Genomic DNA, 55,353 nt, shown 5'->3' with positions numbered 1-55,353 from the left:
GGATGCCACGATCGCATCCGGATCCACGTTCTCCAGCGCGTGAAGAACCTCGTCGACACGGTCGTTCCGCACAGTCGTCGAAACGTAGGTACGGACAGTCATGGTTGTCTCCCTGGTGGTAGCCCCACTCCTCCGGCCCGCCGCCCGCCGTCCTCGTCGGTCGGGTATACGACCACGGGCGGAAGCCATGCCGCCAGCCTCACCCCGGCGGAGGCAGAGCGCATCCGCACCCGTTTGCGCGAACACGAGAGGTGCGCCAGGGACGTGCCATCTGCCTGAGAATTCGCTCGTTGTGGCCTGGCGCCGCCGCATCGTCCCCGCGTGGGTGGCTGGCCTGTACACGCTCGGCAGCGCCTTCTGGTGGACGGTGGCCGCCACTCAGCCGGAGCATCCCCGGACGACCGCCACGTCCTGCTCACCTGGGTACTCAGGGCGTTCATCGCCGTCGCGACCGTCCACGTCCTGCTCCTCGACCCCGTCAAGCAGTCCCGCAAGTAGTGCGTGCACAGTTCGGCCCCGGACGGGAGACGCATACCGTCACGGGGCCGTTCTGCTGACCGGACACGGAGACGCGTACGTACGCGGGCGGGTCCCGGTCCGGCCGTCAAGATTGGGGTGCGCCGGACCGGGAGCTTCTGGGGTGACACTGGCAGCCGCACCGCAACGTCATCAAGGGCGCCTCCCACGACGGAGCGCCCTCGCGGCGTACCTCGCCCGGGCCGTCGCACAGCCGGTGCATACCGTGTTCGCACTCCGGGCTCGTCTCTGCCCGGCTCACGGCTGGTTCGCCAGCGGGACGAGGCCGTGCTTCAGGCGGCAGCCTGCGCAGACGAACAAACACCCGGCTTCACCGGTCTGCACGAGGCGCGCGGTGTCGGACAGCCCGTCGTGCCAGTGGCACCAGGCGATCGTGCGCGGAGGCCCGGTGTCCTGGCCGGTGTCCACTGGTTACCGCCTCCGCTTCCGGCGGACTGGGTGGTGGTTGCGGATCTCGACGTTCAAGTCAGAGACGCGCGACAGATCACCCCGCGCCCTGGCTTCCGTGCGCTGCTTGACCAGCGCATCGCACACTCCGCAGTCCGCCGGCGGTACCGGCTGCTCGGGCGGAAGCCCAAGAACAGGTGGCGGATCCATCGTGTTCGGCACACGTCCCGTACTCATGCCGCGATGATGGCTGCGCACGGTGAGACGCAAATAGGTCGTGCGGTGGCCATCCGTGGCCATGTGGCGGCCATGGCGGGGGACGGCGCGATGACACCTCAGACTGAACGGGTGGGCCGCAACGATGCGCTGAGGGCCGCACGGCTACGGACGGGCTGGCGCACCATCGAGCAAGCCGCGGCCCGGCTGGCCAAGCACGGGCAACGGCTCCTCGACGACCCCCACTTCACGGTGTCCCCGCGCACGTGGCGACGGTGGGAAGGCAACCGCCCCGGCTGGCCACCGGAAGAGACCGCCATCGTCATCCACGACGCGCTCGGCCGCTGGCCCGAAGACCTCGGATTCTCCACCCCACCCGGATGGATCCGACCCGAGCACCACGAAGAGGAGCAGGTGAAGCGCCGCGCATTCGCCTCGGTCACCGCGTCAGCTCTCGTCGCGGGACCGGTCGCCCCGCAGCACGTCGACCCCGCCCTGATCGACTACTTCCAGCAGCAGCTGGAGGGCCACTATCGGGCGGACATATTCCTCGGCCCGCACGACCTGATCGGCACCGTGTCCGCGCAGTACCAGCTCATCGACAAGCTGGTGCGCTCCGCGAAGGGCGAGACCCGCCGCGGTCTCCTCCGCGTAGGGGCCGCGTACGCCGCACTGGTCGGGTGGCTGTACCAGGACGCCGGCGACATGGACGGCGCAGCGTTCTGGCGGGGCGTCACCCAGGAAATCGCCATGCGCTCCAGAGACCCGCACCTGATCGGCTACTCCCTCGTCAACCAGGCACAGGTACGCACCGACCTCGGCGACGGGCCTGCGGTCATCGACCTGTGCGAGGCCGCGCTCGAGGACGCGCACCGCCTGGTGCCGAAGGTCCGCATCATGGCCATGCAGCAGCAGGCCCACGGTGCCAGCCTCACCCACGACCGAGACTCTGTTGACCGGCTGATCGACGAGGCGGACGGGCTCCTCGGCCGGGTCGACGACGACCTGCCGTGGGGCAACGCCTGCAGGCGTACGCCCTGCTACCTGGAGGTGCAGCGCGCCACCTGCTACGGCAGGCTCGGGCTCGGCGCAGAGGCCGTCTTGCTGTGGCGCCAAGTCCTCGACGTCGTCCCCGAGACCGCGCGCCGGGACCGCGGCGTGTACCTCGCCCGGCACGCCACCGCAGCGGCCGGCGCAGGCGAGCCGGACCAGGCTTTGGAGATCGCCCGTACGGTGGCAGACATCGCCGTCGAGACCCGGTCGGCCCGCATGGCGCGGGAGTTGGTCACCCTTCAGCGGGCGATGCGGCCGTGGCAGGATGCCCCGGTCGGCCGGGACCTTGCCGAGGTTCTGGCGCCCGTGACCGTAGGGAGCTGAGCGTGGCAGAAGCACCGGTGCCGCTGACCGAGGACGAAATCACGACCGCCCTGGACACCGTGCCGGGGTGGCGGCGCGAAGGAGATGAGATCACACGCTCGTACGGGATCCGGTATCACGGCGGGGTGGCGATGATCGTGCACGTCGCGGACGTCGAGCGGTTGATCAGCCACCATGCGGATATCGATCTGCGGTGGGGGAAGGTGCGGTTCGGGATCACCACGCACGACGTCGGTCACAAGCTGACGGAAGCGGACTTCGACCTCGCCCGGCGGATCGACGCCATCGCTCAGGCGCACATGGCCGAACCGCTCGACGGCTGAGGGTACCCGTCAGCGTGTACCCCCGAGTGGGCAGCGGACCGCGCTCACATCGCCCGCAAGGTCACAACACGGCCGCATCCGCAGCACAACGGCGCTCGTCCCACGATGATGCGACTCCACCACACACGTCCTGGGGGACATCGTGAGCAGTTACAGCGACATTCAGAAGGCCGTCCGCGTCGAGAAGTTCCGGATCTGGTTTGCGTGGGTGTGCGGCGGCTGGGTTGCGCTCGGCGTGATGAACGCGACGAAGGATGTTGCGGTGTGGGGCGTAGTCGCGCAGGTGGTGTTCCTGACGCTGGGCGTGCTGTTCACGGTTGCGGCGGTGCGGATGACGAACGCCCTCAACCGGAAGGCCGAGGCCGCCCGCAAAGAAGTTCTCGGCGACCTGTAGCGGAGCGAGTCTACGGAGGCGGCCCCGAGGGCGGGTGACTCCGGGGCCTCAGCGCGTTCAGGAGCAGCTCTCCTCGAACTTGACCGCAGTCAGCGCAACGGCCTGCCCGTTGAGCTTGATCCCAGCGGCCGGCGTCTGGCTGCACACCTTCCAGTTCGACTCGACGAACACGAGCCGGTCGTCGCCGGACGCGTCCTCCACGGTGATCGAGGTGCTGTCGTCGAGGGCGGCGCGGGCGGTGTTCACGGACTTGCCGGTGAAGTCGGGCATCTTCCCGTCGGCCGCTGCGGGCTCGGCTTGGTCCTCCTTCGGGCAGTCCTCCTCCAGCTTGACCGCGCCGAAGTCCAGCTCGGCGCCCGTCGTGGTGCTGGTGCCGGCCTTGATGTTCTGGGAGCAGACCTTCCAGTTCCGGTCGAAGGCTTGCAGGCGGCCACGGCCGAGGGAGTCGTGGGAGGTGAGGTCATAGAACCCTGCATCCTGGGCGGCGTCTTGAGCGGATTGGAGGCCCATGCCGGTGAAGTCGGGGACGGCGGCTTTCTCGGCGGGCGCCTTGTAGTCGACGGCTGCGCTCTGCTTGCTGTCGGCGGCCGGGGTGTCGGACTCGCTGCTCGCGGCCGTGCTGGTTGGGTTGTTGCCGTCGATGGCGTTGCCGATGGCGCCGAGGACGAGTACGCCTCCGATGGTTTTCCAGTTGGCCATGGTTGCCCCCTACGTGCAAGTTCCCGGGCGGTCCTGGTCGGACAACACGGCCCGAGGACTTCCAGAGCCTGATGAGCGGGCTCGAGGAGAAGGTGTTCAGCCTGCCAGATGAGGCCTGGATCTACCCCGGGCACGGCAACGACAGCACCCTCGGGGCGGAGCGCCCGCACATTCAGGAGTGGTGGGCTCGGGGCTGGTAGTCGCAGGCAATGAGAACTCAGATCATCACGGCCGTAGTAGGCGTCGTTGGCACTGGCCTCGGCGCCTCCCTGGCGCTGACAGGTACGACCTGGCAAGCGCGAATAGCGGCGCGCAGCAAGCGCCAGGAGCTGGATCAGTCGAAGGAACAGGCCCGCACGCAGCTGTATGTCGATCACGTGGGCAGGCGCCTGGAGAACCGTCGAGCGACGTACATCGCCTTCATGCAGGCGGTGTCGACACTGGTCCAGGCGACGCGAGACGACAGAATTGACGGCGCTCGGTTGACCGTCAGTGCCCGACGCGGGCCAGGCCTGGCGCTAGGCTGTTTGCCGGGGTCATGCCCCCAGATCCTCCGTCACGGGCAGGCACTCGGCGAGCAGGTCGACGACGTCGCGCCAGGCTCGCTGCGCGTGCTGTGGGTGGTAGCCGACGCCGGGGACCGCGGGGTGGTCGACCGGCGGGTGATGGAAGGCGTGCAAGGCGCCGCCGTAGACAGTGAGGCGCCAGTCGACGCCCGCGGCCTGCATCTCGGCGGTGAACGCGTTCCGTTGCGCGGGCGGCATGATCGGGTCTTCCGACCCGACCCCGGCCCACACTGGGCAGCGAATGCGCGCTGCCTCGCCCGGTCGGCCCGTGGTCAGTGCGTTGACTGTCCCGATCGCGCGCAGGTTGACGCCGTCGCGCCCGAGTTCCAGCCCGATGGCGCCCCCGGTGCCGTAGCCGACGGCGGCGATCCGGTCGGGGTCGGTCCGCGGTTCGGTGCGCAACACGTCGAGCGCCGCATGGCCGATGCCCCGCATTCGGTCGGGATCAGCGAGCAGTGGTATGCAACGGGCCAGCATCTCCTCGGGGTCGCCCAAATAGCGTCCGCCGTGAAGGTCGAAGGCCAGCGCTACATATCCCAGCTCGGCGAGGGCATCGGCCCGGCGGTGCTCGACGTCGCTGGGCCCCATGCCCTCGGGTCCGAGCAGCACCGCAGGCCGGCGGTCGATGCCGGTCGGGAGCGCGAGGTGCCCGATCATCGTCAAACCGTCCGCCGGGTACTCGACCGTGCGCGTCGTAATCGTCGTCATGAGCCTGGACTGTAGTGATCTTCGAGCCTGGTCCGGCCGGTGTTCTGCCGCGGGCAGAACAGCGCGCGTGTCCCTCTGAAATGCGAGGGCCGAGCGCTCAGGGCTTCAAGATCATCTCATTGCCCCTTTGGCGAGTACCTCGGTCACACCCCGCTTACTTCGCGGAGGGGCTGGGTGGGGATCTGGATCGGCTGGTGCTCGCGCTGAAGAGGCATCAGACCGCTGCGGCCAAGGCGATCGGCGAGGTCGTCACGGCCCGGGCACGGAACCTGAAGTACGCCTGCCAGTAGAACCAGCGCGCCGCTACTCTGCGTTCTTCAGCAAGGGGGCGCATGACCGATCACATTAGGGAGCGTTTCTTCCGATGACCGCACAGCCCGCACGCCCTGAGCGCAGCGGTCCCGAGACCGCCTCGGTCATGGATGTCTCGCCGTTCAAGCCTTCTCTCGTCAAAGCGGTGTTCAGGGACGTGACCTCGATGCACGTCTCTCGGTCGGCCGCGTGGGCCGCCGCGTCGGTGACGCGGACAGTGCTGACGGAGATCATCGACGGCGCGAAGAGAGCGGCGGCGGCGGAGGCCCGGAAGAAGCTGATTCCCGGGGACCTTCTCTCGGCGATCGACCGGAACGTCGAACTCGAGGTGGGGGACAAATGGTACGACCACAGCCCGACGTTTCAAGGCCTGACCGGTGTCCTGTACGACGCCGAGGGTGTCATCGTGCCTTCTCGTAAGCGCAGCAGGTCACGCAAACCGAGTGCTGTGGTCGGCGCCCACAGGTTCGAGGCCGGGGTCAAGAAACTGCTGCGGAGCCAGGGGGCGACGGCCGTCCCGGCGATGGTCCGCGACCTGGACGGAATCGCGAGCGTGTTCCTGACGGACCTCGCCCGGGACGCGGCGATGGTCGTCCGCGAGGGCGGGGTCAAACGTTTCGGTACGGCCACCCTAGTGATCTCGGGCGAACCGGCCCCACCTCCGTTCCTCCAGGATTCCCTCCGGGCCCTGTCCGCCCGCAGGGGGGACGGTCGGACCATCGGCAGGGATGACATCCTGGCCGCCACCACGATTCAGTTGTTCGGAGGCAACCTCAGGCAGCGAGCCCTCACCGAGGCACGCGAGGCGACACAGAACACTTCGGCCGACTGAGCGGGTGCGACACAGCATCGCCGCCTGCACCCTCATCTGCTACCGCAGACTCGCGCCCCAGGCTTCCCTGGCGGAGTGGGCAACACCCGCAAGGACCCCGAGTCGTTCGCGAGCCTGATCCACGACGTCGAGACGAAGATCTTCGACGCCCCTGCCCGACGAGACCTGGGTCTACCCGGGCCACGGCAACGACACGACGCTCGGCGCGGAGCGCCCCCACCTGCCGGAGTGGCGCGCGCGGGGCTGGTGAACTCCGCAGCGGTGTATGGCAGTTGGTGAGGCGACCGGTGGGAGGCTTGGCCACGCCGTCACGCGCCCCGTGTGAATCGAACGCACGCGCCGATGCCCCGCGCGCGCTCCCGGCGCACGCCGTGGCGTAGTCCACTGGAGGCAGGTCCGCACGGGATGACGGCTCCCGCGCGGATGGGCCGCCGGCCTGCCAATCCCCGCCCTCGGCCGGCGGCCCCGCCGAGCGTTCACAGGAATGCAACACACGTTCCCAGAATGCGGACAATCACCCATGTGACCTCGACAAACAGGACGTCACGCTGTCAATCTCACGCCATGCGTCCTGTCCTCCGAGCCCCGCGCTCCCCGCGCCGTGCCGCCACCGCCGCCATAGCCGCCCTGCTCGCCACCGTCGTGGTGGGTTGCGCCCCGCAGCCGGAGGAAAACGCCTCCGGGTCGGCTTCCGCCTCGGCGTCCAAAGCGTCCTGCGCCAACGGCGAGTTGAGCACGAAGACCTCCGGCAAGCTGACGATCGCCACCGACGAACCGGCGTACGAGCCCTGGTTCAAGGACGACGACCCGAAGAACGGCGAGGGCTTCGAGTCGGCGGTCGCGTACGCCGTGGCGAAGGAGCTCGGCTACGACAAGGCGGACGTCGTCTGGCAGAGCGTGCCCTTCAACAAGGCGTTCGCGCCGGGGGCGAAGACCTTCGACTTCGACGTCAACCAGGTGTCGATCAGCGACGAGCGCAAGAAGGCCGTGGACTTCTCGTCGGGCTACTACGACGTGCGCCAGGCCGTCGTCGCGCTGAAGGACTCCCCGGCCGCGAAGGCCACGAGCATCGCCGACCTCAGGAAGCTGCACCTGGGCGCCCAGGTCGGCACCACCAGCCTGAACTACATCGACGACGTGGTGAAGCCGACCCGGGACGCCGCCGCGTACGCGAAGAACGACCAGGCCAAGTCCGCGCTGAAGAACGGCCAGATCGACGCGATCGTGGTCGACCTGCCGACCGCGTTCTACATCACGGCGGCCGAGGTGACGGACGCGAGGATCGTCGGCCAGTTCGAGAACCAGGGCGGCACGCCCGAACAGTTCGGGCTCGTCCTCGACAAGGGCAGCGCCCTCACGTCCTGCGTGACGACCGCCGTCGACGCCCTGCGCGAGGACGGCACACTGGCGAAGATCGAGCAGGAGTGGCTCTCCGACGCCGTCGACGCCCCGGTGCTCAAGTGACGGTCGTGAAGCAGGAGCCCGGCCGGGAGGACGCGGACGACAACGGTGACATGCCCGGCGGGGACGACGGCTACGTCCCCTCGCGGCGGCGGCTCGACCGGGAGCGCTACAAACGCGACCGGGCCCGCCGCGCCACCGGCGTCGCCGCCCTGTCGACCCTGGGCACGGCCGTCGTCCTCTACCTGGTCGTCGTCAACGCGCCCGGCTGGCCGCGCACCAAGCAGACGTTCTTCAGCGCGGAGTACGCGCGCGAGGCGTTCCCGAAGGTCCTCGAAGGACTGTGGCTCAACGTCCGGCTGCTGCTGATCTGCGGTGTCGCCGTGCTCGTCCTCGGCATGCTCATCGCCGTCGCCCGCACCCTGCGCGGCCCGGTGTTCTTCCCGCTACGGGCGCTGGCCGCCGCGTACACCGACTTCTTCCGCGGACTGCCGCTGATCATCAACCTGATGATCGTGGTCCTGGGCGTCCCCGCCCTCAGGCTGCAGGGCGTCACCGTCGACCCGATACTGCTCGGCGGCACCGCGCTGACGCTCACGTACTCGGCGTACGTCGCCGAGGTGTTCCGCGCCGGCATCGAGTCCGTGCACCCGTCGCAGCGCGCGGCGGCCCGCTCGCTGGGCCTCAGCAACCGGCAGGCGCTGCGGCACGTCGTGCTCCCCCAGGCCGTACGACGCCAGGTGCCGCCTCTCCTCAACGACCTCGTGTCGCTGCAGAAGGACACCGGTCTGGTTTCGATCGGCGGCGCGATCGACGCGGTGCGCGCCGCCGACATCATCGTGGGCCGCAGCCTCAACTACACGCCGTACATCGTCGCGGGACTGGTCTTCGTCGCCCTGACCATCCCGATGACCCGCTTCACCGACTGGGTCACGGCCCGGATGGACCGGCAGCGGGCGCAGGGAGGGACGACATGAGCGACACCCGAGAGACCGTGGACGCCTTCGAAAACTCCCCCGTGCTGCGGATGGAGTCCGTGCGCAAGACCTTCGGCGGCTCGGTCGTGCTGCGGGACGTCGACCTGGAGGTCGCCCCGCACACCGTGACCGCCCTGATCGGCGCCTCCGGGTCCGGCAAGTCGACACTGCTGCGCTGCGCCAACCTCCTGGAGGACATCGACGACGGGGCGATCTGGTTGGACGGCGAGGAGATCACCGACCCGCGCGTCGACCAGGACGCGGTACGGCGCCGTATCGGCGTGGTCTTCCAGTCGTACAACCTGTTCCCGCACATGACGGTGCTGGACAACATCACCCTCGCCCCGCGGCGGGTGCACGGCGTTTCCCGCGCGGAGGCCGAGGAGCGGGCCCATGAGCTTCTGGACCGGCTCGGGCTGAGCGGGAAGGCGGGCGCATACCCCGACCGGCTCAGCGGCGGTCAGCAGCAGCGCGTGGCGATCGTGCGCGCCCTGGCCGTGCGCCCCCGGCTGCTGCTCCTCGACGAGATCACCGCCGCCCTCGACCCGGAACTGGTGGGCGAGGTCCTGAACGTCGTCCGTGATCTGAAGGCCGACGGCATGACGATGGTGCTGGCCACCCACGAGATGGGCTTCGCCCGCGACGTCGCCGACCAGGTTTGTTTTCTGGACGGAGGCGTGGTGCTGGAGCGCGGCACCGCGGAGCAGGTCTTCGGCGAGCCGCGGCAGGAACGCACACGGCAATTCCTGCGACGGATCGTGGAGGCGGGGCGCCTGTAAGGGGCGTGCTCCTGGAGATCGGGCATTACGCCCCGGTCGCGGGGAGACCGGGCGCACGCCTCGCGTCCTGCAGCCGAGGTCCTACGCCTCGGCCTTCCCCGACCCCGCCAGCGCGGCGACCCGCTCCACGCCGAACACATAGCCCTGCACCCCGCACCCGGCGATGACCCCGTCGGCGCGCAGGGAGACGTACGAGTGGTGCCGGAACGTCTCGCGCTTGTGGATGTTGGAGATGTGGACCTCCAGCACGGGCAACCCGTCGCAGGTGTTGAGGGCGTCGAGGATGGCCACGGAGGTGTGCGAGTAGGCGCCGGGGTTGATGACGATCCCGCTGTGGTGGAGCCGTGCCTCGTGGATCCAGTCGACCAGTTCGCCCTCGTGGTTGGACTGCCGGAAGTCCACTGTGCCCCCGTGCGCGGACGCCGCCCTGGCGCACATCGCCTCGACGTCGGCGAGTGTGTCGGAACCGTAGATCTCGGGCTGGCGCTGCCCCAGGAGGTTCAGGTTGGGGCCGTTGAGGATCATGATCGGGGCGTGGGCCAGGGTGCGGGGCACGGTTCCTCCGGTCCGTTCGGGTGGGCGGCCCGTCGGGACCGCTGCTCGACCCCGGTTTATCACGGTGCGACCGCGGGACAGGAGGCCCTACGCTCCCCGCATGACGACGCCCTCGTACCCTCCCAAGCCCTCCCCCGGCGACCGTGTCGCCGTCATCTCGCCCGGCGCCGGTCTGCCCGAGCTCTTCCCCCGCCCGTACGAACTGGGCCTGGAGCGACTGCGCGAGGAGTACGGTCTCGAACCGGTCGAGTACCCGACGACCCGGCAGATGGGCACGACGCCACGGGAGCGGGCCGACGACATCCACGCGGCCTTCGCCGACCCGGACATCAAGGCGGTGTTCACGTCGATCGGCGGCGACGACCAGATCACCGTGCTGCCGCTGCTCGACCGGGAGTTGCTGCGGGCCAACCCCAAGCCGTTCTTCGGAATGAGCGACAACACCAACCTGTTGGCGTTCCTGTACAACGCCGGCGTCGTCGGCTACCACGGCGGCACTGTGATGACGTCGCTGGGCAGGTCCGGCGCAATGGCTCCGCTGACCGCCGGCTCCCTGCGCGCGGCCCTGTTCACCTCGGGACCGTATGAACTGCGGCCCGCCGAGCGCTTCAACGACATCGAGCGCGACTGGGCCGACCCGACGGCCTTCGACGCGGAACCGGAGACCGTGCCCGGCGCCGGATGGACCTGGGTGAATCCCGACCGCGTGGTGGAAGGCCGGAGTTGGGGCGGCTGTCTGGAGATCCTCGGCTGGCTGCTGATGGCCGACCGCGAGGTGCCGCGCGACCTGTCCGTCCTCGACGGCTGCGTGCTCTTCCTGGAGACCTCGGAGGAACTACCGAGCGGCGAGGAGGTCTTCCGCACCCTGCGGAACATGGGCGAGCGCGGTCTGCTCCGGCGCTTCTCCGCGCTCCTGATGGGCCGTCCCAAGGCCTGGTCCTTCCAGCGGCCCAACGCCCCGGAGGAAGCGGCCCGCTACGCGGCCGGACAGCGTGAGGCCGTCCTGCGCGCCATGCGCACGTACGCCCCCGACACCACGATCGTCTTCGACGTGGATCTCGGGCACACCGACCCGCAGCTCGTCATCCCCTACGGGGGCGTGATCCGGGTGGACGGGCCCGCCCGGCGCATCACGGTGACCTACTGAGGCCCGTTGACGCCTCCTGAGGCACATTGACCTCGAACGGGCCTCCGCACGCCCCCCGTAACCGCCCGTCACCGTGGGTAGTTGACGCGGCATGGAACCTGCACGCACCGTGAAACCGCCTTCCATGTTGCGAATCGCGTCCGCCTCGCTCGCCGGGACGGCCATCGAGTTCTACGACTTCTTCGTCTACGGGACGGCGGCGGCCCTCGTCCTGGGGCCGCTGTTCTTCCCGACGTTCTCACCCCTGGCCGGGACCCTCGCGGCCTTCGCGACCTTCGGGGTCGGGTTCGTGGCGCGGCCGCTCGGCTCGGTGCTGTTCGGGCACATCGGAGACCGGCACGGGCGGCGGCCGGTCCTCGTCGCCTCGCTGCTGCTGACCGGGGGCGCGACCGTGGCCGTCGGCTGCGTCCCCACGTTCGACTCGATCGGTGTGACCGCCCCCCTCCTCCTGCTCGTGCTGCGTTTCCTGCAGGGGCTCGGGCTCGGCGGGGAGTGGGGCGGTGCGGTGCTGCTGACGGCGGAGCACGCACCGGCCGATCGGCGCGGGCTGTGGTCGAGCTTCCCCCAGGTCGGGCCCGCGGTGGGGTTCCTGCTGGCCAACGGGGTGATGCTGGCGCTGTCGGCGAGCCTGACGGAGACCCAGTTCGCCGCCTGGGGGTGGCGGGTGCCGTTCTGGGCGGCGGGCGTGCTCGCCGTCGCGGGGTTGTGGCTGCGGTCGTCGCTCACGGAGAGCCCGCAGTTCCTGCAGATCGACGAGCCCGCGCGCGTGCCGTTCGCCGAGGTCGTGCGCGGCCACTGGCGGCTCGTCCTGCTGACGGCCGGGGGGCTCGCGATCGGGTACGCGGTGTTCTACTCCGTGACGACCTGGTCCCTCGCGTACGGGACCGAGCGGCTCGGAGTCAGCCGTACCGTCATGCTGACCTGCATCATGGGCGCCGTGGTGGTGAAGGGCGCCCTGACACCGTTGGCGGCGGTGCTCGGCGACCGGTACGGCCGGCGACCGATGTGCCTGATCGGTTGTGCCGTCACCGTGCTGTGGATGTTCCCCATGGTCGCGTTGCTGTCGACCGGCGAACCCCTGCTGATCTTCTTCGGCTTCCTGGTGGCGATGCTCGCGTTCGTCACGATGTTCGCCGGCATCGCCGCGTACCTGCCGGAGCTGTACGAGCCCCGGGTGCGCTGCACGGGGGCCGCCGTCGGCTACAACCTCGGCGGGGTGGTGGGCGGCGCCCTGACACCGATCGTGGCCACCGCCGTGGCCCAGGGCGGACGGGTGCCCTGGGGCGTGGGCGCGTATCTGACCGGGATCGCCCTGCTGAGCCTGGGCTGCTTCGCGCTGCTGCCGGAGACCCGGCCGGTGCCCCTGGCGACGACGGCGGAGGCGGAGCCCGCCGCAGGGTGAACATTGGCGTTACGTATTCACCGACGCCGGCGCCACGGGTTCACCGGCACCGCTGCTACGGGTTCACCGCCAGCTCCAGATACGCCGCGAACAGCACCAGATGGACCCCGCCCTGCAGTGGCGTGGCGCGGCCCGGGACCACGGTCAGCGAGGCCACCACGACGGTCAGGGCGAGCAACACCATATGGGTGGCGCCGAGGCCGAGGACGAGCGGCCCGGAGAGCCAGACGGAGGCCAGGGCGACGGCCGGGATGGTCAGGCCGATGCTGGCCATGGCGGAGCCGAGGGCGAGGTTGAGGCTGGTCTGGACGCGGTCGCGGCGGGCCGCGCGCAGGGCGGCGATGGTCTCGGGCAGCAGCACGAGCAGCGCGATGATCACACCGACGACGGCGGGCGGCAGTCCGGCCGCCTCGACGCCGGACTCGATGGTGGGCGAGACACCCTTGGCGAGGCCGACCACGCCGACGAGCGCCAGGCCGAGCAGTCCGAGGCTTGTCCGGGCCGTGCGGGCCGACGGTGCCTCGGCATGGTCGGCCTCGGTGATCACCTCGCCCAGCCGGGTGATCGGCAGGAAGTAGTCCCGGTGGCGCACGGTCTGGGTCGCCACGAACAGGCCGTACAAGGCCAGGGAGGACAGTGCGGCGAAGGTGAGCTGGGCCGTGGAGAACTCCGGGCCCGGCTTGCTGGTGGTGAAGGTGGGGAGCACCAGACTGAGCGTGGCGAGCGTCGCGACCGTGGCGAGGGCGGCGCCGGTGCCCTCGGGGTTGAACACCGCGAGTCCGTGACGCAGTGAGGCGACGAGCAGGCAGATCCCGACGATGCCGTTGCAGGTGATCATCACGGCGGCGAAGACGGTGTCGCGGGCGAGGGTCGAACTCTTGTCGCCGCCGTCGAGCATCAAGGTGACGATCAGGGCGACCTCGATGATCGTGACAGCGACGGCGAGGACGAGGGAGCCGAACGGTTCGCCGACCCGGTGTGCGACGACCTCGGCGTGGTGGACGGCGGCCAGTACGGCTCCCGCGAGCACCAGCGTCACCAGGGCGACGGCCGCCGCGGGCAGATCACGTCCCCAGGTGAGCGCGAGCAGGACGACCGCAGCCACCGGGACGACATCGGTCCATCGCGTCGTGAGCGACCGGAGCCGAGCGAGCATGCGGTGATCCTTTCAGACGTGAAAGGGCCCCGCACTCCGGTCGACGCCGTGAAACCGCGTCTCCGTCGTGCGGGGCCCCATCCGTGATTGCTGTGCGGGTCGGCCTCCGTCAGGCCTCGATGCTGTCCTTCTCCGCACCGTCGTTCTTCGCCTGCTCGGCCTCGGCCTGCGCCTGCTTCTTGGACGCGATCAGGCTGGTGATCGTGGTGACGATCAGGACCGCGCAGATCACGCCGAGCGACACCGGGATGGAGATCTCAGGCACGTGTACCCCGGATTCGTGCAATGCGTGCAGAACCAGCTTCACACCGATGAAGCCGAGGATGACCGACAGACCGTAGGACAGGTGGACCAGCTTCCTCAGTAGGCCACCGATGAGGAAGTACAGCTGTCGCAGGCCCATGAGCGCGAACGCGTTGGCCGTGAACACGATGTACGGGTCCTGGGTCAGGCCGAAGATCGCCGGGATGGAGTCCAGTGCGAACAGGACGTCCGTGGTGCCGATGGCGAGCATCACGACCAGCATCGGCGTCATGACGCGCTTGCCGTTCTGCTCGATCCACAGCTTGGTGCCGTGGTAGCGGTCGGCGACACCGAAGCGCTTCTCGACGGCCTTGAGGAGCTTGTTCTCCTCGTACTCCTCCTCCGGCTCGTCGGCCCTGGCCTCCTGGATCAGCTTCCAGGCGGTGTAGATCAGGAACGCGCCGAAGATGTAGAAAACCCAGGCGAAGCTGGCGAGGATCGCCGCGCCCGCGGCGATGAATATCGCGCGGAGCACCAGGGCTATCAGCACGCCGACCAGCAGCACCCGCTGCTGGTACTGCGAGGGCACCGAGAACTTCGCCATGATCAGGACGAAGACGAAGAGGTTGTCGACGCTCAGGGACTTCTCGGTGATGAAGCCCGCGAAGAACTCTCCTGCCGGCTGACCGCCGGCGAAGACCAGCAGCCCGAGTCCGAAGAGGGCGGCCAGGACGATCCAGACGACCGTCCAGATTCCGGCTTCCTTCATGGACACGTCATGAGGTTTGCGACCGATGAAGAAGTCGACCGCGATGAGGGCGGCAAGGCCCACAACTGTCAAGACCCATAGGGTCGTGGAAACATCCACTGCGCCTCCGGCAGTACGTAACGGCAAATTTCAGCGTCGTCGCTACCGGAGGTCTCTTCCACCCGGTCCTCCAGGGCGTTCCACAACGCCTGGTGCCGCCGGGCCGACGCCCCGGGATCGGACTGATCCGTATTGACGGGTACGCCGCAGCATGTAGGGAGTACTCCCCTCCGCACGAAAAGAGTACCCAATCACCAAGAATAGGTAAAGGGCCAGGCAAAGAAAGTATCAAAACCGCAGGTCAAACGGCTTTACGAGGACTTGGTACGGAGTGGGTCCTTACCGGTTCCAGGAGCGGCGGGCCTCCGCGACCCGGGCGAGCACGTCGTGCATGACCCGGCTGCCAGGCGGAAGGCTCGACGGCTCGTACGTCCACGCGTGCCCGACCCAGGGGTCGGCGAGGTGATCGTCGGGAGTGGGCGTGAGTCGCATCAGCGAACGCCACAGCGGGTCGAGCAACGGCCCGTAGGCGGCGGCTTCCTGCCGGTCGGCGACCATCATCAGGTGGACGCCGACGGCCGGGCCCTCGTCCGCGAGATAGCGGAGCTGGGTGACGGCGCGGTCGTCGAAGCCGTGCGGGAAATCGTTGACGATCAGCAATTGCTCGGCCGTGTCGAAGCCAGGGGGCAGTGCGTCGGCCGCGCCGCCGCGTACCGCCATCTGCACGAGGTCGACGCGCTGGGTGAGCCGCCCCAGGACGTCTGAGACGCCTACGGCTCCGGCGGCGGGCGGCCCGGCGAGCACACCGGCCCGCACCAGCGGCGCCAGCGCGGACGAGCCGGCCCCGGCCGCGTCGACGACGTGCACGGTGAACTCACCGGGCGGGTAGACCGCGAGCAGGCGTGCGGCGAGCGCCACCGCCGTGTCCAGTGCGAGGCGACGCAGCTCGTCGGAGTCGGCGAGCGGGTCGCGGGAGCCGGAGCGTCCGCTGTCGATCCACAGGCCCCGCTCCAGCGGCAGCCGGACCAGCATCGGGATACGCACGTCCTCGCTCTCCGGCAGATGGAGGTCGCCCAGGCGCAGGGCCATCGGGATCTCCATCGGCACCCGGTAACCGTGCCAGACCGGGTTGTCCCAGCTCGCGTACGCCGGGGGCAACGCGGGCTCGACGACATCGGCCTCGGCCCCGAGCTGGGCGAGGTCGCGGTCAAGGGCGGCCCTGGCCTGGTCGACGAGCTGGGCGTGCTTGGCGCGGGCGGCCTCGCGCGCGGCGTCGCCCTGACCGCCGATGCGGCTGCGCGGGTCGGACAGGGCCTTGTCCAGCTCCTGTTCCATGCGCGACTCGGCGAAGTCGACGGCGCTGCGGTACGCGGCAGTGGTCCGGGCGAGGTCCTCGAACATGCCCCACACCTGGTTGTAGAGCCGCTCCTCCATGGACCAGCCGGTCGCGTCTCCGGCGACGGGCTGCGCGGGCTGCCCCGGCTGGGCCGGGGGCGCGGTCGGCGGGGGCGGTGGCGGCGCGGTGGTCTGGCGGCCGGGGTGGCTGTAGTTGACGGGGCCGCCGGCGGTGGACGCGGCGGGCTGGGCACCGGCGGACGGGTCAGTCGGGGCGGGGACACCATGCTGCGCCGACGCGTGGCCGGGCAGTGTGTCGTCGTGCGGAGCGCCGTACGGGGGTGTGGTGCCGTACGGGGAGGTGGGCTGGTGTCCCTGTTGCGGCGAGGTGTTCCCGGGCAGGCCCTGGGGTGTCGTGCCGCCATGCGTCTGGTCCTGGCCCGGCGCGGGGGTGGCCGTCTGGCGGGGGCGGTCCGCGTCCGGGAGACGGGGCGGAGGCGCGGCCACGGAGCGGGCGAGGCCGTGGGCCACGGCCTCGTGGATGCTGCCGGCGAGCTGCTGTGCCTGCGGCAGGCCCTGGTCGGTGAGCAGTTCCGCGAGGCCGCCCGCGTACCCCTGGCCGACCGCGCGGACCTTCCAGGCGCCCTGCCTGCGGTACAGCTCGAGGGCGATGACGGCGGACTCCGCCTCGAGATCGGTGATGGTGTAGCTGGCGACCTCGGCGCCGTCGAGGCCGGTGACCGCGACGAAGGGGGCGGCGACGGCGCCGAACCGTACCGGGCCGCCGTTCCCGAACGGCAGGGCCAGCAGCACGGTCACCCTGTGCACGGACGGCGTCAGGGCGTCGAGGTCCACGGCGAGGCGGTGGTCGGCCGCCGCCTGTTTGGGGACCTCGATGCCCGGCAGGGTGGGCGCGCCCGGGTGGGCGACCCACTCCACGCCGTGCACCCGGCCGTGCTCGTCACCGAGGGTGGCCCCGGCCACGATCGGCGTGCCGGCCGAGACGCGGATCTCCAGTCGGGCCTCGGGCAGCGGATGGTTCTGCCCCCGGACCAGCTCGGCCGTCATCGACTTCGTCCCCCTGTGTCGCTTGCTGCGTGGTGCGTCGTGCTTGCCTACAGGACCGGCAGGATCGTCGGCATCAGGTCCTGGAAGGTGCGGCCGTTGGCGGGCGAGCCGATGGCGGTCATCTGCCAACCCGTGCCCGCGCGGTGCACCTTGGCCATGATCTGTGCCGTGTACTGGCCGCCGCCCGCGAGGGTGTAGCGCGCGAGCTCTTGGCCGTTGGTCTCGTCGACCAGTCGGCAGAACGCGTTCTGCACTTCCTGGAAGGTCTGGCCCGTGAAGGAGTTCACGGTGAAGACGATCTGGTCGATGTGGACCGGGATCCGGGCCAGGTCGACGAGGATCGCCTCGTCGTCGCCGCCCTGACCCACGCCGCCGACCAGGTTGTCGCCGGTGTGGCGGACGGAGCCGTCGTCGCTCACCAGGTGGCGGAAGAAGACGACGTCGACAGGCTGCTTGTCCGCGAACAGCACGGCGGAGGCGTCGAGGTCGATCTCACGGGTGCGGGAGCCGAACAGGCCGCGCCGGGGGGCAGCCTGCCAGCCGAGACCCATGCGTACCGCGGTCAGGCTGCCTCCGTCGTTCTTCTGCAGACTGATGGCCTGACCCTTGGTCATGTTGACGGTCACGCGCTGATTCCCCTCTCGAACTGTCCCCTGTTTCCGCGGAGTCCGCGGATGTGCAGCACCTTACGCAGCGGCACTGACATTGCCGCAGCCTGTGTCGCACTTTGTGTCGGTCTTGCAACACAGCGCGCCCGCGCCGGGGTGCGCCCCCTCCCCCGGTGCCTCCGGGACCGTCAGGCCAGGCCCGCCTCCCTCATCTGCCGCAGCTCTTTCTTCATCTCGGAGACCTCGTCGCGCAGCCGGGCGGCGATCTCGAACTGCAGATCGGCGGCGGCCGCGCGCATGCGCTCCGTCATCTCCTCGATCTGCTGGGCGAGGTCGGCCGCGGGGCGGTCGGTCGGGACGGTCTCCTTGGCCTTGCCCTTGGCGGACTTGGCCGTCCTGCCGCCGAGGGAGGGCACGGGGGCCTTTGCGCCCTTGCCGTCCTTCCCCTGGCGGTAGCCCGTGCCGAGCAGTTGCTCGGTGTCGACGTCCTCGCGGGCGATCCGCGCGACGATGTCGTTGATCTTCTTGCGGAGCGGCTGGGGGTCGATGCCCTTCGCCTTGTTGTACGCGACCTGCTTCTCCCGGCGCCTGTTGGTCTCGTCGATGGCCTTCGCCATCGCGGGGGTGATCTTGTCGGCGTACATGTGGACCTGGCCCGACACGTTGCGCGCCGCGCGGCCGATGGTCTGGATCAGCGAGGTGCCGGAGCGCAGGAAGCCCTCCTTGTCGGCGTCGAGGATCGCCACCAGGGAGACCTCGGGGAGATCGAGGCCCTCCCTGAGGAGGTTGATGCCGACCAGGACGTCGTACTCACCGGCGCGCAGCTCACGCAGCAGCTCGACGCGGCGCAGGGTGTCGACGTCGCTGTGGAGGTAGCGGACCTGGATGCCGAGCTCCAGGAAGTAGTCGGTGAGGTCCTCGGCCATCTTCTTGGTGAGGGTGGTGACGAGGACGCGCTCGTCCTTCTCGGTGCGCTTGCGGATCTCGTGCACCAGGTCGTCGATCTGGCCCTCGGTGGGCTTGACGACGACCTCGGGGTCGACCAGGCCGGTGGGGCGGATGATCTGCTCGACGTGGCCGTCGGAGCGGGACAGCTCGTACTGCCCGGGGGTCGCCGAGAGGTAGACCGTCTGTCCGACGCGCTCCTGGAACTCCTCCCACTTCAGGGGGCGGTTGTCCAGGGCGGAGGGCAGCCGGAAGCCGTGGTCGACGAGGGTCCGCTTGCGGGAGGCGTCGCCCTCGTACATCGCGCCGATCTGGGGCACGGTGACGTGGGACTCGTCGATGACGAGGAGGAAGTCGTCCGGGAAGTAGTCCAGCAGCGTGTTCGGCGGGGAGCCGGGGTCTCGGCCGTCGAAGTGCATCGAGTAGTTCTCCACACCGGAGCAGGAGCCGATCTGGCGGAGCATCTCCAGGTCGTACGTGGTGCGCATGCGCAGCCGCTGGGCCTCCAGGGGTTTGCCCTGCTTCTCCAGCTCCGACAGGCGCTCCCCCAGCTCCTTCTCGATGTCGTTGGCGGCGCGCTCCAGGCGCTCGGGGCCGGCGACGTAGTGGGAGGCCGGGAAGACGTACAGCTGCTGGTCGTCGCTGATGATCTCGCCGGTGAGGGGGTGGAGGGTGGAGAGGGCCTCGATCTCGTCGCCGAACATCTCGATGCGGACGGCGAGCTCCTCGTAGACCGGGAAGATCTCGATGGTGTCGCCGCGGACGCGGAAGGTGCCGCGGGTGAACGCCAGGTCGTTGCGCGTGTACTGGATGTCCACGAAGCGACGCAGCAGTTCGTCCCGGTCGAACTCTTCGCCGACCCTGAGGGGGACCATGCGGTCCACGTACTCCTGTGGTGTACCGAGGCCGTAGATGCAGGAGACCGAGGCGACCACGACGACGTCGCGGCGGGTGAGCAGCGAGTTGGTCGCGGAGTGGCGCAGGCGTTCTACCTCCTCGTTGATCGAGGAGTCCTTCTCGATGTAGGTGTCCGACTGCGGGACGTAGGCCTCTGGCTGGTAGTAGTCGTAGTACGAGACGAAGTATTCGACCGCGTTGTTCGGCAGCAGCTCGCGGAACTCGTTGGCCAGCTGGGCGGCCAGCGTCTTGTTCGGCGCCATCACCAGGGTGGGGCGCTGGAGCTTCTCGATCATCCACGCGGTGGTGGCGGACTTGCCGGTGCCGGTCGCGCCGAGCAGGACGACATCCTTCTCACCTGCTCCGATGCGCTGGGCGAGCTCGGCGATGGCCGTGGGCTGGTCGCCGCTCGGCTGGTAGGGGCTGACGACCTCGAGGGGCGCCACCGTGCGTTCGATCTTGGAAACGGGCCGCATGGAATCCACCGTACGACCCCGCACTGACAACGGGCTCCGATCAGCGGTTCTGCGGGGTGCGGGAACTGCGCTCGCGGTGTTCCTGGTCGGTGCGGGAATCCTGGTGTCGACAGGTGTGCGCGCTGGGCTGGGCCGGGATGCCGGGCCGCCGCTCGACCGGGTTCCCGTGGAACCTGCCCATGATCATGAAGGGGTCGAACATCACGACGACGCCCGCGAGGAGCAGGAAGACCAGCGGTCCGATCATCAGCGGGGCGAGCAGGGCGGCGGACGAGGAGCCGTCGGCCGGGGCGGGGTCGGCGGCGCTGTGCAGATGAACACTGAGGGCGGCCATGCCCGTGTAGTGCATGCCGCTGACGGCGATCCCCATGACGAGGCTGGCGCCGACGCTCCACAGGAAGCCGCGGACCTGTCCGGCGGCCCACAGGGCGGCGATCGCGGCCACCACCGCGATGACGACCGAGGCGGCCACGGTGAGGGTGTTGTACCCGAGCGTGCCGTTGAGGCGCATTCCGGCCATGCCGAGGTAGTGCATGGAGGCTATGCCGAGGCCGGTGATGGTGCCGCCGGTGAAGAGCGCGGCCCCGGTCGCCCCCTTGGAGCCGACCATGAAGATCCCGATGCCGACCATGACGATCGCGACGGCGAGACTCGCGAACGTGGTCAGCGGGTCGTAGGAGATCGGGGTCTGCAGGACCTCGAACCCCATCATCGCGACGAAGTGCATGGTCCAGATGCCGGAGCCGATGGCCGCCGAGCCCAGCGCGAGCCAGCCGATCCGCCAGCGGCCGTCGACGAGCATCGATCTGGTGGTGCAGCGCAGGCCGAGCGCACCACCGAGGCAGGCCATGAGATAGGCCACCACCGGTGTGACGAGTCCGTAGCTGAAGCCGTCGACCGTGCCCTGCATTCGCGGCTGCCTTTCCCGCCCTGTCGCGTCACTGGATTCCCTGCAATGCCCCCAGCCCCAGGACCGCCACAACGGTCAGGGTTGTCGCAGAGAGTATGACCCCCACCGGAATGGTCGAACGATTTTCCGGCAAAGAAACACGGCCTTGCCCCACTTGTGCGGTGCCCGTGAGCGGACTTGGGCAACTCCATTCAATTCGTGGCCATCCTGCACCCTCCTGCCGTTGACCCTCTGCTGTCACTCTTGAGCTGACCGTGATCGATGACGCGAGGAGTACGCATGCACGTGCGCGCAGTTGCCGCCGCGACCACAGCGTTCATGGGGGCCGCCGTGCTCCTGCTCCCCACTTCCGCCGCCCATGCGGCCGCCTACGCCGACAATCCGCTGGTCGTCGCGCACCGCGGAGCTTCCGCCTACGCGCCCGAGAACACCCTGGCCGCCGTCGACAAGGCCGACGAGATGGGCTTCGACTGGGTCGAGAACGACGTCCAGCGCACCAAGGACGGCAGGCTCGTCGTCCTCCATGACGCGACGCTGACGCGGACGACCAACGTCGAGGAGCTCTATCCGGAGCGCGCGCCCTGGAACGTGGCGGACTTCAGCGCCGCGGAGATCGCGCGCCTGGACGCAGGCAGTTGGTTCAGCAGCGGCTACGCGGGCGCGCGCGTGCCGACGCTGGAGCAGTACATGAGGCGCGTGTCACGCAACCACCAGAAGCTCGTCCTGGAGATCAAGAACCCCCAGCTCTACCCGGGCATCGAGAAGCAGACCCTGAAGGTCCTCAGCAACGAGGGCTGGCTCGGCCCGGCGCACCTCGAAAAGCTGGTGATCCAGAGCTTCAGCGCCGACACCGTACGGTTGGTCCATGAACTGCGCCCGGCCGTGAAGACCGGCTTGCTCGGCACCCCGGACATCGCCGACCTGCCCGAGTACGCGACGTTCAGCGACCAGATCAACTCCTCGTACACGACCACCTCCGAGTCCTACGTCGCCACGATCCACGCGCTGGAAGGTCCGCACGGGAAGCCGCTGGAGATCCTCACCTGGACCGTGAACGACGCGGTCAACGCCCGCCGGGTGGCGGGCTACGGCGTGGACGGCATCATCACCAACAAGCCGGACGTGGTCAGAGAGGCCACTCAGGGCTGACGAGGCGGTCCGAAGTCCCGGTGGCGTGCGTTCCGGGGCGGAGCGCACGCCACGGTCGTTGTCAGTGGGGGCCCGTACGGTGGTCCCATGAACAGCCATGCGCAGGACGAGCAGCAGGTCGTGTGGGCCGTCGTCGGCACGGACATCGGTCCGCTGCTGCTGGCCGCGACGGACGACGGCCTGGTGAACGTCGTGTTCCATGCCACGGACGCGGTGCGCGAGAAGACACGCGACCGGCTCGCCTCCCGCCTCGGTACCACCCCCGTGGAGGCCCCCGACGCGCCGCAGCTGGCCGAGGCGATACGTCAGGTCGAGGCGTACTTCGCGGGCGAGCGGCGCGACTTCGAGCTGCCGCTGGACTGGTCGCTGATCTCCGGGTTCAACCGCCAGGTGCTGCGCGAGCTGGCGTCCGGCGTCTCCTACGGCTCGGTCGTGGGCTACGGCGACCTCGCGCGGCGCGTGGGGCAGCCGGGCGCGGCCCAGGCGGTCGGAGTCGCGATGGGGGCGAATCCGCTTCCTGTGGTGGTGCCGTGCCACCGGGTGGTCGAGAGCGACGGCGGCATCGGGGGGTTCGGCGGCGGGCTGGAGACGAAGCGGAAACTGCTGGCACTGGAAGGGGTGCTTCCGGAGCCCTTGTTCTGAGATGGCCTGTTCCGAGGTGGCCTGTTCCGAGGGCCCTGCCTCGAGGAAACCCTGCTTCCAGGAGCCTCTGTTCTGAGGCGGCCATGGGTGGACTTTGTGCGCCCATGAAGTGGCCTGTGGACGTGAGGCGACGAAGGCGAGCGCGGTGGCGCGAATCGGTCATCCGTTGTCGTTCCGCCATGCGGAGGCTGGCCGGAAACCGCTCGCGGGAGCAGACTCCGCCGTGCGCACAGCCTCCGGCATCCGGTGTCGGAGCCGGAGGAACGGCGATCACGCATGAGCGGCAACATGGCAGTGGCGTAACTCGATCCGGGTGCGGTGGGGGTCAGGACCACCGACCACCCGACGTTCGAACTCCAGGACGGCGGGGGGTGTCTCCGAGAACGTCGGCAGCAAGTGCCGGCACGGGGTCGTTCTGAAGGCACGCGCGTGCGTACACCCTACGGCTACGTCCCCGCGCTACTCGTAGTGGCGTGCCTCGAACACGTTGCCGTCCGGGTCCCGGAAGTAGAAGCTGCGCCGGGCCGTCCCACGTGCGCCGAAGGAGTCGTACGAGAAGTCCGAGACGAGGACCTCCCGTTCCTCGAGACGGGTGCGCAGTTCGTCGAAGGCCTCGCCGGGCAGGGCGAGGCAGACGTGGTTGACCGGGTGGCCCGCGCTGGCGGCGGCGCCGGGCAGCATTTTCATGGTCTCGGCCACGGCGAGTGGCATGAGATCGAGGATGGTTTCGTCGTTGAGGCGCACGGAGGGGAAGGGAGCCTGTCCCGCCGCGTATTCGCTGACCCTCACGGGCTCCAGGCCGACGGCCTTCTCGTAGAAGTCGGCCGCGGCGATCGGCTCCTGGACCCAGAGAACGACATGGTCGAGACGTGTCGTGTTGTCCTTCATGCTCCTCAGGCTGGTGTCCTGCACCACAGCGCGCAAGGGTTTGACCGGGCGCGCCGTCCGCCAGGGATGAGGGAAGAACGACAGACAGGAGGCAAGCGCGTGCTGGTGGTGTCCGAAGAGGTGCGGGAAGCGGTCGACGCGCGTCGGCCCGTGGTGGCGCTGGAGTCCACGATCATCGCGCACGGGCTGCCCCGCCCGCGCAATCTGCAGGTGGCGCTGGAGCTGGAGGAGGTCGTACGGCAGGAGGGCGCCGTACCCGCGACGATCGCCGTGCTCGACGGGCGGCCTCACATCGGCCTCGACAAGAAGCAGGTGGAGCGGGTCGCGAACGAGGACGGTATCCGCAAGCTCGGGCACCGGGATCTGGCACTGGCGGTGGCCTCGGGGGTGAGCGGGGCGACCACCGTGTCGGCGACCGCCCAACTGGCGGCCCTGGCGGGCGTACGGGTGTTCGCGACGGGCGGGCTCGGGGGCGTGCACCGGGAGTGGACGGTGACCCAGGACGAATCCGCCGACCTGGGACTCCTCGCACGCACCCGGATCACGGTGGTGTGCGCGGGCGTGAAGTCGATCCTGGACGTCCCGGCGACCTTGCAGCGCCTGGAGACGCTGGGTGTCGCGGTCGCCGGGTACGGCACGGAGCGCTTCCCCGGCTTCTATCTGGCCGACTCGGGTCATCCGGTGGAGTGGACGCTCGGGTCGCCGGGCGAGGTCGCGGACGTCATGCGGGCACAGGACGCGCTCGACGGCCCGGAGTCGGCGCTGATCGTCGCCAACCCCGTGCCGGAGGAGGAGCAGCTCGATCCCGAGCTGCACGCACGCGTGCTCGCCGAGGCGCTGCAGGCCTGCGAGGCGGAGGGTGTCACGGGGCAGGCGGTCACACCGTTCCTGCTGGGCTATCTGGTGCGGCACACCGACGGCGCCTCCCTGAGTGCCAACCTGGCGGCGGTACGCGGCAACGTACGGCTCGCGTCACGGATCGCGGCGGCCTGGGCCGGGGCGTGACGTGAGCGGAGCGCTGCTTGTCGTGGGGGACGTCGTCACGGATGTCGTCGCCCGGCACCGCGGGCCGCTCGCACCGGGCACCGACACTGCCTCCGCGATCCGGTCGCTGCCGGGCGGGGCGGGTGCCAACGTGGCCTGCTGGGCGGCCCATCGGGGCTGCGCGGACGTGCGGTTGCTCGGGCGCGTGGGCACGGACGGGGCCGCGTGGCACGAGCGGGAGCTGCGGGCTTCGGGAGTGCGACCCCACCTGGTCGTAGATCCGGAGGCGGCTACCGGGACGGTGATCTGCCTCGTGGACACGGGCGACGCGGCCGAACGCACGTTCCTCACCGACAGCGGCGCCTCGCTGCGGCTGGACCCTGACGACTGGTCGCCGTCCCTGCTCGACGGGGTCGCGCGGCTGCATCTGTCGGGCTATCTGTTCTTCTCGGAGCCGAGTCGCGCGCTGGTCTCGGTGGCCCTGGAGTCGGCACACGCGCGGGGAGTGCCGGTGAGCGTCGACCCGGCGTCGGCGGGGTTCCTCACGCAGCTGGGCGTGGACCGTTTCCTCGCGCTCGCCGAGGGCGTCGATGTGCTGCTGCCCAGCCGCGGCGAGGCGTACCTGCTGACCGGACTGCCCGATCCGGCGGACGCGGCGGCCAAGTTGAGCCGTCTCGTTCCCCTGGTCGTGGCCAAGCAGGGGGCCGACGGCGCCCTGGTCGCCCGCGGGGGCAGCGTCGAGGCGCGGATTCCGGCGGTTCCCGCCGCGCCCCGCGACACCACCGGCGCGGGCGACGCCTTCACGGGGGCGTTCCTGGCCGCGCTGCTCGGGGGCGCGGATGCCGAGGAGGCGGCGGCGGAGGGGTGCGGGGCGGGGGCGCAGGCGGTGGAGAGGGTGGGCGGAAGGCCGCCGGCGGCCGGCTGAGGTCGATGACCGGGACCGGTGGAGACCTGTGACCGGGCCGACTGAGGCCGGCAACCCGTGGGCGGCTGAGACCTGTGGCGTCAGTCGTGCGGGCCCGGGGCGTCGGCGTGCGGCGTCGTGACGTCGAACGTGCGGGCGCCCGGCATCGGCCATGCGTCACCGCGACGTCGACCGGGCGGCTGGGCGCCCGCGCACCGCCACGGGGCAGGGCAGGACGTGCCGCTACGCCTTCCGTCCCCACGCCGAGATCAGGGGCGGGGCGGCGATGTCCATCGCGCCGGCGGCCACGTTGGCCAGATGCCGGTCGATCTCCTCCTCCGTGGCGAGATTCGCCGTGACGAGCGCTTCGCGGACCCGCTCGACCGTCGTCGACTCCAGGGCGGCGCAGGCCGGTGAGGCGACGGGGAAGTACGCGTCGGCCTCCACACCGCGCAGTCCCGCCGCGCGCAGCAGGCGCGGGAGTCTGCGGCCGTGCGCCGGGTCGATTCCGCGTTCGGCGAGCAGTGCGCGGACGGCCTGGCGGAGCCGGTTGGCCAGTTGGTGCTCGGGGCCGGATTCCTCGAGGCAGGCCAGGGGCTGGAGGGCGGGGTCGGCGTCCTCGATCAGGAGCCGTCCGCCGGGACGCAGAGCCTTGATCATCGACAGCAGCGCCCGCTCGCGGTCCGGCGCGTGGGCCAGGGTGAGCCGGGCGTGGACGAGGTCGAAGCCGTCCCCCGGCGACCGGTCGACGCCCACGTGGTGGACGAGTGCCTCGACCGGAGGGCGGGTGACCGAGGGGACGGCCCAGGAGATGTCGGTGTCGGTCGCCATGACCTTGCCGGTCGGTCCAACCTTCTTGGCCAGCCAGGAGACCACGGATGTGCCGCCCGCGCCGACCTCCCAGCAGCGCCAGCCGGAACCCAGTCCGAAGCCCTCCATGTGCCGGAACGTCGTGGGGTCGAAGAGTGTGGCGAAGGCGTCGGGGCCCTGCCCCGTCTCGGCCTGCCGGTGGTCGAGGAGATACCCGTCGGTTCGCATCATGCCGAGATCATCCCATTTGACCGACTTATCACTAATAGCGACGCTCCCGCAGTCCGTGAGGTCGCCCCGGCACTGACCGGATCGGAACGGAACGATCGGAACGGAACGACCGGGCCGGAACGACCGAACCGACTGAGACGTCCACAAGCGAAGCGGAACATTCCGTTCCCACAGCCTTACCCGGCACTCATTCGGCCCTGGCAAACTGACGCGACAAGGCACGAAGTGCGGTGCGAGGAGATCCACGCAAGGAGAGCCAGATGTCCATGGCAGGGAATCTGCGGAAGGTCACCGGCCTTGACAAGGTCGGCGGCCTCCGCAGGATGGCACGACTGGCACGACGCCGTCCTCGCGTCGACCTCAGCCATCCGGCCCGCTCCCCGCTGGGCACCGCGGTGGTGAACTGCGTGACGTACCACAAGGGCGTCCGCTCCCCCGGCGGCCGCGATGTCATCGAGGCCGTCAAGCAGGTCCGTAAGCATGACCACGGCTTCGTCTGGCTGGGGCTGCACGAGCCGACGCAGCGGGAGTTCGCCGGCATCGCCGAGCTCTTCGACCTGCACCCGCTGGCCGTCGAGGACGCGGTCGAGGCCCATCAGCGCCCGAAATTGGAGCGCTACGGCGACACACTGTTCGCGGTGTTCAAGACGGTCTGCTACGTCGAGCACACCGAACTGACCGCGACCAGCGAGGTGGTGCACACCGGCGAGATCATGGTCTTCGTCGGCACCGACTTCGTGATCACCGTACGGCACGGGAGGCACGGCTCGCTCGGCCCGCTGCGCGAGGAACTGGAGGCGAACCCTGAGCAGTTGGCCAAGGGACCGGCCGCGGTGCTGCACGCGATCGCGGACCATGTGGTCGACGACTATCTGAGCGTCACGGACTCGGTCCAGACGGACATCGACCAGGTGGAGACGGATGTGTTCGCCGCGAGCGGCGCGCGCGTCGACCCGGGGCGCATCTACCAGCTCAAGCGCGAACTGCTCGAACTGAAGCGGGCGGTGGCCCCGCTCGCCCGTCCGCTCCTGGAGCTCACCTCACGGCCGATCCGGGTGGTCGAGCCGGAGATACAGGCCTACTTCCGGGACGTCTCCGACCACTTGTTGCGGGCCACCGAGCAGATCGCCGCGTTCGACGAACTGCTGAACTCGATCCTGCAGGCGCATCTCGCTCAGGTCAGCGTCGCGCAGAACGAGGACATGCGGAAGATCACGGCGTGGGCGGCGCTGATCGCCGTGCCGACCATGGTGTGCGGGGTCTACGGCATGAACTTCGAGCACATGCCCGAGCTGCACTGGAAGTTCGGCTACCCGCTGGTCCTGGGAGTCATAGCCACCGGCTGCATCACCCTCTACCGGGGATTCAAGCGCAACGGGTGGCTGTGACTCCCGGAGCAGGGAGGTGCATCGGGTCAGTGTGTCGTGCTCTTCGCGTAGACGCTCTCGACCCAGGAGGCGATCTGGTCGTCCGACAGATGATGGGCCAGATCGGCCTCGCTGATCATGCCGACGAGACGCTTGTTGTCGATCACCGGGAGCCGACGGATCTGGTGCCCCTTCATCTCCTCGAGCACCTCGCTGATGTCGGCGTTCGCGTCGATCCAGCGTGGTGTGCCCTTGGCCAGCGCGCCCGCCGTGATCGTCGACGGGTCGTGGCCCAGGGCGACACAGCCGACGACGATGTCGCGGTCGGTGAGGATGCCACAGAGCCGTTCGTTCTGGTCGCTGATGGGGAGTGCTCCGACGTTCAGCTGGCGCATCAGCTGGGCGGCGCGGTCCAAGGTCTCGTGGGCGGGGATCCACTGGGCGCCGCGGTGCATGATTTCTCCGGCGGTGGTCATGTAGTACCTCCCGGTGCCGGACGGCCGGCGCGGCGCAGGACGCACCGCTAGTCCCGGCGCCCTACATTCTTGCCGCGACCGGGGTGAAGCGCACTCGGAAGGGCACGCGCCCCGCCCCTCGCCGGACACGGGTGTGGCTCAGGCGGCGAAGTGGACGATCCGCTCCGGGACGACCCGGATGATCACGCGGACCTCGTCGTCCTTCTCCGCGGGAGGGTCGATGCCGAGGTACTTGTGCGAGAGCTCGTGCGGTAGGCGTTTGTCCTCGTCGGGGAGTATCTCGGCGGTGCCGCGGATCTCGACAGAGGTGTAGGGGTTGGTCAGGTCGAAGACCGAGAGGCTGACGCGCGGGTCCCGCTGTACGTTGCGGCCTTCTGGCGACCGGCGGTCGAGGAGAAGAGGACGGCGTCGCCCTCGCGTTTGATCCAGACCACGGAGTTCTGGGGAGCGCCGGTGGGGCCGAGAGTGGCGACGCTGGCGAAGTTCCTGGCGTCGAGCAGTTCACGGACGGATGCGTCGAAGGAGATCGTCATGGCTTGCAGGATAGTTATATGCGTGCACATGTAAAAGCGTTCTGATGATCCGGGGCTTGCCGGGATTCCCCGCCCGTCAGCCGTTCCAGGCCGGGTGCCTTGGGTCGTCGGCGCGCACCAGGACGTCGGCGGTGGCGGCCGGGCCCGTCTCGGTCTCGTAGCGCTCGAAGGCGGGGAGGATCCAGTGCTCGTCCCCAGGGGTGCGGCGGCGCAGCGCGCCCGGTGAGAGGAGGACATGAACGGTCAGATCGAAGGGGAACCAGTGCTTCAGGAGGAGGGGGCCGTGCGTGAGCAGGATCGCGCCGGGCGGGAGTTGGACGTAGGGGCTGCGGGTCGCGCGGTCGGTGATGGGGTCCCAGAGGTCGGGCAGGACCTGGCCCGTGCCGCCCGGATCGAGCGGGCCGAAGACCTCGCGCCACAGGGCGGCGGTGTCGAACCAGCCGTCGTAGTACGCCTCCACGTCCTCGTGGCCGTACTCGAACCGCAGCGACGCGGGCCGGAGGAACCCCTCGGTGCCCACGACGAGCGAGGACCGGCCGCGTATGCGCAGCGCCTCCGACACCCGGGCGGCGAGGTCGCCCGGGCGGGCGGCCGGGGCGCCGTCGAAGGCGATGCGCGGCCAGGGCGAGCCGTCGTCCGGCTTCAGGTCGAGGAGGCGGTCGGCGAGGAGGTCCCCCAGCCGTTCCCAGGTGATCGCTTCGAATCGCACAGGGCCCATGATGCCGTGCACGGCGCACCGTGCCCGAGCCGGTCGGGAGGCCGGTCCGACGGCCACGTGACCATGCGGCCACCAGGGGGAATGAACCGCGTATGGCAGCGCTCGCTACTCCCCCGCCCCGTACCGGACTTGTCGTCGTGCAGGCACTCAGGAAGAAGCACTGCGCCGAGTGCCGGAGCGGCCCGGTGGCGCTGCTGGTGCTGGAGGAGGGAGCGCCGCGCTGCCTCGACTGCGCGGACCTCGGGCACCTGGTCTTCCTGCCCCGGGGTGACACCGCGCTCACGCGGCGAGCCCGGGAGGAGAGTTCGCTGTCGGCCGTGGTCGTACGGTTCAACCGGCGCCGGAGCCGGTACGAGCGGCAGGGCGTCCTGGTCGAGGAGACGGCGCTCACCCGCGCCGAGGAGCGATGCCTGGCGGACGCGGAGGCACGACGACGCCGCCGGATGCGGGACGCACGGCGGCGGGCCACGGAGGACGTGCGCTTCACGGACGCGTTCGCCACGGAGATACGACGCCTGTTCCCCGCGTGCCCGCCCGAGCGGGCCCTGGAGATCGCCGCCCACGCCTCGTTGCGCGGCAGCGGTCGCGTCGGTCGCAGCGCGGCGGGACGCGCTTTGTCGCAGATCGCGGTGACCTCGGCGGTCATCGCGTCCGTACGGCACGTGGACACACCGTACGACCAGCTACTGATGACCGGCGTGCCCCGGCACGAGGCGCGACGACGGATCGCGGGGGTGGTGGAGACGACGCTGCGGGGGTGGCGGGGGGTGGAATGAAGGGGGAGGGGAGGGGCGAGGAGGGGGAAGCCTCCCGGGACAGCAGTTGCCGGGGTCGGGGTTGGACGTTCGCATATGGAGTTGCATATCTCAGCCATGGTGACTGTGGCCGTACGTATGTTCACTTGTGGTGACGGTAGGCGGGATGCAGCATCTTTTGGATTCGGGGGATCGAGGTGGGAGCGGACATGATCGATGGGCCGTACTTCGTGCTGACGGTGCTGGGCCTGCTCGGGACAGGGATCGTGGCGGGCGTGTTCTGCGGGTTCTCGACGTTCGTGATGAAGGGGCTGGCGTCCTTGCCACCCGCGCAGGGCGTGGCGGCGATGCAGGCGATCAATGTGAGCGCTCTGACGCCGGCGTTCATGCTCGTGTTCGCCGGTACGGCGGTGCTGTGCGCCGTGCTGGCCGTCGTGACGTTCGTGCTGTGGCCGGAGGAGGGCAGGGGGGAACTGCTGCTGGGCAGCGCGCTGTATCTGTTCGGCTGTTTCGGGGTCACGATGGTGGCGAACGTGCCGCGCAACGACACGCTCGCCAAGCTGGACGCGGGTACGCCGGAGGCCGCTGCGTACTGGCGTGAGTACGTGAGCCAGTGGACGATGTGGAACCACGTCCGGATGGTCGCCTCGGCCGCCGCGGCCCTGTCATATCTGCTGGCGCTCGCCTGAGGCGGGGGCGGCGTATCGTGGCGGGAAGAGAGTGCCGCCCAAAGGCGTACGCGGCGCGCTTCGCGCCCTGCGCCGCACGCCCGATCCGAGTCCGCCCGGGGTGTACGGCCGTGCCCGTACGCGTACGCCATACGTGAGGGAGACGGCCATGGCCGATCCCAAGGGTTTTCTGACCACTTCACGCGAGGAGTGGCCCCGTCGGCCCGTGGAGGAGCGGGTGCGGGACTGGGACGAGGTGTACGTTCCCGGGGCGCTTCTGCCGATCATCAGCAAGCAGGCCGACCGCTGTATGGACTGCGGGATCCCGTTCTGCCACGACGCCTGTCCGCTGGGGAATCTGATCCCCGAGTGGAACGACCTCGTGTCGCGGGAGGACTGGCGGGCGGCGAGCGACCGGCTGCATGCCACGAACAACTTTCCCGAGTTCACCGGGAGGTTGTGTCCCGCGCCCTGTGAGGCGGGGTGTGTGCTGGCGATCAATCAGCCCGCGGTGACCATCAAGAACGTGGAGGTGGCCATCGCGGACCGGGCCTGGGAGGACGGTTTCACGCCGCCGCGTCCGCCCGATCGGCTGTCCGGGAAGACGGTCGCCGTCATCGGTTCCGGGCCCACCGGGCTGGCGGCGGCGCAGCAGTTGACGCGGGCCGGGCACACGGTCGCCGTGTATGAACGGGCCGACCGGATCGGGGGGCTGCTGAGGTACGGGATCCCGGCGTTCAAGATGGAGAGGCGGCATCTGGACCGGCGGTTGGAGCAGATGCGGGCGGAGGGCACGAAGTTCCGTACGTCGACCGCCGTGGGGCAGGACATAGGAGCGGTTGAGCTGCGGGCCCGGTACGACGCGGTGGTGATCGCCACGGGGGCCACGGCCTGGCGGGAACTGGACGTGCCCGGAAGGGAGTTGGACGGCGTCCACCAGGCGATGGAGTATCTGCCGCTGGCCGACCGGGTGTGCGAGGGGGACCTGGAGGTGTCGCCGTTGTCGGCGGCCGGGAAGCATGTCGTGATCGTCGGGGGTGGTGACACGGGGGCGGACTGTCTGGGAACGGCGGTACGGGAGGGGGCCGCGTCCGTGACCCAGTTGGACATCTATCCGCTGCCGGAGGCGGAGCGCGACGAGGACGCCGAGCCGTGGCCGACGTATCCGAAGGTCTACCGGCTCTCGGCGGCGCACGAGGAGGCGCGCGACCTTCGGTCGGCGCCGGCGGCGGACGCGGACGCGCGGCTCTTCGCGGCGTCCACGCTCCGCTTCACCGGGGACGAGGCGGGGCATGTACGGGCGTTGCACCTGGTCGAGGTGGACGAGCGGCGGCAGGCCCGCCCCGGTACCGGGCGGACGCTGCCCGCCGACCTCGTCCTGCTCGCCCTCGGGTTCTCCGGGCCGGACCGCCACGACGGGCTCATCGAGCAGTTGGGGCTGGCCCTGGATCCGCGCGGTCCCATCACGCGGGGGTCGGACTTCACGACGAACGTGCCCGGCGTGTACGCCGCCGGGGACGCCGCCCGTGGGCAGTCCCTCATCGTCTGGGCGATCGCGGAAGGGCGGGCGGTGGCCGCCGCGGTCGACAACCGACTGACCGGGGCGGACCGCCTACCGGCACCGATCGGACCGTACGACCGGCCCATGACGGCGTAACCGCTGCGCGCGGGGCAGGAACGCTGGCATCGGGCTACGGCCGGTGCGGCACCGCCGGGTTCCGCATCGGGCTACGGCCGGTGCGGCACCGCCGGGTTCGCGTCGTCGGGATGATCACCATTGCGGCGAATGAAGTGACCGGAGTCGACCAGAAGTTCTGGCGGTCGTCCGGGCGGCGGTGCCGTTGGCTGGGTTCGTCGGTTCTAGCGGTTGTCCGTGCCTGCTTGCTTGGCTGTGGAGAGGGCTATGCGGTTCCACGTGTTGATCGTGAAGATCAGGGCGAGGACGTGGGCCAGTTCGGTGTCGTCGAAGTGGGTGGCGGCTTCGGCGTAGATGTCGTCGGGGACGCCACCGTCGGCGACGAGTGTGACCGCTTCGGTGAGGGCGAGGGCGGCCTGTTCGCGGGCGGTGAAGAAGTGCCGGGCCTCGCGCCAGACCGGGATCATGTGGAGCCGGTCCTCGCTCTCGCCGGCCTTGCGGGCGTCGTTGGTGTGCATGTGGAGGCAGTAGGCGCAGTGGTTGAGGTGGGAGGCGCGGATCTGGATCAGTTCGACCAGGGCCGGGTCGAGGCCTTCGCGGGCCGCCGCGTCGAAGCCGATGAGGGCGCGGAAGACGTTCCGGGCGGACTTCGCGAAGTCGAGGCGGGGGGGTGCGGCTGCCGGGGCCGTCGGGGACGCACTGCTGTTCGTCGCCGCGTCGGTCGTTGCGTCGGCCGCCGGGTCGGTCGTTGCGTCAATCGTCGTGTTCGCTGTCGTGTCCGTCGTCATGACCATGAATCTATGGGGTGGAAAGACCTGCCGTAGGGTGCATTTTCATGGTGAATTCATGGGTCAATTCGGCGGAGCGGATCGGGGCCGATCTGCATCTCGAACTGTCCGGTGGGGGTGGGCGGCGGGCGGCGTTGATCCGGGCGCTGCGGGATGCGGTGCGCGGTGGTCGGCTGGCTCCCGGGACGCGGTTGCCCCCGTACCGCTCGCTCGCCGCGGACCTGGGCATCGCGCGCAACACGGTCGCCGACGCGTACGCGGAGCTGGTCGCGGAGGGCTGGCTGACCGCCCGGCAGGGGTCGGGCACGCGGGTCGCCATGGGGGTACCGCTGGGCGCCCCCGCGCGCGTACCCCGCAAGGCGCCTCCACGCGCGCGTGGGCCTCGGCACGATCTGCGGCAGGGCACGCCGGACGCGTCGGCGTTCCCGCGTGCGGCCTGGGCGGCGTCGTATCGCAGGGCGTTGACGCAGGCGCCCAACGAGGCGTTCGGGCCGGGTGATCCGGCCGGCCGGGTCGAGCTGCGGGAGGCCCTCACCGAGTACCTGGCACGCGCGCGTGGCGTGCGGACCGAGCCCTCGCGGATCGTGATCTGCTCCGGTTTCGCGCACGCGCTGCGACTGCTGTTCCACGGCCGGGTGCTGCGGGGACCGCTGGCCGTGGAGTCGTACGGTCTGGGCTTCCATCGGGAGCTGCTGTCGGCGGCCTCCGTACGGACGGTTCCGCTGCCGCTCGACGAGGACGGTGCCCGCGTGGACGGGCTGGGCCGGGAGCGGGCCGTACTGCTCACGCCCGCGCACCAGTTCCCCACCGGCGGGCCGCTGCATCCCGTCCGGCGGGCCGCTGTCGTGGACTGGGCACGCGCGCGTGGCGGGCTGATTCTGGAGGACGACTACGACGGGGAGTTCCGCTACGACCGCAAGCCCGTCGGGGCCGTGCAGGGTCTGGATCCCGAGCGGGTCGTGCACATCGGCTCGGTCAGCAAGAGCCTGTCGCCGGCGCTACGGCTGGGGTGGATGGTCCTGCCGGAGCGGTTCGTCGACGCCGTACTGGAGGCGAAGGGCGAGCGGGAGGCGTGGGCGAGCGTGCCGGAGCAGCTGGCGCTCGCGGACTTCGTGATATCCGGGGCGTACGACCGTCATGTGCGGCGTATGCGGCAGCGGTACCGGGCGCGGCGGGACCGGCTGGTCGCCGCCCTTGCCACGCACGCGCCGCACATCGAGGTCACCGGGATCGCCGCCGGGCTGCACGCCGTGCTGCGGCTGCCGCCCGGGACCGAGCGGTCCGCGGTGAAGGCGGCGGTCTGGCGGGGCGTCGCGCTCGACGGGCTGGCGGAGTTCCGGCACCCCGAGGCGACGGGGGACGCGCCGGACGGGCTTGTCGTGGGGTACGCGACGCCCCCGGAGCACGCGTACGGGGCGGCGGTGGAGGCGCTGTGCGGGGCGCTTCCGCCCAGTTGAGCGGCCTGCGACGGTAGGCGGGTCGGGGCCGACGGTCTGGTTGGCCGGGAGGCGGCTCCCGGTCGGCAGTGAATCGGCGGCGGTGGATCATTGGTGCCAGGAGGTACGTCACCGCTGCCGCCGTAGGCACACCCACAATCCTGCGCGGTCATCTGCTCCTATTTTTCGTTCCGTCGTCAGGCGTAGGGCCCCTCCCCCGCGACACCCCCGGCTCGGGTAGCGTCCGCCACCCCCTCGACACCCCCGGCTCCCGAACGTTCCGCAGCCCCCACGACATGCCTTGCAGGAGTTGCAGGTCAGGCTGGTGCGGGAGGCGGCGCGCAGACTGCTCGTGCGGGGTGTGCTGAGCGAGGCCCGGCAGGCGGGCCGGCACGCAGGGCGCGCTCGCCCGGCTCCGGCAGACGCACACGCACACGCACACGCACGAGCAGGGCGACCGTTTCACTGGCTGGAGGACCCGGCGAGTCGTACCTATGTCTTCGTTCTCGTACTGATGGCGCCTCGCCGAACAGTTGGCCGTGCTGACCGCTCCCGACCGCGCAGCCGCTGCTCCCGTGGTCGCGGTGAGCCGCCTCGTCGACCCACCGCGCCGCATCTGGTCGCACGTGTAGGCGCCGACGTCACCACGGCGTACGAGGCGCGCACGGCGCTCGAAGGCGCACGACCACGCTCGCAGGCGCGGCACAGCGCGTGAATGACGACACGACGCATGAATGCGCGACACGACGCATGAATGCGCGACGACGCATGAATGCGCGGCGCAGACCCAGGAGGCCTGCGCCGCGCTTCATGCGACCGTCCGGTGAAGCCCTACGGCTTACGCGCCACCGCCCCGTATCCCGGAATGACCCCGTCGTCCTGGCCGGGGACCGGCTCGCCGAGTTCGGGGTGCCAGTGGTGGGGCACCTCGACGCCGGGGTCGACCAGTTCGAGGCCGTCGAAGAAGCGGGTGAACTCCTCGCGGGAGCGCAGGGCCAGCGTGACGCCCGCGGCCTTGAGCTTCTCCGTCGCCGCCTTCGACTCCTCCGGGCTGAAGTCGGCGGTGGCGTGGGTGACGACCAGGCAGCTGCCGGAGGGCAGTTCGGACATCAGCCGCTGGACCAGGGCGTGCGCGCCGTCCTCGTCGGAGACGAAGTGCAGCAGCGCGATCAGCGAGAGCGCCACGGGCCGACCGAAGTCCAGCACCTTCTTGGCGCCCTCGATGACGGCGTGCGGGTCGCGCACGTCGGCCTGCAGATACTCGGTGCGCCCCTCGGGCGTACCGCGCAGCAGGGCCGCCGCGTGGGCCAGCACGATGGGGTCGTTGTCGCAGTAGACGACGCTCGCCTCGGAAGCGACCCGCTGGGCGATCTGGTGCAGATTCGGCTCAGTCGGGATACCCGTGCCGATGTCGAGGAACTGCCGTACGCCGTTCTCCGCCAGCCAGCGCGTGGAACGGTGCATGAAGGCACGGTTGACCCGCGCCATCACCGGCACCCGGGGGTCGAGGGCCAGCATCTGCCTGCCCATCGCCTCGTCGACGGGGTAGTTGTCCTTGCCGCCGAGGTACCAGTCGTACATCCGCGCGGGATGGGGTCGGCTCGTGTCGATCTCGACGGGGGGACGCCCGCTCATGACGAACTCCATAAGAATCTGCGGCAGTAGGTGATCAACTCAGGGCCAACATAGGGAATTGACTGAACAACAGGGAGTGCGCAACAAGCCTCAGGACAGCAGGAAGTCGGCCACCCCCGCCTTGGCGCCCTGGATGAACGCGTTCATCTCGTCGGGCGTGTAGATCAGCGCCGGTCCGTCGGGGTCGGTGGACTGCCGTACGGCGATCCGGCCGTCGGCGAGCTTCATGGCCTCCAGGCAGTTGCCGCCGTTGCCTCCGCTCCAGGGCTTGTGCCAGCCCTCGCTGCCCAGCTCCCGGGCGGGCATGCCGTTGTAGACGCGTATGTGCGACTGCGTGCGCGTGCGCGACTGCGACTTGATGAATTCCATTCGGTGTCTTCAGAGCTCCTTGCGGAGATCCCGGAGGATCTCCTTCGTGCGTTGTGCCGTGGCGGCCTGCGCCGCCATGCGGTCCATGACCTCGAGGTGGGTCGCCACCTCGGAGCGGTCGTCCAGATAGACGGCGCCGGTCAGGTACTCGCTGTAGACCATGTCCGGAAGTTCGGGCATTGCGAAACGGAACAGGACGAACGGCCCGTACGTGCCGGGGTGTGGTCCCGTGTCGAAGGGGGCGACCTGCAGCGTCACATGGGACAGCTCCATGGCCTCCAGCAGTCGATCGATCTGGGCGCGCATGACCGCCGGTCCGCCGACGGAGCGGCGCAGGGCGGTCTCGTCCATCACGAACCACAGCCGGGGCGCGTCCTTACGGGTGAGCAGTTCCTGTCGTTGCATGCGCAGGGCGACATGGCGCTCGATGTCATCGGGCTTGGTCTGGCCGATGGCGCCCGAGGTCATGACGCTGCGCGCGTAGTCCTCAATCTGCAGCAGCCCGGGGACGAAGTGGGGGTCGTAGCCGCGGATCAGGCCCGCCGCGCCCTCCAGGCTGACGTACATGGAGAACCAGCCCGGCAGGATGTCGTGGTAGCGCTGCCACCAGCCGGGTCTGTTGGCCTCCTCGGCGAGCCGAACAAAGGTCTCGGCCTCCTCGTCGCCAACCCCGTACGCCTTCAGCAGCAGTTGGAGGTAGGGAATTTTGAGGGCGACCTCGGCGGTCTCCATACGACGGACCGTGGCGGCGGCGACGTGCAGGATGCGCGCGGCGTCCTCGCGCCTGATGCCCGCGCGCTCGCGCAGGTCCAGCAGGCGCCGGCCGAGCACGACCTGGCCGACCGTCGGCGCGGACCGCGGCTCGCTCATCTCGCCTCTCTCCCCTCTGATCTGACTCTGCGACTCTGCGACTCTGCGCTGACCTGCGTCGGTGCCCGGCCTGTCCGGTCCCGACAGCCCGGCGGCGCCGTTCGGAGGCCTCGCGCGCCGTGCATGTCCATGTACACAATCGAACACTGTGCGTGCATACGAACATTGTGCGAGGGATTTCCAACTGGCGCCGCTACACGTGCTGTTGCGTGCAGTGTGCCATGACCGTTCAGAGAGTCATACGGCACTCTGTAATTTTCAGAGTGACACTTGCCAAGTGTTCACGGCGGGGCGATAGTGGCAAGCGTGATTCCGCCCCCTGCGCCGTTAGGAACAGACGCCGCCGGAGACCGTGTCGGTCCCGGTCCGGCCGCCGGGGCGCGCCCCGAGACAATCGCCGAGCGCCGGTTTCGATTCGAGCTGGCCGCGCACCCGGGTGCCGTGGCCCAGGCCCGGCGTGTGACCCGTACCCAGCTCACCGGCTGGGCCCTCTGCGAGGACACCTGCGATACGGCCGCCCTGGTCGTGTCCGAGCTGGTGACCAACGCGATCGTGCACACCGCGAGCACCCAGATCGTCTGCGAGCTGCACGACGGCGACGAGCTGGTGCGCATAGCGGTACGGGACGAGGGCTGCGCTCCAGGTGAGCCGCATCCCTCGCCCCAGCGGCCCGAGGAGGAACACGGGAGAGGGCTGCTCCTCATAGAGTCCCTCTGCCGCTCCTGGGGGGCGCAGCCGGTCGGCCTGGGGCTGCTGGTGTGGGCGGACGTGCCGCGAGGGCTCCTCACCGGCGCAGCCTCCCCCGACCTGGGCGCGAGCACGGTCACGAGCCTGACCGCGAGCACGGACACGGCGGCTCGGTCCGATCTGGGCTGGGGTGCGAAGAAGCCGCCGACCGAGGACCGGGACGGCGAGGCGGAGGCGTTCCGCCTCGCAAGTGCCGACGGTCGCAGGAGTGCCGAGGCCCTCATGGGTGCTGATGGCCGTGCGGCGGCCGGGGGCCTCGTGGGTGCCGAATGTCGTACGGAAGTCGAAGTCCGGCCGGAAGTCGGACGGCGGGCGGGGGCCGAATGGGTGTGAGCGCGTCGTTCGGTCCCACTCTGCCCCCCGGTGGGGGCAGAGTGGCCCGCGTGGTGAGCCTCGACACCCTGACCCGTCTGCGCCGCGCCCAGCGGCCCGCAGCGACGCCCCGCCCCATTCCCCTGCCCGAGGGCATGACCGCGCCCATGGGGTGCGACGCGGTTGCCGTCCCCGCCCGCTTCGGGCCGATGGTCCTGCCCCGGCTGCCCCGTGTGGGCTGCGTCTACGCCGACCGGGCGCACTGGTGGTGGATCGTGCCGGCCGACTCCGACTACGCGCTGGAGTGGCCGGCGCCGGCGCGCTACACCACCGGAGCGTTGGTCGCCGACGGTTCGGCCGTGCCCGGCCTGATCCTGCGGCCGGAGGGGGCCATTCCCTATACGCCGCCGATACCGCTGTATCTGGCGTTGTGCAGGGTGACAGGGACTACGCCGTCTTGGTGTCGGACGATGACTGCGTAAGGCTCCGCCGGTTGGGGCGCGTTCTTGCCAGGGGATGCGTTCCTGGGTCCCCGCCAAAGAGTTTGTGGGCGGTGGGTCGTTTCGCGGCTGCTGCAGACCGTGAGGCTGGTCTGACATGTTCCCCGCGCCCCTGATGGCGGGGCCTTCGGCCCGCCATCAGGGGCGTCGCGGCGTACTTCCTCCTGCCTCTTCGCGCCCCGCGTGCCCCGGGCGGGTGGTGGCATCGTTGTCGTGCGCCCTGGTCGGAAGAGGTACGCGCCGGGATAGTGGCCTGTCGGCGACGACTCGGGGGAGGCCGTGGGTGGGGAAGGCGCGTGATGGGGGCAAGCCGGAGACGTCGGAGTCGGAGCTGCTGCTGTTCGGGGGGCCGCTGCGGTACGACATGGGCTGGTCGCAGCATGCCAACGCGTTTCTGGAGCTGAACTTCCGCGCGATGGTGCGACGGCTGCCGTCGCTGCTCGCGTCGAGTTTCCGGCTGGCCTGGCAGGCGGACCGGCGGGCCGCCCGGACCGTACTGGCCGCCGAGACGGGCCGCGGCCTCGCCCAGGCGGTGAACCTGCTCGCAGTGAACGCGATCCTGGCCCGGCTGATCGCGGACGGCACGGTCGAGGAGCGACTACGGGGAGCCGCCCCCGCGCTCGTCACCATCGCCGCCGTGATGCTGGTGTCCACCCTGCTGCGAGCCGCGTCGACATACGCCACGGGCCGGCTGGAGCCCAAGGTGGAGCGGGTCGCGACCGAGCTGTATCTGGAGCGGGCGGCGGCCGTGGAACTGTCCGCGATCGAGGACGACGGCTTCCACAAGCTGCTGGACACCGCGAAGTACGGCGCCCAGTCGGCACGCCGGATGATCAGCTACTCGGCGCGCGTGGTGAACGCGATGATCTCGCTGATCGCGGCGGCCGGTGTGCTGACCGTGCTGCACCCCGCCCTCCTCCCGCTCCTCGTCACGATGACCCTGCCGAGCTCCTGGAGCGCCCTGACGATCGCCCGCCGCCGCTACACGTCCTTCCACGCCTGGGTGCAGCACGCGCGCGCGGGATATCTGATCGGCTCCCTGCTGATCGAGCCGGAGGCTGCCCCGGAGATCCGGGTCCACGGCGTCGGCCCGTTCCTGCTGCGCCACTTCCGCTCCATGTCGGAGACGGCGGAGGCCGAGCAGGCACGCCTGGCCCGGCTGGCGGCCCGTACGGGCCTGTACGCGGCCGTCTGGACCGGGCTGGCCACCGTGGCGACGTACGCGACGCTGGGCGGTCTGCTGCTCACCGGCGCCATGGCGCTTTCCGTGGCCGGTACGGCGGTCATCGCCATCCGCACCGGCTCCACCAGCCTCGACACACTCGTCCTGGAGGTGAACTCCCTCCACGAAGAGGCCCTCTTCGTGGGCGACATGCAGCGCCTGTACGTGGAGGCCGCCAAGCGCGCGATCCCGGAGGGCGGTGATCCGCTGCCCGAGGACCCGCGGGAGATCCGGGTGGAGAACGTGACCTTCACCTATCCGGGCAAGGCCACCCGGCCCGCGCTCAGCGACGTCACCCTGACCGTGCCACTGGGCAAGATCGTGGCGCTCGTCGGCGAGAACGGCTCGGGCAAGACGACCCTGGTCAAGCTACTGGCCGGGCTGTACACCCCCGACCAGGGCAAGATCATGTGGGACGGCGTGGACGCGGCGGGCGCCGACCGGCGGCAGCTCGCCGAGCGCATCGCGATGGTCGCGCAGGACTTCAAGCGATGGCCCTTCACGGCCCGCGTCAACATGGCGATCGGCCGCCCCTCGGCACCGCTGACCGAGGAGCGGCTCGCGGCGTCCGTCGCGGAGGCCGGGGCGCAGGACGTGGTGGAGGATCTCCCGCGCGGCCTCGACACGCTTCTGGGCAGGGGGTTCAGCGGCGGGCACGAACTGTCGGGCGGGCAGTGGCAGCGCCTCGGCATCGCGCGGGCTGCGTACCGGCGCGGGCGCATCCTGATCGTGGACGAGCCGACCGCGGCCCTGGACGCCCGGGCCGAACTGGAGGTCTTCGAGAAGATCCGCGCCCTGGCGGGCACCGGTCAGACGGTCGTCCTGATCACCCACCGGCTGGCGTCGGTCCGTCACGCCGATCTGGTGCACGTCCTCGACCAGGGCCGCCTCGTGGAGTCCGGCACCCCGGACGAGCTGCTGGCCACCGGCGGGGTCTACGCGGAGCTGTACTCGCTCCAGGCGGAGCAGTTCGCGGCGAAGGTACCGACAGGGCAGGCTTCTACGGCGAAGGTACCGGCAGGGCAGGCTTCCGCGGCGAAGGTTCCCGCCCCGAAGGCGGGGTGAGGTCAGGCCGACGCGGTCGCGGCGGTGTCGGCGCCGCGCACGATGACCAGGAACATGTCCGTCGCGATGTCCATCACGACCTCGGCCTGCTGCCCTTCGAGGCGGGCCGCGTGCGCCAACTCCTCCGCCGGCCACGAGCCGCGCGGCCCACCGGCGGGAAAGCGTCCCAGCACCGTTCGCCCGTTCACCCTGCACCTCCATGTCGCGCTGTACCCGTGAGCCCGTAGCCCGCAGCTAGTCAGCTCGTAGATTTAAACGCCAACCATGGGGTGAACGGCTCGCGAAGTGACGGTACTGAGACGTAGTTGACACGAGGTCAACAGCCGATCGTGAGGTACCTCTCAGAAACCACACATTCCGGTGACTCTACGTGCCAACACTTGCACTATTTGTCACTCCTCGTACTCATCGTGGTAGCGCGTCCGCTCGCCGTCCACCGTCCCCAGCGCCGTGAGGTCCAGCAGTCCGGCCGTGGAGCCGAACTCCTCCAGGCCGCGCCCGTACGCCGAGTACGTGTGGATGACACGCTCATGCTTCCTTGCGCGCCTTGAAGGGGAGGATTCGTGTGTACGGCGCCCGCGACACGACGGCGAACTCGGTCCCCCGCTCCCGCAGATGCGCGAGGTGCCCGATCTGGTCGAGGAAGGCCGCGCAGTCGCGGGAGCCCGCGTCCCACTCCGGGGCGAACACGACGTGGTACACGATCAGTGGACGGCGCTCCTGGAAGAGATCCGGGCAGCGTCGCCCTTGTCGTCCCCGCCCTCGAAGACGTACTCCTCGTCCACCTCGACCATCGGCAGCCGCCGCGCTCGGCGTTCGGCGCGTCCCGCGCGCGTGTGCGGGCCTTCTCCTTGACAGCGGATCCTCCCGCGCAGCGCGCCATTCCTCTCCTCACGCGGGACGATCCGCGGAAGCGACATGTGTCGCTCCTCCGGTGCGGCGCGGTGCGGTGCCGTGCGGTGCGGTGCGTTCCACTGGGTGGGCCGGAGGGGAAGCGGAACTCATCGGTGGGGCGGGACTTCTCTGCCGAGCACCTCTGTCGCGCCGTCGCCGCTCACTGGGGTGGCTTGTCGTAGTCCTGGATGCGGCCGCCGTGGCTGCGGTCGGTGAGTGGAGCCAGGCGGTCCGTCAGCTCCCGTACGGTCGCCGGCACGTCGACGGTGAGCAGCTCGCGGTCGCGCATGAGGACGCGGCCGTCGACGATCGTGGTGCGTACGTCGGCGGAGCGGGCGCTGTGCACGAGGGTGGCGGCGAGATCGTGCACCGGCTGGGTGTGCGGGCCGCTGAGATCGACGAGGACGATGTCGGCACGCCGGCCGGGGGCGAGGCTGCCGATCCACTCCCCCAGCCCGACGGCCCGGGCGCTCTGCAGTGTGGCGTGGTGCAGGGCCTGGCGGGAGGTCAGCCAGCGCGGGTCGCCCTCGGTGGACTTCTGCACGAGCGCGGTGAGGGCCATGGCCTCCCACACGTCGAGGGAGTTGTTGGAGGCGGCCCCGTCAGTGGCGAGCCCGACGGGGACGCCGACACGGCGCAGGGCGCGCACCGGGGTCGTGGGCCAGGCGAACTTCAGATAGCCCCGGGGCGCGGTCGCGACGGCCACCGGCCCGGTCGCCCGCTCCAGGATGGGGAGGTCGCGGGCGATGATGCCGGTGCCGTGGGCGATGAGCACGCCCGCGTCGACGCCGAGCAGCCCGGTGCGCTCCAGGACCTCAATGGGCGTGACGCCGTGCCGGGTGAGGCTGTTGTCGGTCTGGTCGCGGCTCTCGGAGGCGTGCAGATGCACCGGGAGGCCGTGCGCGCCGGCGAGTTCGGCGGTCGCGGCGAGGTCGGCGTACTCGACGGTGTAGGGGGCGTGCGGGGCGAGCGCGGTGGTGATACGACCGTCGGCCGCACCCCGGTGCCGTAGCGCGAACTCCAGGGACTTCTCACGGCCTTCGGGCCCCTGCGAGGAGAAGAAGGCCTCCCCCAGATGCGCCCGCATCCCGGTCTCCTCGACCACGGCGGCGACCGTGTCCATCGAGAAGTAGTGGTCGGCGAAGCAGGTCACCCCGCCCCGGATCATCTCCGCGCAGGCCAGCCGGGCCCCCAACTCCACGTCCAGCGCCGTCAGGTTGCACTCGACGGGCCAGATGACGTCGTTGAACCACTCCTCCGCCGGCAGGTCCTCCGCGATGCCGCGCAGCGCCACCATCGGCGCGTGCGTGTGGCAGTTGATCAGCCCCGGCATCGCGACCTGGCCGCGCGCGTCGATCCGTTCCGCCGTGGCCACGGGGGCCGTCTCCTCCGCCGGCCCGATGCTTGCGATCACCCCCTCCCGTACGACGATCGCGGCGTCCTCGACGAAGGCGATCCCCTCGTGTTCGTCGTGGACGAGGGCGGTGCAGCCGGTGATGACGAGATCGGCGGGAGACGGCGAGGCAGACGAAGTCGAGGAGGAGGGTGACGAGGACGGGGGCGGCGTCATGTCGTCACGGTACGACCGTGGCGGGCTCGGGAGAGGTGTGAATGGGGCATCCGGTGAGCGGAGGGGGTGGGATCCGGCCTCGTCCGGCGGGCACCGCGGGGCCGGCGTGCGGGCTCACGCGCTCAGGCCCTGCCTCGGCAGTACGTCGGCCACGTCCGGTGCGTCGGGGAGGCTCACGCCGGCGTGCCTCTGGTGGCGCGCGAGTTCGTCGAGGAGTGCGGTGAGCCGCTCGGTGTGGCGGCGGCTGAGTCGTCCGGTGTCGTCGAGGTGCACGGCACAGGCGGTGGTGGTGTCGACCAGCCGTTCGAGGATGGCGGCGACCTCGTCGGTGCCCTCGGTGTGCCGGGCCAGGGCGGGCAGTTCGGCTTCGGAGAGGGCGATCGCGGCGCGGGCCCGGGCGAGGGCGCGGTAGGCCTCGCGGCGCAGCGTCCAGCGGGCGGCACGGTCGTCGGCCTCGCCCGGCAGGGCGGCCCCGACGGACACGGTGACGCCGTTGGGGGTGGACGCGCCGCTCGACGGGGACGTCCCGTTCGCTCCGGAGCCGGCGCCCGGCGCGCGCGACTCGTTCAGGACGTGTGCGAGGTAGGCGTGCGCGGCCGTCCCCGCTTCGGTGAGCCGGGCGCGTACGCCCCCGCCGCGCTGGTCCTTCGGCATCGGCAGGTGGCCGACGATCAGGACGATGGCGCAGGCCAGGAGCGTCTCGGCAATGCGGCTCCAGGACGCCTGGGGGTCGCCGCCGACCATGACGAGGGCGAGGACGAGGACGGTGACGACGGCGGTCTGGGCGGCGAAGTGCCGCGTGGCGACGGGTATCAGGGCCCCGCTGACCGCGACCAGCGCGATGAGCCCTTCCGGCCGGGGCAGTACGGCGGCGAACCCGGCGAAGAGCACGGCGCCGAGCATGGTCCCCGCGGCCCGGCAGAGCACCCGGGACACGAGCGGCCCCAGATCGGGCTTGACCAGGAAGACGGCGGTCGCGGGCAGCCAGTACCAGTGCTCGTGGTGCAGCACCTGTGCCACGGCCGCGCTGGCCCCGAAGGACAGGGCGACCCGCAGCCCGTACTCGCGTCCGCCGGACCCGAGGCCGAGCCGTACGAGCGACCCGAGGGTACGGCGGCGGGTGTGCAGGTCGTGCGCGTCGCCGCCCCGGTCGAAGGCCTCGGCGGCACGCAGGAGCGCGTCGTCGAGGGCGCGCAGCGCGGGCGCTGAGCGGGAGGGCGCGGGCAGCGGCCCGGTGGCGGTGTTGCCGCGCACGGCGGCGGCGAGCCTTCGGGGCCCTTCGGAGGCACGGCCGACGACAGCGTCCCCGGCCCAGGCCAGCGCGGTCGCCGCCTCGGCCAGAGGCAGCGCGGCGGCGTACTGGGCGTGCAGCCGCCGCTCGGACGACGAACTGGCGTACCGCCGCAGCCGTGGTCCGGCGAGCGCGTCCTGGGCATGATCGAGGGCGGCGGTCAGCGCGGCCCGCCGGGCGATCGCGTCCGGGGTGCCGACGGCGTCCAGCAACCCGGCGACCGCGTCGTACACGGCGGCGACGGCATCCCGTTCCCCGTCGAACCGGTAGTCACCGGCGGTGAGGACCGCGGGCGTGGGCAGGGCGAGGCGCAGCGCGAGCAGCCATCCGGCACCGGCGAGATAGGCGAGCGCCCGCTCCCACCCCGGTTCCGGCAACGGCATCCCGGCCCCGATGGCGGCCGCGACCAGCAACTGCGTACCCGCCCCGGACGCCACGGGCCCGACCGCGCTCATACCGCCGGCGAGCAAGCCGAGCGCGGTGAGCAGCAGGGTGAGGACGACGGCCCCGGCGTACTGTCCGGCGTACGTCCCGGCGAGCAGCCCCACGGCCCCGGCGAGCGCGGGCACCCCGAGCCGCTGCACGGCCACGCGCCGGCTCCCGGGCCGGTCGTTGATCCCGGCGAGCATGGCGCCGAGTGCGGCGAGGACTCCGATGGAGGGCCGCCCCACCAGCACGGCCACGAGCAGCAGCGGTCCACCGGCCAACGCCCCTCGCACCACCGCGTTCCAGGGCACCGGTCCCCTTTGCGCACGCAGAGCATGGGCGAGCCAGGGCGGCAGGACTAGGGCAGCGGGGCGGGACACGGGGCTCCTGTCGTCAGGTAGGGCCTGTCTTTCGGATCAGGCCGACTTCAGGCAACAGCGCCTGATGGCCATGGGTGAGCGGGGCCTGGTGCGTGCATCTCCATGGCGGAGGAGGGCGTCGACGCGATGGGGGTCCCTCCCGCTCGAGCGAAGCCGAGAGTGGGGGAGTCGGCAACCGACGACAACACCGCGGATGCGCGTACCAGGCCCGCGTCCCAGGGCTGATCCGAAAGACAGGCCCTGGAGCGGGTGTGTGCCTTCGGGCGACGGCGGCCGGGGCGTTGGTGATATCAGTGACGGCAGGCAGTTGATGCGCCAGCTGATGGCATCCGTTACTTGTGCTCTCCACCGTAGGTCCCGAACCTGGAGAATATGGAACGCTCGTATTACCGCGATGTGACGATCCCTGCAGAGGCCATGTTCTTTATGAACGGAATTACCGCCGTGGAGTCGCACGGACCGGGGTGACCAGCGAGAAGGACCCGACGCCGAGCCGTGGCTCCTGGATGTCGCCCGGCTCCTGGACGTCGACCGCCGGCCGGCTGTCCATGCCTCTCACCCGGCGATCCCCCTGCACTCCGGCGAGCCGCGGCTGACCCGGCCCGGCGCGGGAAGGGTGATCGAATCCGGCACGTGCTCCCGGCAGGGGCGGACGGGACGGACGGGGGCGCCCGCAGGGGCGGTCCGAACTGCGGTCGACTGCGTCGCGGCCGATGCTGGTGGTGGGGTGCCGATGACGGCCGTACTCAGGAGCGGGAGGTCGTGATGGGACGTCTGAGCGAGCGGGTGGTGATCGTCACCGGTGGGGTCGGAGGGATCGGGGCCGCGGTGACACGGCTCCTCGCGGCCGAGGGGGCCGACGTGGTGATCGCCGACGTCCGTGACGCCGAAGGAGCGAAGCTTGCGGCGGAACTCGGCGGCCGCGCGCGCTACCTGAACCTGGACGTCAGCAGCGAGGACGGCTGGCAGCGGGCGGTGGCCGAGGTGGAGCGGGACCTGGGCCCGGTCTCGGTGCTGGTGAACAACGCGGGGCTCGCCGAGTGGGGCTCGATGGAGGAACAGTCCCTCGCATCGTTCCGCCGAGTCCTCGACGTCAACCTCCAGGGCCCGTGGCTGGGCATGCGCGCGGTGGCGCCCTCGCTGCGCCGGGCCGGCGGCGGGGTGATCGTGAACGTCTCCTCCCTCGCCGGACTGACCTCCTACGCGGGCATCGGATCGTACGCGGCGAGCAAGTGGGGGCTGCGCGGGCTGACGAAGACGGCCGCACTGGAACTGGCCCCCGACGGGGTCCGCGTCTGCTCCGTCCACCCCGGCGCCATCCGCACCCCGATGACGGCCGGCTTCGGCGACTCCTACACCTCGGGCCAGCCCATTCCCCGGTTCGGTGAACCCGAGGAGGTCGCCCGCATGGTGCTCTTCATCGTCACCGACGCCACGTTCTCGACGGGCGCCGAGTTCGTGCTGGACGGCGGCATCCTCGCAGGCCAACCCACCGTCGTGACCGCGGACGACTGACCCGGCCGCCGCATCCGCGGCCACCGGTCCGGTCCTCGGCGGCCTCGTCACCCTTCGCTTCGGTCGATTGTCAGTGGCGTGCGCTTCAATGAAGTCGTCGTCACAGAGAGTGACGATCGGGACGCGTTCCGGGTGCGCTGTGGCGCGCCTGGAGCCAGGTGTGCCGGGGCTATGGGGGAGGTCGCGCCATGGGTGGCTACGAGGAGGACGGCCAGCGGTATGTGTCATTGGCCGGGCTGCGGGTCCGAGGGTGGACCGGCGGAATGGTGCACCGGCTGCTCGGGGAAGCGGACCGGCTCGGTGTGAACCCTCGGTTCAGGGATGCGCCGAGGGTCCGGCTGTATCGGCTGGAGCGGGTCGAGGCAGCCGAGCGGACTGAGGAGTTCCGGGAGGCGGCGGAGTCCTCGGGACTCAGGTCGGAGGCGGTACGGGCCGCGATGCGGCGACGGAAGAAGCAGATCCTGGAGCGGATCAGGAACGAACCGATCGACGTACCCCGCCTGGATCCGGGCAAGTTGGCGCTACGGACGGTGGAACACCGGGCGAGGAAGGAAGCGGAGTGGGGCCGGGCGGGGAGCCCGGGCCTCGGCGACACGACCACGCACGGCACCCCCGGTCACCCCTCACACGGCACCACCGACCTCTCCCCAGGCGGCACCACCGATCCCCCCTCGCGGGAAACCGCCGATCACACCTCGCGGGACACCGCCCACCCTTCCTCGCTCGGCCCCATCGACCGCTCCTCTCTCGACCCATGGAAGGTCGACTACCTACGCCACCGCCTCGGCCACTACGACCGGTTCCTGGACGCATGGCCCGGCCACGGGCGGAGTTCCGGACGGGCGGAGGCCGCGACGCTGTTGCGGGCGCGGATCTGCGCGGCCATCGCGGAGGCGTACCCACCCCTTGCACAAGAGTGCGAAAGGCAAGCGCGTGATCAAGGGGTTGGTCCACCTCTTCAGTGAAGCGGGCGGTCGAATAGGCGCCGAAGCAGGGCGGTCGGGGCGGTCGCGTCCTTACCCTCCGGCGTATGCGAACGCGAAACGATCAAGCCCGGCACGTCACGAACGCCTGTCGTCCTGTGCCGTTCTGCGGCCGGCCGCCGACCCCGCCGAGGACCGCCGGTTCGCGCGCTCGGACCTCGCTTCGCTCTTCGAGGGCGCCCTCGGGGAGCGCATCGACCCCGACTCGCTCACGGCCACGTGCGAACGGGAGCTACGGATCCGGCCGGGATCGCACAGGCGGGCGCACCGGAACGACGACGAGTACCGAAGGAGGTATTGGATCACGGACAAACCCCCGGCCCTCAAGGGGCGCGGGGAACCGCGCGCCCAGCCACCCACAAGCCCGCAGCCGCCGACGAAGACAAGGAGCACCCCTACCGCGCCCCCGTCCCCCGCTCCCCGATCACCCGGCCCCCGACTTATCCGATCCCCGACTTATCCGATCCCCCGGCCCCCAACTCCTCCTCTTCGGCAACGGCTTCGCATACCCCCCCACCCGGCTGGTGGTCAGCCCCAGCGCCACCAGCGACTCGGCGAGTTTCACGGCCGCCCCCACCCCGTCGACGACCGGCACCCCCAGCTTTTCCCCCACCGTCCGCTGCAGCCCGGTCATCCCGGCGCACCCCAGGACCAGCACCTCGGCCCCGGCGTCCCGGGCCCGCTGCCCGGCCGCGAGGAAGGCCTGGGTGGTGCGGTCGGAGTCGGCGAGGTCGAGGACGCCGAGCCCGGTGCCGACGATCGCCGCGCAGTTGCGGCCCACGCCGGCGGCGTCCAGGCTGTCCTCGATCTGCCCGCAGGAGCGTTCGAGCGTGGTGACGACGCCGTAGCGCCGCCCGAGCAGACAGGCGAGGTGGGCGGCGGCCTCGGTGATGTCGACGACGGGGACATCCACCAGTTCGCGCGCGCCCTCGCGCCCGTGCTCCCCGAACCCGGCCATGACGACGGCGTCGTACGGCTCCTCGTAGGTCCGCAGGGTGTCGAGGACAGCCGCGGCGGAGAGGTAGCTGTCGAGCCAGCCCTCCGCGGACTCGGGCCCCCAGACGGGGGTCAGTCCGGTCACGGTGGTGCCCGGGCCTGCAGCGGCCCGGGCACCTCGCACGATCTCCTCGGTCATCCCCTGCGTCGTGTTGCAGTTGGTGACGACGATACGCACGCTCAGCCCTCCACGGCCGGAGACCCGGCGGTACCACCGCTCACGCCGACCGGCTCGGCCCCCGCAGGCTCCGCCGCGGCCCGCTCGTCCCGGCACAGCACGGCGTACAGCCCGGCGGCCAGCGCCGTACCGATGAACCAGGAGTACGGGGCGACCTCGCTGAAGGTCGTCACCAGAGCGAGGACCGCCGAGACCGCCGCGGCCGGCAGGAATGCCCACAGCGCCTTGGGGTTGACGCCCTTGCGGTAGTAGTAGCGGGAGCCGGGCTCGGCGTTGAAGAGTTCGTCGACGTCGATGCGGCCGCGCTTGACCCAGAAGTAGTCAAGCATGATCACGCCGAACAACGGGCCGAGGAAGGCGCCCAGGCCGCCGAGGAAGTACTGCACGACAGTGGGGTTGGAGAAGAGGTTCCACGGGGTCACGACCAGCGCGGCGACCGTGCTGATCATGCCGCCGACCTTGAAGGTGATCTTCTGCGGCCAGACGTTGGCGAGGTCGTACGCCGGTGAGACGAAGTTGGCGACGATGTTGACGCCCATGGTGGCGATGGCGAAGGTCAGGGCGCCCAGGACGAGGATCCAGGTGTTGCCGATCTCGGCGACGAGGTGGGCCGGATCGGTGATCGCCTTGCCGAAGACCTCGATCGAGCCCGCCGTGACGATGACGGACACCACCACGAAGGCGGTCGAGTTGATCGGCAGTCCCCAGAAGTTGCCTCGCTTGACCGTCCGGTAGTCCGGCGCGAAGCGTGAGAAGTCGCAGAAGTTGAGCATCAGCGTGCCGTAGGTGGCGAGGACCAGTCCGATCGCGCCGAACCACTGCCGCCACTGCTCGCCGATCGAGACCGGGTTCGGGGTCGAGGTGAGGGAGATGGTCCAGCCGGCCTTGGCGAGGATCCACACGGCCAGCGCGATCATGACCAGCCAGATCGCCGGGCCGCAGAAGTCCTGGAACTTACGGACCGACTCCATGCCCTGGCTGATGATCAGCGCCTGGATGAGCCAGAGGGCGACGAAGGTGAGCCAGCCGAGCTGGTGCAGGCCGAGGAAGGAGTTGTGGGTCCAGGACTCCAGGCCCGGCCATGCGGCCAGCAGCATGATGTTGACCGCGACGGACGCGAGATAGGTCTGGATGCCGTACCACATGATGGCGATCACGGCCCGGATGATGGCCGGGATGTTGGCGCCCCAGACGCCGAAGCTGATGCGGCTGACCACGGGGAAGGGCACGCCGTGGCGCTGCCCGATCTTGCCCATCCAGTTCATCCCGATGTAGATGATCACGAAGCCGACGAGCAGCGACGTGAACACCTGCCAGACGTTCATGCCGAGAACCAGTAGGCCCGCGGCGAACGTGTAGTTGCCGAGGTTGTGGACGTCGGACATCCACAGGGCGAAGAGGTCGAAGACCTTCCAGTTCCGCTTCTCGGCGGGGGCGAGGTCCTCGTTGGTGAGGCGGGGGTCGGGGACGAACGCTGTGGTGCCGGTGGCTTCGGCACTGTCGGCGAGGGACACGGGGCCTCCAGGAGCGAGAGGAGACGAGGGTGGGTGGTGGGGACGGGCGCGGCACCGGTGTGGGGGGCCGGGGAGCACCACGGATTGTTTGGTATACCAAACTGCCGTCATAGTCCTCCCGTCAACCGTTCTGACCGATGTCGCTGTCGTTAACGCCACGTAAAACACCCCTCGCGTCGGCGAAGATTGGCCCCATGAGCTCCCTGGCTCCGGAAGGAGCGAAGATCGAACCCCTCGGCGCGGTGCGCGAGCGCGTGCTGGGCACCCTGCGGCAGGACATCATCGCGGGGCGTCTCCGCCCGGGCGACCGGCTGGTGGAGCGCGAGCTGGCCGACCGCTTCGGGGTCTCCCGCGTCCCGGTCCGCGAGGCGATCCGCGCGCTGGTCGCCGAAGGCTTCGTCCTCTTCGAGACCCCGCGCCGCACGGTCGTCCGCCGTCTCACCCCGGCGGACGTGGCGGAACTCTTCGAACTGCGTGAGGCGCTGGAGGTGTACGCCGCCGGGCTCGCCGCCTCCCGCGCCACCCCGGAGTCCCTTGTGGAGCTGTCGGCGCTGCTCGACCGGGCGGCGGTCGCGACCCGCGCCGGAGACGCCGAGACGATCACCGACATCAACACCCGATTCCACGACCGCGTCCTCGCCATGGCCGGCAACAGCCTGCTCATCTCCGTCATGGAACCAGTCGACGGCCGACTGCGCTGGCTGACCCGCCAGAACACCGAATGGCACCAACTCCTCACCGAACACCGCGAGTTGTACGATGCCATCGCCTCCGGTGACCCGGACCGCGCCCGCGCGCACGCCCTCACCCACGTCCGGACCAACTACCGGTCGACCGTGCGACACCTGTTCGGCGAGGACGGCGACATCGGCGCGGAGGGCGAAGGAACCGCGGAGGGCGAAGGAACCGCGGAGGGCGTACCGTAGACCCCGGCGCACCGTGGGCACCGCTTCGCCCGCACCGCCACCCGTCGACTCAGCCAGTCGCCGGGGCAGTTGGGACGTGGGGCATGGTCAGCGGCCGTGGGCTGTCGAGCGGTGCGGCGATCGTGGGCCGGAGGCCGAGCCGGTGGTGTGCCACCAGCGTCTCCTGGCGTCCGGCTGTCTGCCGGGCGGCCTCGTCGGGCACCGGCCCGCCGGTCGGCACGGGCACCGGCCCGCCGGTCGGCACGGGCACCGGCCGCCGGTCGGCACGGGCACCGGCCGCTCCGGCCGCGACCTGCACGTCACCCTCGGCTCACGGTCTCGGCCTGGGTGCGCCTTCGGACGAGGCCAGCTTCTCTCGGGACGGCCCTGGCGACCTCGCGGCCTTCAGCCCTTGGCGTATTTGTCCGTCGCCTCCACCAAGGCCGCCGCCACGTCCGGCGCGCCCGCGTTGTGTCCCACATCGTCGATGAGGACCAACTCGCTGCCGGGCCAGGCGTGGTGGAGACGCCAGACGATGCCGAGAAGGTTGCCCGGGTCGAGGCTGCCCTGGACGAGGGTGCCCGGGATGCCCTTGAGCCGGGGCGCGTCGCGCAGGACGACGCCGTCGCCGCCACCGTCGAGGAAGTGGCCGTTGCCCCAGTAGTGGGTGACGGTGCGGGCGAAGGCGTAGCGGAACACCGGGTCCTCGTAGCGCGGCACGGAGCGGGGCGGCTGCGCCGCGATGGCCGTCTCCCAGTCGGTCCAGGCCCGCGCCGCCCGCGCCCGCACCGCCTCGTCGGGCGACTCGATCAGCCGGTTGTACGCGGCCGGCAGGTTCCCGTCCCGCTCGTCCTCGGGCAGTTCGGCCAGGAACCGTTCGAAGGCCTCCGGGAAGAACTGGCCGAGTCCCCTGGTCAGCAGGGCGACTTCCGCGTCGGAGGCCGTGGTGACCCCCGTGAGGACCAGTTCCGTCAAAGCCTCCGGATGCGTCTGCGCGTACCGCAGGCCGAGCGCCGACCCCCACGACACACCCCACACCAGCCACCGCCCGATCCCGAGGTGGCGCCGCAGCAGCTCCAGGTCGGCGATCAGCCGATCCGTCGTGTTGACGCTCATATCGGTCTCGTACGCGCTCGCCGGCGGCGTCGAACGCCCGCAGCCACGCTGGTCGAGCAGCACGATCCGGTACGCCTCGGGGTCGAAGAGCCGCGGGAACCACGCGTTGGCCCTGGACCCCGGCCCGCCGTGCAGCACGACCGCGGGCTTGCCCCGCGGATTCCCGCAGACCTCCCAGTACACGCGGTTGCCGTCCCCGACATCGAGCAGGCCGTGGTCGTACGGTTCGATCTCCGGGTAGATGGGCATTGCGCGACCCTAACCGGCGTACGACGGCGTCGGCAGCCGTTTTCCGCCGGGCCCCGGCCCGCCCCGGCCACCCGACCGCCCGGAGCGTCCCGACCGCCCGGCCACCCCGACTACGACGAGACACCCAGCCCCGCGGTCTTCGCCGCCGTACGCAGGACCTCGCGCAGCATGGCGGGGGTCAGCCGGCCGGTGAAGGTGTTGCGCTGGCTCACGTGGAAGCAGCCGAAGAGGTCGAGGCCGTCGAGCGGTACGTGGGTGCCGTGGCCGAAGACGGGCCGTGGCCGGGGCACGTCCCAGCCCGCCTCGGCCAGCGCGGGCAGCGCGGCCTGCCAGCCGAAGGCCCCGAGCACGACCACGGCCCGCAGCGTCGGCCGCAGCAGCTCCAGCTCCCTGACCAGCCACGGTCGACAGGTGTTCCGCTCCTCGGGCGTCGGCTTGTTGGCGGGCGGCGCGCAGTGCACGGGTGAGGTGATCCGTACGCCGTACAGTTCCAGTCCGTCGTCGACGCCGACCGCCGTGCCGCGCGAGGCCAGACCCACGTCGTGCAGCGCCGCGTACAGCACGTCGCCGGAGCGGTCGCCGGTGAACATCCGTCCCGTTCGGTTCGCCCCGTGCGCGGCGGGGGCGAGCCCGACGATGAGGAGCGCGGCATCGGGCGGCCCGAAGCCCGGCACCGGCCGCCCCCAGTACTCCTGGTCGGCGAACGCGGCCCGCTTGGTACGTGCCACCTCTTCCCGCCACTCGACCAGCCGGGGACAGGCCCGGCACCCGCTGATCCGTGCGTCGAGCGCGGCCAGCCCCATGACCTCACCGCCACCCCCGCTGCCGCCACCTCCGTTGCCGCTGTCACCACCGCTGCCGCCGCCCATGTCTCCACGGTACGTCCGGTGATCGCCTCTCCTGGGCGGTCGACCGGGGAGCTAAGGTCGAGGCATGGCTTCTGAAGGCACGGAGGAGCGGACGAGCGGTCCGGACACCACGAACCCGGGCTCCGACGGGTCGGCGGCGGCGTCCGCCGAGGCCGCCCGCCCGGCGAGCGGCGAGTCCGTGCGCGTCGACAGCTGGATCTGGTCCGTCCGCCTGGTCAAGACCCGCTCGATGGGCGCCACCGCCTGCCGGGGCGGCCACGTCCGCGTCAACGGCGACCGCGTCAAGCCCGCCTACGCGCTGCGCGTCGGCGACGAGGTGCGGCTGCGCCAGGCCGGGGGCCACGAGCGGATCGTCGTCGTCAAGCGTCTGATCCGCAAGCGGGTCGGCGCGCCCGTCGCCGCCGAGTGCTACGTCGACAACTCCCCGCCGCCCCCGCCCCGCGAGGCCACCGCCCCCGCCGGCATCCGCGACCGAGGCACCGGCCGCCCCACCAAACGCGACCGCCGGGACCTGGAACGCCTCCGGGGCCTGGCCGAGGCCGCGAACGCCGAGCGCCACCGCCCCACGTAGGCAGTGGCGGGCGCCCTGCGTAGACGGCCGCGGGCGCCCTGCTGGCTTTGGGGAGCGCGCCCCACCCCGGCATCCCACCCCGCCGAGGGCATCGCCGAGGGGCTTCCCTGCGACTACCGGGAAACCCCTCGGC

General features: G+C 70.6%; 53 protein-coding genes and 4 pseudogenes (1 of these 57 only partly in view). 28 read left to right on the top strand and 29 right to left on the bottom strand.

Going from position 1 to position 55,353, the window contains the following annotated elements:
* On the bottom strand, positions 1-102 hold the 5' end (the start) of the coding sequence (locus ACFU53_RS12745; protein ID WP_383989959.1) for a hypothetical protein. It extends 144 nt beyond the left edge of the window; 102 of the gene's 246 nt are visible here — the first part of the coding sequence; the start codon lies at positions 100-102; its stop codon lies off the left edge, out of view.
* Positions 103-321: 219 nt separating this feature from the next.
* Here ACFU53_RS12745 and ACFU53_RS12740 point away from each other — a divergent pair, with 219 nt between their 5' ends.
* Positions 322-498 (top strand): hypothetical protein, encoded by a 177-nt coding sequence (locus tag ACFU53_RS12740; protein ID WP_383989956.1) that lies wholly within the window; start codon positions 322-324, stop codon positions 496-498.
* Between the two features lie 276 nt (positions 499-774).
* On the opposite strand, the gene ACFU53_RS12735 is transcribed toward ACFU53_RS12740, so the two are convergent.
* Positions 775-945 (bottom strand): hypothetical protein, encoded by a 171-nt coding sequence (locus ACFU53_RS12735; RefSeq protein ID WP_383989953.1) that lies wholly within the window; start codon positions 943-945, stop codon positions 775-777.
* Between the two features lie 306 nt (positions 946-1,251).
* Between ACFU53_RS12735 and ACFU53_RS12730 the strand changes: the two genes are divergently transcribed.
* The 3 genes from ACFU53_RS12730 to ACFU53_RS12720 all read left to right on the top strand — a co-directional run bounded on the left by ACFU53_RS12730 (position 1,252) and on the right by ACFU53_RS12720 (position 3,234).
* Entirely contained in the window at positions 1,252-2,517 is a 1,266-nt protein-coding gene (locus ACFU53_RS12730; protein WP_383989950.1) for a Twin-arginine translocation pathway signal, read from the top strand.
* Between the two features lie 2 nt (positions 2,518-2,519).
* Complete coding sequence (locus ACFU53_RS12725) at positions 2,520-2,840, top strand: 4a-hydroxytetrahydrobiopterin dehydratase (RefSeq protein WP_383989946.1); 321 nt, start codon at positions 2,520-2,522, stop codon at positions 2,838-2,840.
* Between the two features lie 142 nt (positions 2,841-2,982).
* Positions 2,983-3,234 carry a hypothetical protein gene (locus ACFU53_RS12720; RefSeq protein WP_383989943.1) on the top strand — a complete coding sequence of 84 codons (252 nt, stop codon included), beginning with the start codon at positions 2,983-2,985 and terminating at the stop codon, positions 3,232-3,234.
* A 57-nt stretch (positions 3,235-3,291) separates the two neighbouring features.
* Here the strand turns inward: ACFU53_RS12720 and ACFU53_RS12715 are convergent, their stop codons facing one another.
* Positions 3,292-3,933: a PASTA domain-containing protein gene (locus ACFU53_RS12715; RefSeq protein ID WP_383989940.1), complete on the bottom strand. Its 642-nt coding sequence runs from the start codon at positions 3,931-3,933 to the stop codon at positions 3,292-3,294.
* Positions 3,934-3,947: 14 nt separating this feature from the next.
* Between ACFU53_RS12715 and ACFU53_RS12710 the strand changes: the two are divergent.
* Positions 3,948-4,133 (top strand): annotated as a pseudogene (locus ACFU53_RS12710) (MBL fold metallo-hydrolase); the annotation flags it as partial.
* 336 nt (positions 4,134-4,469) lie between these two features.
* Here the strand turns inward: ACFU53_RS12710 and ACFU53_RS12705 are convergent.
* Complete coding sequence (locus ACFU53_RS12705; RefSeq protein WP_383989938.1) at positions 4,470-5,207, bottom strand: dienelactone hydrolase family protein; 738 nt, start codon at positions 5,205-5,207, stop codon at positions 4,470-4,472.
* Positions 5,208-5,571: 364 nt separating this feature from the next.
* Here ACFU53_RS12705 and ACFU53_RS12700 point away from each other — a divergent pair, with 364 nt between their 5' ends.
* From ACFU53_RS12700 to ACFU53_RS12680, 5 genes and pseudogenes are all read left to right on the top strand, one after another.
* Positions 5,572-6,351, top strand: coding sequence for a hypothetical protein (locus tag ACFU53_RS12700; RefSeq protein ID WP_383989935.1), 780 nt, complete (start codon positions 5,572-5,574; stop codon positions 6,349-6,351).
* Between the two features lie 57 nt (positions 6,352-6,408).
* Positions 6,409-6,601 (top strand): annotated as a pseudogene (locus tag ACFU53_RS12695) (MBL fold metallo-hydrolase); the annotation flags it as partial.
* A gap of 314 nt (positions 6,602-6,915) precedes the next feature.
* Entirely contained in the window at positions 6,916-7,815 is a 900-nt protein-coding gene (locus ACFU53_RS12690) for an ABC transporter substrate-binding protein (protein ID WP_383989932.1), read from the top strand.
* The gene (locus ACFU53_RS12685; protein WP_383989929.1) at positions 7,812-8,729 is read left to right on the top strand and encodes an amino acid ABC transporter permease; all 918 of its coding nucleotides are present in this window, start codon (positions 7,812-7,814) and stop codon (positions 8,727-8,729) included. Before ACFU53_RS12690 ends, ACFU53_RS12685 begins: the two co-directional genes overlap by 4 nt.
* Positions 8,726-9,508: an amino acid ABC transporter ATP-binding protein gene (locus tag ACFU53_RS12680; protein WP_383989926.1), complete on the top strand. Its 783-nt coding sequence runs from the start codon at positions 8,726-8,728 to the stop codon at positions 9,506-9,508. The genes ACFU53_RS12685 and ACFU53_RS12680 overlap by 4 nt, the downstream gene beginning before the upstream one ends.
* Before the next feature lie 81 nt (positions 9,509-9,589).
* Here ACFU53_RS12680 and aroQ read toward each other — a convergent pair whose 3' ends face one another.
* Positions 9,590-10,063: a type II 3-dehydroquinate dehydratase gene (gene aroQ, locus ACFU53_RS12675; protein ID WP_383989923.1), complete on the bottom strand. Its 474-nt coding sequence runs from the start codon at positions 10,061-10,063 to the stop codon at positions 9,590-9,592.
* A gap of 100 nt (positions 10,064-10,163) precedes the next feature.
* Between aroQ and ACFU53_RS12670 the strand changes: the two genes are divergently transcribed.
* Positions 10,164-11,210 carry a S66 peptidase family protein gene (locus tag ACFU53_RS12670; RefSeq protein ID WP_383989920.1) on the top strand — a complete coding sequence of 349 codons (1,047 nt, stop codon included), beginning with the start codon at positions 10,164-10,166 and terminating at the stop codon, positions 11,208-11,210.
* Positions 11,211-11,334: 124 nt separating this feature from the next.
* Entirely contained in the window at positions 11,335-12,612 is a 1,278-nt protein-coding gene (locus tag ACFU53_RS12665) for an MFS transporter (RefSeq protein ID WP_383989917.1), read from the top strand.
* 55 nt (positions 12,613-12,667) lie between these two features.
* Here the strand turns inward: ACFU53_RS12665 and ACFU53_RS12660 are convergent, their stop codons facing one another.
* The 6 genes from ACFU53_RS12660 to ACFU53_RS12635 form a co-directional block, all read right to left on the bottom strand.
* A complete protein-coding gene (locus tag ACFU53_RS12660; protein WP_383989913.1) occupies positions 12,668-13,768 on the bottom strand; it encodes a calcium:proton antiporter in 1,101 nt (366 codons plus the stop codon).
* 109 nt (positions 13,769-13,877) lie between these two features.
* Entirely contained in the window at positions 13,878-14,879 is a 1,002-nt protein-coding gene (locus ACFU53_RS12655; protein WP_383989911.1) for a TerC family protein, read from the bottom strand.
* A 279-nt stretch (positions 14,880-15,158) separates the two neighbouring features.
* Positions 15,159-17,222, bottom strand: coding sequence for a TerD family protein (locus tag ACFU53_RS12650; protein ID WP_383989908.1), 2,064 nt, complete (start codon positions 17,220-17,222; stop codon positions 15,159-15,161).
* A 47-nt stretch (positions 17,223-17,269) separates the two neighbouring features.
* On the bottom strand, positions 17,270-17,848 hold the full coding sequence (locus ACFU53_RS12645) for a TerD family protein (RefSeq protein WP_383989905.1): 579 nt from the start codon (positions 17,846-17,848) through the stop codon (positions 17,270-17,272).
* Between the two features lie 170 nt (positions 17,849-18,018).
* Positions 18,019-20,148, bottom strand: coding sequence for an excinuclease ABC subunit UvrB (gene uvrB / locus ACFU53_RS12640; RefSeq protein ID WP_383989902.1), 2,130 nt, complete (start codon positions 20,146-20,148; stop codon positions 18,019-18,021).
* A gap of 40 nt (positions 20,149-20,188) precedes the next feature.
* Positions 20,189-21,058 (bottom strand): MHYT domain-containing protein, encoded by an 870-nt coding sequence (locus ACFU53_RS12635; protein WP_383989899.1) that lies wholly within the window; start codon positions 21,056-21,058, stop codon positions 20,189-20,191.
* Between the two features lie 279 nt (positions 21,059-21,337).
* Here ACFU53_RS12635 and ACFU53_RS12630 point away from each other — a divergent pair, with 279 nt between their 5' ends.
* Positions 21,338-22,207 (top strand): glycerophosphodiester phosphodiesterase, encoded by an 870-nt coding sequence (locus ACFU53_RS12630; protein ID WP_383989896.1) that lies wholly within the window; start codon positions 21,338-21,340, stop codon positions 22,205-22,207.
* Positions 22,208-22,294: 87 nt separating this feature from the next.
* Positions 22,295-22,849, top strand: a complete 555-nt coding sequence (locus ACFU53_RS12625) for a methylated-DNA--[protein]-cysteine S-methyltransferase (RefSeq protein ID WP_383989893.1) — start codon at positions 22,295-22,297, stop codon at positions 22,847-22,849.
* A gap of 459 nt (positions 22,850-23,308) precedes the next feature.
* Here ACFU53_RS12625 and ACFU53_RS12620 read toward each other — a convergent pair whose 3' ends face one another.
* Positions 23,309-23,737 carry a VOC family protein gene (locus ACFU53_RS12620; protein ID WP_383989890.1) on the bottom strand — a complete coding sequence of 143 codons (429 nt, stop codon included), beginning with the start codon at positions 23,735-23,737 and terminating at the stop codon, positions 23,309-23,311.
* 99 nt (positions 23,738-23,836) lie between these two features.
* Between ACFU53_RS12620 and ACFU53_RS12615 the strand changes: the two genes are divergently transcribed.
* Both ACFU53_RS12615 and ACFU53_RS12610 read left to right on the top strand, forming a co-directional pair.
* Entirely contained in the window at positions 23,837-24,742 is a 906-nt protein-coding gene (locus tag ACFU53_RS12615) for a pseudouridine-5'-phosphate glycosidase (RefSeq protein ID WP_383989887.1), read from the top strand.
* A 1-nt stretch (position 24,743) separates the two neighbouring features.
* Positions 24,744-25,646 carry a carbohydrate kinase family protein gene (locus ACFU53_RS12610; protein ID WP_383989884.1) on the top strand — a complete coding sequence of 301 codons (903 nt, stop codon included), beginning with the start codon at positions 24,744-24,746 and terminating at the stop codon, positions 25,644-25,646.
* Between the two features lie 222 nt (positions 25,647-25,868).
* On the opposite strand, the gene ACFU53_RS12605 is transcribed toward ACFU53_RS12610, so the two are convergent.
* Positions 25,869-26,666: a methyltransferase domain-containing protein gene (locus tag ACFU53_RS12605; protein WP_383989881.1), complete on the bottom strand. Its 798-nt coding sequence runs from the start codon at positions 26,664-26,666 to the stop codon at positions 25,869-25,871.
* A gap of 260 nt (positions 26,667-26,926) precedes the next feature.
* On the opposite strand from ACFU53_RS12605, the gene ACFU53_RS12600 reads away from it, so the two are divergent.
* On the top strand, positions 26,927-28,054 hold the full coding sequence (locus tag ACFU53_RS12600) for a magnesium and cobalt transport protein CorA (protein WP_383989878.1): 1,128 nt from the start codon (positions 26,927-26,929) through the stop codon (positions 28,052-28,054).
* Between the two features lie 26 nt (positions 28,055-28,080).
* Here the strand turns inward: ACFU53_RS12600 and ACFU53_RS12595 are convergent, their stop codons facing one another.
* The 3 genes and pseudogenes from ACFU53_RS12595 to ACFU53_RS12585 all read right to left on the bottom strand — a co-directional run bounded on the left by ACFU53_RS12595 (position 28,081) and on the right by ACFU53_RS12585 (position 29,760).
* Positions 28,081-28,509 (bottom strand): CBS domain-containing protein, encoded by a 429-nt coding sequence (locus ACFU53_RS12595; protein ID WP_383989875.1) that lies wholly within the window; start codon positions 28,507-28,509, stop codon positions 28,081-28,083.
* Between the two features lie 138 nt (positions 28,510-28,647).
* Positions 28,648-29,042: pseudogene (locus tag ACFU53_RS12590) on the bottom strand (PPOX class F420-dependent oxidoreductase).
* Between the two features lie 76 nt (positions 29,043-29,118).
* Positions 29,119-29,760, bottom strand: a complete 642-nt coding sequence (locus tag ACFU53_RS12585; RefSeq protein ID WP_383989872.1) for a uridine kinase — start codon at positions 29,758-29,760, stop codon at positions 29,119-29,121.
* Positions 29,761-29,852: 92 nt separating this feature from the next.
* On the opposite strand from ACFU53_RS12585, the gene ACFU53_RS12580 reads away from it, so the two are divergent.
* The 3 genes from ACFU53_RS12580 to ACFU53_RS12570 all read left to right on the top strand — a co-directional run bounded on the left by ACFU53_RS12580 (position 29,853) and on the right by ACFU53_RS12570 (position 32,840).
* On the top strand, positions 29,853-30,536 hold the full coding sequence (locus ACFU53_RS12580) for a DUF2293 domain-containing protein (RefSeq protein ID WP_383989869.1): 684 nt from the start codon (positions 29,853-29,855) through the stop codon (positions 30,534-30,536).
* Between the two features lie 188 nt (positions 30,537-30,724).
* The gene (locus ACFU53_RS12575; protein WP_383989866.1) at positions 30,725-31,204 is read left to right on the top strand and encodes a DUF1772 domain-containing protein; all 480 of its coding nucleotides are present in this window, start codon (positions 30,725-30,727) and stop codon (positions 31,202-31,204) included.
* A 148-nt stretch (positions 31,205-31,352) separates the two neighbouring features.
* On the top strand, positions 31,353-32,840 hold the full coding sequence (locus ACFU53_RS12570) for a glutamate synthase subunit beta (RefSeq protein WP_383989863.1): 1,488 nt from the start codon (positions 31,353-31,355) through the stop codon (positions 32,838-32,840).
* Between the two features lie 203 nt (positions 32,841-33,043).
* Here ACFU53_RS12570 and ACFU53_RS12565 read toward each other — a convergent pair whose 3' ends face one another.
* Complete coding sequence (locus ACFU53_RS12565) at positions 33,044-33,613, bottom strand: carboxymuconolactone decarboxylase family protein (RefSeq protein ID WP_383989861.1); 570 nt, start codon at positions 33,611-33,613, stop codon at positions 33,044-33,046.
* Positions 33,614-33,654: 41 nt separating this feature from the next.
* Here ACFU53_RS12565 and ACFU53_RS12560 point away from each other — a divergent pair, with 41 nt between their 5' ends.
* Positions 33,655-35,064 (top strand): PLP-dependent aminotransferase family protein, encoded by a 1,410-nt coding sequence (locus ACFU53_RS12560; protein ID WP_383989858.1) that lies wholly within the window; start codon positions 33,655-33,657, stop codon positions 35,062-35,064.
* 810 nt (positions 35,065-35,874) lie between these two features.
* Here ACFU53_RS12560 and ACFU53_RS12555 read toward each other — a convergent pair.
* The 3 genes from ACFU53_RS12555 to ACFU53_RS12545 form a co-directional block, all read right to left on the bottom strand.
* Positions 35,875-36,690, bottom strand: a complete 816-nt coding sequence (locus ACFU53_RS12555) for an SAM-dependent methyltransferase (protein ID WP_383989855.1) — start codon at positions 36,688-36,690, stop codon at positions 35,875-35,877.
* Between the two features lie 78 nt (positions 36,691-36,768).
* Positions 36,769-37,047 (bottom strand): DUF397 domain-containing protein, encoded by a 279-nt coding sequence (locus ACFU53_RS12550; protein WP_326583570.1) that lies wholly within the window; start codon positions 37,045-37,047, stop codon positions 36,769-36,771.
* 9 nt (positions 37,048-37,056) lie between these two features.
* Positions 37,057-37,917, bottom strand: coding sequence for a helix-turn-helix domain-containing protein (locus ACFU53_RS12545; RefSeq protein WP_383989852.1), 861 nt, complete (start codon positions 37,915-37,917; stop codon positions 37,057-37,059).
* Positions 37,918-38,223: 306 nt separating this feature from the next.
* Between ACFU53_RS12545 and ACFU53_RS12540 the strand changes: the two genes are divergently transcribed.
* From ACFU53_RS12540 to ACFU53_RS12530, 3 genes are all read left to right on the top strand, one after another.
* Positions 38,224-38,997, top strand: a complete 774-nt coding sequence (locus ACFU53_RS12540) for an ATP-binding protein (protein WP_383989849.1) — start codon at positions 38,224-38,226, stop codon at positions 38,995-38,997.
* Positions 38,988-39,458, top strand: coding sequence for a hypothetical protein (locus ACFU53_RS12535; RefSeq protein WP_383989846.1), 471 nt, complete (start codon positions 38,988-38,990; stop codon positions 39,456-39,458). Before ACFU53_RS12540 ends, ACFU53_RS12535 begins: the two co-directional genes overlap by 10 nt.
* Before the next feature lie 301 nt (positions 39,459-39,759).
* On the top strand, positions 39,760-41,763 hold the full coding sequence (locus ACFU53_RS12530) for an ABC transporter ATP-binding protein (RefSeq protein WP_383989843.1): 2,004 nt from the start codon (positions 39,760-39,762) through the stop codon (positions 41,761-41,763).
* A gap of 2 nt (positions 41,764-41,765) precedes the next feature.
* Here the strand turns inward: ACFU53_RS12530 and ACFU53_RS12525 are convergent, their stop codons facing one another.
* The 4 genes and pseudogenes from ACFU53_RS12525 to ACFU53_RS12510 form a co-directional block, all read right to left on the bottom strand.
* Positions 41,766-41,951, bottom strand: a complete 186-nt coding sequence (locus tag ACFU53_RS12525; protein ID WP_383989840.1) for a hypothetical protein — start codon at positions 41,949-41,951, stop codon at positions 41,766-41,768.
* 204 nt (positions 41,952-42,155) lie between these two features.
* Positions 42,156-42,648 (bottom strand): annotated as a pseudogene (locus tag ACFU53_RS12520) (DUF899 family protein); the annotation flags it as partial.
* A 169-nt stretch (positions 42,649-42,817) separates the two neighbouring features.
* Positions 42,818-44,227 carry an amidohydrolase gene (locus tag ACFU53_RS12515; RefSeq protein ID WP_383989837.1) on the bottom strand — a complete coding sequence of 470 codons (1,410 nt, stop codon included), beginning with the start codon at positions 44,225-44,227 and terminating at the stop codon, positions 42,818-42,820.
* Between the two features lie 114 nt (positions 44,228-44,341).
* Complete coding sequence (locus ACFU53_RS12510) at positions 44,342-46,324, bottom strand: FUSC family protein (RefSeq protein WP_383989834.1); 1,983 nt, start codon at positions 46,322-46,324, stop codon at positions 44,342-44,344.
* Positions 46,325-47,089: 765 nt separating this feature from the next.
* On the opposite strand from ACFU53_RS12510, the gene ACFU53_RS12505 reads away from it, so the two are divergent.
* Positions 47,090-47,839, top strand: coding sequence for an SDR family NAD(P)-dependent oxidoreductase (locus tag ACFU53_RS12505; protein WP_383989832.1), 750 nt, complete (start codon positions 47,090-47,092; stop codon positions 47,837-47,839).
* Between the two features lie 188 nt (positions 47,840-48,027).
* Complete coding sequence (locus ACFU53_RS12500; RefSeq protein WP_383989829.1) at positions 48,028-48,804, top strand: hypothetical protein; 777 nt, start codon at positions 48,028-48,030, stop codon at positions 48,802-48,804.
* Between the two features lie 442 nt (positions 48,805-49,246).
* Here ACFU53_RS12500 and ACFU53_RS12495 read toward each other — a convergent pair whose 3' ends face one another.
* On the bottom strand, positions 49,247-49,996 hold the full coding sequence (locus tag ACFU53_RS12495; protein ID WP_383989826.1) for an aspartate/glutamate racemase family protein: 750 nt from the start codon (positions 49,994-49,996) through the stop codon (positions 49,247-49,249).
* 2 nt (positions 49,997-49,998) lie between these two features.
* Positions 49,999-51,510: an NCS1 family nucleobase:cation symporter-1 gene (locus ACFU53_RS12490; protein ID WP_383989823.1), complete on the bottom strand. Its 1,512-nt coding sequence runs from the start codon at positions 51,508-51,510 to the stop codon at positions 49,999-50,001.
* Between the two features lie 194 nt (positions 51,511-51,704).
* Here ACFU53_RS12490 and ACFU53_RS12485 point away from each other — a divergent pair, with 194 nt between their 5' ends.
* On the top strand, positions 51,705-52,436 hold the full coding sequence (locus ACFU53_RS12485; RefSeq protein WP_383989820.1) for a GntR family transcriptional regulator: 732 nt from the start codon (positions 51,705-51,707) through the stop codon (positions 52,434-52,436).
* A gap of 49 nt (positions 52,437-52,485) precedes the next feature.
* Here the strand turns inward: ACFU53_RS12485 and ACFU53_RS12480 are convergent, their stop codons facing one another.
* The 3 genes from ACFU53_RS12480 to ACFU53_RS12470 form a co-directional block, all read right to left on the bottom strand.
* A complete protein-coding gene (locus ACFU53_RS12480) occupies positions 52,486-52,734 on the bottom strand; it encodes a hypothetical protein (RefSeq protein ID WP_383989817.1) in 249 nt (82 codons plus the stop codon).
* A gap of 86 nt (positions 52,735-52,820) precedes the next feature.
* Complete coding sequence (pip, locus tag ACFU53_RS12475; RefSeq protein ID WP_383989814.1) at positions 52,821-53,780, bottom strand: prolyl aminopeptidase; 960 nt, start codon at positions 53,778-53,780, stop codon at positions 52,821-52,823.
* Between the two features lie 110 nt (positions 53,781-53,890).
* Positions 53,891-54,649 carry a uracil-DNA glycosylase gene (locus tag ACFU53_RS12470; protein ID WP_383989811.1) on the bottom strand — a complete coding sequence of 253 codons (759 nt, stop codon included), beginning with the start codon at positions 54,647-54,649 and terminating at the stop codon, positions 53,891-53,893.
* 64 nt (positions 54,650-54,713) lie between these two features.
* Here ACFU53_RS12470 and ACFU53_RS12465 point away from each other — a divergent pair, with 64 nt between their 5' ends.
* Positions 54,714-55,220 carry an RNA-binding S4 domain-containing protein gene (locus tag ACFU53_RS12465; protein WP_383989808.1) on the top strand — a complete coding sequence of 169 codons (507 nt, stop codon included), beginning with the start codon at positions 54,714-54,716 and terminating at the stop codon, positions 55,218-55,220.
* The last annotated feature ends 133 nt before the right edge of the window (positions 55,221-55,353 follow it).

Source organism: Streptomyces sp. NPDC057474 (genome assembly GCF_042802555.1).
In the GTDB taxonomy this organism is placed as follows: Bacteria; Actinomycetota; Actinomycetes; order Streptomycetales; family Streptomycetaceae; genus Streptomyces.
Note: the sequence above shows the minus strand (reverse complement) of the source record. Positions and strands in the feature narration are given on the sequence as shown.

Coding starts and splice junctions, on each gene's coding strand:
- ACFU53_RS12730 (WP_383989950.1), top strand. CDS start 1,252: ATGACACCTCAGACTGAACGGGTGGGCCGCAACGATGCGCTGAGGGCC.
- ACFU53_RS12715 (WP_383989940.1), bottom strand. CDS start 3,933: ATGGCCAACTGGAAAACCATCGGAGGCGTACTCGTCCTCGGCGCCATC.
- ACFU53_RS12705 (WP_383989938.1), bottom strand. CDS start 5,207: ATGACGACGATTACGACGCGCACGGTCGAGTACCCGGCGGACGGTTTG.
- ACFU53_RS12700 (WP_383989935.1), top strand. CDS start 5,572: ATGACCGCACAGCCCGCACGCCCTGAGCGCAGCGGTCCCGAGACCGCC.
- ACFU53_RS12690 (WP_383989932.1), top strand. CDS start 6,916: ATGCGTCCTGTCCTCCGAGCCCCGCGCTCCCCGCGCCGTGCCGCCACC.
- ACFU53_RS12680 (WP_383989926.1), top strand. CDS start 8,726: ATGAGCGACACCCGAGAGACCGTGGACGCCTTCGAAAACTCCCCCGTG.
- ACFU53_RS12670 (WP_383989920.1), top strand. CDS start 10,164: ATGACGACGCCCTCGTACCCTCCCAAGCCCTCCCCCGGCGACCGTGTC.
- ACFU53_RS12665 (WP_383989917.1), top strand. CDS start 11,335: ATGTTGCGAATCGCGTCCGCCTCGCTCGCCGGGACGGCCATCGAGTTC.
- ACFU53_RS12660 (WP_383989913.1), bottom strand. CDS start 13,768: ATGCTCGCTCGGCTCCGGTCGCTCACGACGCGATGGACCGATGTCGTC.
- ACFU53_RS12650 (WP_383989908.1), bottom strand. CDS start 17,222: ATGACGGCCGAGCTGGTCCGGGGGCAGAACCATCCGCTGCCCGAGGCC.
- uvrB (WP_383989902.1), bottom strand. CDS start 20,148: ATGCGGCCCGTTTCCAAGATCGAACGCACGGTGGCGCCCCTCGAGGTC.
- ACFU53_RS12635 (WP_383989899.1), bottom strand. CDS start 21,058: ATGCAGGGCACGGTCGACGGCTTCAGCTACGGACTCGTCACACCGGTG.
- ACFU53_RS12630 (WP_383989896.1), top strand. CDS start 21,338: ATGCACGTGCGCGCAGTTGCCGCCGCGACCACAGCGTTCATGGGGGCC.
- ACFU53_RS12625 (WP_383989893.1), top strand. CDS start 22,295: ATGAACAGCCATGCGCAGGACGAGCAGCAGGTCGTGTGGGCCGTCGTC.
- ACFU53_RS12620 (WP_383989890.1), bottom strand. CDS start 23,737: ATGAAGGACAACACGACACGTCTCGACCATGTCGTTCTCTGGGTCCAG.
- ACFU53_RS12605 (WP_383989881.1), bottom strand. CDS start 26,666: ATGATGCGAACCGACGGGTATCTCCTCGACCACCGGCAGGCCGAGACG.
- ACFU53_RS12600 (WP_383989878.1), top strand. CDS start 26,927: ATGTCCATGGCAGGGAATCTGCGGAAGGTCACCGGCCTTGACAAGGTC.
- ACFU53_RS12595 (WP_383989875.1), bottom strand. CDS start 28,509: ATGACCACCGCCGGAGAAATCATGCACCGCGGCGCCCAGTGGATCCCC.
- ACFU53_RS12585 (WP_383989872.1), bottom strand. CDS start 29,760: ATGGGCCCTGTGCGATTCGAAGCGATCACCTGGGAACGGCTGGGGGAC.
- ACFU53_RS12580 (WP_383989869.1), top strand. CDS start 29,853: ATGGCAGCGCTCGCTACTCCCCCGCCCCGTACCGGACTTGTCGTCGTG.
- ACFU53_RS12575 (WP_383989866.1), top strand. CDS start 30,725: ATGATCGATGGGCCGTACTTCGTGCTGACGGTGCTGGGCCTGCTCGGG.
- ACFU53_RS12570 (WP_383989863.1), top strand. CDS start 31,353: ATGGCCGATCCCAAGGGTTTTCTGACCACTTCACGCGAGGAGTGGCCC.
- ACFU53_RS12565 (WP_383989861.1), bottom strand. CDS start 33,613: ATGGTCATGACGACGGACACGACAGCGAACACGACGATTGACGCAACG.
- ACFU53_RS12560 (WP_383989858.1), top strand. CDS start 33,655: ATGGTGAATTCATGGGTCAATTCGGCGGAGCGGATCGGGGCCGATCTG.
- ACFU53_RS12555 (WP_383989855.1), bottom strand. CDS start 36,690: ATGGAGTTCGTCATGAGCGGGCGTCCCCCCGTCGAGATCGACACGAGC.
- ACFU53_RS12550 (WP_326583570.1), bottom strand. CDS start 37,047: ATGGAATTCATCAAGTCGCAGTCGCGCACGCGCACGCAGTCGCACATA.
- ACFU53_RS12545 (WP_383989852.1), bottom strand. CDS start 37,917: ATGAGCGAGCCGCGGTCCGCGCCGACGGTCGGCCAGGTCGTGCTCGGC.
- ACFU53_RS12535 (WP_383989846.1), top strand. CDS start 38,988: ATGGGTGTGAGCGCGTCGTTCGGTCCCACTCTGCCCCCCGGTGGGGGC.
- ACFU53_RS12515 (WP_383989837.1), bottom strand. CDS start 44,227: ATGACGCCGCCCCCGTCCTCGTCACCCTCCTCCTCGACTTCGTCTGCC.
- ACFU53_RS12505 (WP_383989832.1), top strand. CDS start 47,090: ATGGGACGTCTGAGCGAGCGGGTGGTGATCGTCACCGGTGGGGTCGGA.
- ACFU53_RS12500 (WP_383989829.1), top strand. CDS start 48,028: ATGGGTGGCTACGAGGAGGACGGCCAGCGGTATGTGTCATTGGCCGGG.
- ACFU53_RS12485 (WP_383989820.1), top strand. CDS start 51,705: ATGAGCTCCCTGGCTCCGGAAGGAGCGAAGATCGAACCCCTCGGCGCG.
- pip (WP_383989814.1), bottom strand. CDS start 53,780: ATGCCCATCTACCCGGAGATCGAACCGTACGACCACGGCCTGCTCGAT.
- ACFU53_RS12470 (WP_383989811.1), bottom strand. CDS start 54,649: ATGGGCGGCGGCAGCGGTGGTGACAGCGGCAACGGAGGTGGCGGCAGC.
- ACFU53_RS12465 (WP_383989808.1), top strand. CDS start 54,714: ATGGCTTCTGAAGGCACGGAGGAGCGGACGAGCGGTCCGGACACCACG.